45 protein-coding genes, 1 pseudogene and 1 riboswitch (1 of these 47 only partly in view) are annotated in these 57,671 nt (G+C 62.8%); of the genes and pseudogenes, 21 read left to right on the forward strand and 25 right to left on the reverse strand.

Annotated elements, in window-relative coordinates; translation table 11 throughout:
* The first annotated feature begins 240 nt into the window (after window positions 1–240).
* The 3 genes from G3N95_RS17915 to G3N95_RS17925 all read left to right on the forward strand — a co-directional run bounded on the left by G3N95_RS17915 (window position 241) and on the right by G3N95_RS17925 (window position 4,065).
* Window positions 241–945 (forward strand): SDR family oxidoreductase, encoded by a 705-nt coding sequence (locus G3N95_RS17915; RefSeq protein WP_205971418.1) that lies wholly within the window; start codon window positions 241–243, stop codon window positions 943–945.
* A 117-nt stretch (window positions 946–1,062) separates the two neighbouring features.
* Window positions 1,063–1,905, forward strand: coding sequence for an alpha/beta hydrolase (locus tag G3N95_RS17920; protein WP_205971419.1), 843 nt, complete (start codon window positions 1,063–1,065; stop codon window positions 1,903–1,905).
* An 843-nt stretch (window positions 1,906–2,748) separates the two neighbouring features.
* Complete coding sequence (locus G3N95_RS17925) at window positions 2,749–4,065, forward strand: hypothetical protein (protein WP_205971420.1); 1,317 nt, start codon at window positions 2,749–2,751, stop codon at window positions 4,063–4,065.
* Between the two features lie 145 nt (window positions 4,066–4,210).
* Here G3N95_RS17925 and G3N95_RS17930 read toward each other — a convergent pair whose 3' ends face one another.
* Window positions 4,211–4,690 carry a hypothetical protein gene (locus G3N95_RS17930; protein WP_205971421.1) on the reverse strand — a complete coding sequence of 160 codons (480 nt, stop codon included), beginning with the start codon at window positions 4,688–4,690 and terminating at the stop codon, window positions 4,211–4,213.
* Window positions 4,691–5,838: 1,148 nt separating this feature from the next.
* Here G3N95_RS17930 and G3N95_RS17935 point away from each other — a divergent pair.
* From G3N95_RS17935 to G3N95_RS17945, 3 genes are all read left to right on the forward strand, one after another.
* Window positions 5,839–6,471, forward strand: a complete 633-nt coding sequence (locus G3N95_RS17935; protein ID WP_205971422.1) for a TetR/AcrR family transcriptional regulator — start codon at window positions 5,839–5,841, stop codon at window positions 6,469–6,471.
* Window positions 6,472–6,518: 47 nt separating this feature from the next.
* Window positions 6,519–7,997: an MFS transporter gene (locus tag G3N95_RS17940; protein WP_205971423.1), complete on the forward strand. Its 1,479-nt coding sequence runs from the start codon at window positions 6,519–6,521 to the stop codon at window positions 7,995–7,997.
* 534 nt (window positions 7,998–8,531) lie between these two features.
* On the forward strand, window positions 8,532–8,813 hold the full coding sequence (locus tag G3N95_RS17945) for a YodC family protein (RefSeq protein WP_205971424.1): 282 nt from the start codon (window positions 8,532–8,534) through the stop codon (window positions 8,811–8,813).
* A 116-nt stretch (window positions 8,814–8,929) separates the two neighbouring features.
* Here the strand turns inward: G3N95_RS17945 and G3N95_RS17950 are convergent, their stop codons facing one another.
* From G3N95_RS17950 to G3N95_RS17960, 3 genes are all read right to left on the reverse strand, one after another.
* Window positions 8,930–9,562 carry a LysE family translocator gene (locus tag G3N95_RS17950; RefSeq protein WP_205971425.1) on the reverse strand — a complete coding sequence of 211 codons (633 nt, stop codon included), beginning with the start codon at window positions 9,560–9,562 and terminating at the stop codon, window positions 8,930–8,932.
* A gap of 39 nt (window positions 9,563–9,601) precedes the next feature.
* Window positions 9,602–9,723, reverse strand: a riboswitch (ZMP/ZTP riboswitch).
* Window positions 9,724–9,853: 130 nt separating this feature from the next.
* Window positions 9,854–11,005 carry an epoxide hydrolase family protein gene (locus G3N95_RS17955; RefSeq protein ID WP_205971426.1) on the reverse strand — a complete coding sequence of 384 codons (1,152 nt, stop codon included), beginning with the start codon at window positions 11,003–11,005 and terminating at the stop codon, window positions 9,854–9,856.
* Window positions 11,006–11,041: 36 nt separating this feature from the next.
* Entirely contained in the window at window positions 11,042–11,350 is a 309-nt protein-coding gene (locus tag G3N95_RS17960) for a superinfection immunity protein (protein ID WP_205971427.1), read from the reverse strand.
* Window positions 11,351–11,530: 180 nt separating this feature from the next.
* Here G3N95_RS17960 and G3N95_RS17965 point away from each other — a divergent pair, with 180 nt between their 5' ends.
* From G3N95_RS17965 to G3N95_RS17975, 3 genes are all read left to right on the forward strand, one after another.
* Window positions 11,531–13,003 (forward strand): M20 family metallopeptidase, encoded by a 1,473-nt coding sequence (locus G3N95_RS17965; protein WP_205971428.1) that lies wholly within the window; start codon window positions 11,531–11,533, stop codon window positions 13,001–13,003.
* An 88-nt stretch (window positions 13,004–13,091) separates the two neighbouring features.
* Complete coding sequence (locus G3N95_RS17970; RefSeq protein ID WP_205971429.1) at window positions 13,092–14,198, forward strand: malate/lactate/ureidoglycolate dehydrogenase; 1,107 nt, start codon at window positions 13,092–13,094, stop codon at window positions 14,196–14,198.
* Between the two features lie 477 nt (window positions 14,199–14,675).
* Window positions 14,676–15,554: a crotonase/enoyl-CoA hydratase family protein gene (locus tag G3N95_RS17975; protein ID WP_205971430.1), complete on the forward strand. Its 879-nt coding sequence runs from the start codon at window positions 14,676–14,678 to the stop codon at window positions 15,552–15,554.
* A gap of 204 nt (window positions 15,555–15,758) precedes the next feature.
* Here the strand turns inward: G3N95_RS17975 and pdeR are convergent, their stop codons facing one another.
* The gene (gene pdeR, locus G3N95_RS17980) at window positions 15,759–17,759 is read right to left on the reverse strand and encodes a cyclic di-GMP phosphodiesterase (protein ID WP_205971431.1); all 2,001 of its coding nucleotides are present in this window, start codon (window positions 17,757–17,759) and stop codon (window positions 15,759–15,761) included.
* Between the two features lie 315 nt (window positions 17,760–18,074).
* Between pdeR and treA the strand changes: the two genes are divergently transcribed.
* Window positions 18,075–19,811, forward strand: coding sequence for an alpha,alpha-trehalase TreA (treA, locus tag G3N95_RS17985; RefSeq protein WP_205971432.1), 1,737 nt, complete (start codon window positions 18,075–18,077; stop codon window positions 19,809–19,811).
* 76 nt (window positions 19,812–19,887) lie between these two features.
* Here the strand turns inward: treA and G3N95_RS17990 are convergent, their stop codons facing one another.
* The 4 genes from G3N95_RS17990 to G3N95_RS18005 form a co-directional block, all read right to left on the reverse strand.
* A complete protein-coding gene (locus tag G3N95_RS17990; protein ID WP_205971433.1) occupies window positions 19,888–24,387 on the reverse strand; it encodes a DEAD/DEAH box helicase in 4,500 nt (1,499 codons plus the stop codon).
* A 147-nt stretch (window positions 24,388–24,534) separates the two neighbouring features.
* A complete protein-coding gene (locus G3N95_RS17995) occupies window positions 24,535–25,878 on the reverse strand; it encodes an ATP-binding protein (RefSeq protein ID WP_205971434.1) in 1,344 nt (447 codons plus the stop codon).
* 202 nt (window positions 25,879–26,080) lie between these two features.
* On the reverse strand, window positions 26,081–26,449 hold the full coding sequence (locus G3N95_RS18000; RefSeq protein WP_241018670.1) for a hypothetical protein: 369 nt from the start codon (window positions 26,447–26,449) through the stop codon (window positions 26,081–26,083).
* A 119-nt stretch (window positions 26,450–26,568) separates the two neighbouring features.
* Window positions 26,569–27,315 (reverse strand): hypothetical protein, encoded by a 747-nt coding sequence (locus G3N95_RS18005; protein ID WP_205971481.1) that lies wholly within the window; start codon window positions 27,313–27,315, stop codon window positions 26,569–26,571.
* A gap of 386 nt (window positions 27,316–27,701) precedes the next feature.
* Here G3N95_RS18005 and G3N95_RS18010 point away from each other — a divergent pair, with 386 nt between their 5' ends.
* A complete protein-coding gene (locus tag G3N95_RS18010) occupies window positions 27,702–27,998 on the forward strand; it encodes a DUF4148 domain-containing protein (RefSeq protein WP_205971436.1) in 297 nt (98 codons plus the stop codon).
* Window positions 27,999–28,230: 232 nt separating this feature from the next.
* The gene (locus tag G3N95_RS18015) at window positions 28,231–29,733 is read left to right on the forward strand and encodes a diguanylate cyclase (RefSeq protein WP_241018672.1); all 1,503 of its coding nucleotides are present in this window, start codon (window positions 28,231–28,233) and stop codon (window positions 29,731–29,733) included.
* A 48-nt stretch (window positions 29,734–29,781) separates the two neighbouring features.
* Here the strand turns inward: G3N95_RS18015 and G3N95_RS18020 are convergent.
* A pseudogene (locus G3N95_RS18020) lies at window positions 29,782–30,156 on the reverse strand (hypothetical protein).
* Between the two features lie 445 nt (window positions 30,157–30,601).
* Here G3N95_RS18020 and G3N95_RS18025 point away from each other — a divergent pair.
* Window positions 30,602–31,648 (forward strand): aldo/keto reductase, encoded by a 1,047-nt coding sequence (locus G3N95_RS18025; protein ID WP_205971437.1) that lies wholly within the window; start codon window positions 30,602–30,604, stop codon window positions 31,646–31,648.
* 728 nt (window positions 31,649–32,376) lie between these two features.
* Here the strand turns inward: G3N95_RS18025 and pelG are convergent.
* The 12 genes from pelG to G3N95_RS18085 all read right to left on the reverse strand — a co-directional run bounded on the left by pelG (window position 32,377) and on the right by G3N95_RS18085 (window position 49,213).
* The gene (pelG, locus tag G3N95_RS18030) at window positions 32,377–33,747 is read right to left on the reverse strand and encodes an exopolysaccharide Pel transporter PelG (protein WP_205971438.1); all 1,371 of its coding nucleotides are present in this window, start codon (window positions 33,745–33,747) and stop codon (window positions 32,377–32,379) included.
* Window positions 33,748–33,763: 16 nt separating this feature from the next.
* Window positions 33,764–35,347, reverse strand: coding sequence for a GT4 family glycosyltransferase PelF (pelF, locus tag G3N95_RS18035; protein WP_205971439.1), 1,584 nt, complete (start codon window positions 35,345–35,347; stop codon window positions 33,764–33,766).
* Between the two features lie 10 nt (window positions 35,348–35,357).
* Entirely contained in the window at window positions 35,358–36,527 is a 1,170-nt protein-coding gene (locus G3N95_RS18040) for a sugar ABC transporter permease (protein WP_205971440.1), read from the reverse strand.
* A complete protein-coding gene (locus G3N95_RS18045) occupies window positions 36,514–37,992 on the reverse strand; it encodes a PelD GGDEF domain-containing protein (RefSeq protein WP_205971441.1) in 1,479 nt (492 codons plus the stop codon). Before G3N95_RS18045 ends, G3N95_RS18040 begins: the two co-directional genes overlap by 14 nt.
* Before the next feature lie 97 nt (window positions 37,993–38,089).
* The gene (locus G3N95_RS18050; protein ID WP_205971442.1) at window positions 38,090–38,641 is read right to left on the reverse strand and encodes a penicillin-binding protein activator LpoB; all 552 of its coding nucleotides are present in this window, start codon (window positions 38,639–38,641) and stop codon (window positions 38,090–38,092) included.
* 25 nt (window positions 38,642–38,666) lie between these two features.
* Window positions 38,667–42,587: a tetratricopeptide repeat protein gene (locus G3N95_RS18055; protein ID WP_205971443.1), complete on the reverse strand. Its 3,921-nt coding sequence runs from the start codon at window positions 42,585–42,587 to the stop codon at window positions 38,667–38,669.
* Between the two features lie 45 nt (window positions 42,588–42,632).
* Window positions 42,633–45,350, reverse strand: coding sequence for a bifunctional glycoside hydrolase 114/ polysaccharide deacetylase family protein (locus tag G3N95_RS18060; protein ID WP_241018654.1), 2,718 nt, complete (start codon window positions 45,348–45,350; stop codon window positions 42,633–42,635).
* A gap of 404 nt (window positions 45,351–45,754) precedes the next feature.
* Window positions 45,755–47,089, reverse strand: a complete 1,335-nt coding sequence (locus G3N95_RS18065; protein WP_205971444.1) for a cation:proton antiporter — start codon at window positions 47,087–47,089, stop codon at window positions 45,755–45,757.
* A 22-nt stretch (window positions 47,090–47,111) separates the two neighbouring features.
* Window positions 47,112–47,546 carry a DUF3175 domain-containing protein gene (locus tag G3N95_RS18070; protein WP_205971445.1) on the reverse strand — a complete coding sequence of 145 codons (435 nt, stop codon included), beginning with the start codon at window positions 47,544–47,546 and terminating at the stop codon, window positions 47,112–47,114.
* A gap of 123 nt (window positions 47,547–47,669) precedes the next feature.
* Window positions 47,670–48,176, reverse strand: coding sequence for a PRC-barrel domain-containing protein (locus G3N95_RS18075; RefSeq protein ID WP_205971446.1), 507 nt, complete (start codon window positions 48,174–48,176; stop codon window positions 47,670–47,672).
* Between the two features lie 110 nt (window positions 48,177–48,286).
* The gene (locus tag G3N95_RS18080) at window positions 48,287–48,424 is read right to left on the reverse strand and encodes a hypothetical protein (RefSeq protein ID WP_205971486.1); all 138 of its coding nucleotides are present in this window, start codon (window positions 48,422–48,424) and stop codon (window positions 48,287–48,289) included.
* Window positions 48,425–48,538: 114 nt separating this feature from the next.
* Complete coding sequence (locus G3N95_RS18085; protein ID WP_205971447.1) at window positions 48,539–49,213, reverse strand: HAD family hydrolase; 675 nt, start codon at window positions 49,211–49,213, stop codon at window positions 48,539–48,541.
* 326 nt (window positions 49,214–49,539) lie between these two features.
* On the opposite strand from G3N95_RS18085, the gene G3N95_RS18090 reads away from it, so the two are divergent.
* The 3 genes from G3N95_RS18090 to G3N95_RS18100 all read left to right on the forward strand — a co-directional run bounded on the left by G3N95_RS18090 (window position 49,540) and on the right by G3N95_RS18100 (window position 50,613).
* Entirely contained in the window at window positions 49,540–49,815 is a 276-nt protein-coding gene (locus G3N95_RS18090; RefSeq protein WP_205971448.1) for a hypothetical protein, read from the forward strand.
* A 74-nt stretch (window positions 49,816–49,889) separates the two neighbouring features.
* Window positions 49,890–50,075, forward strand: a complete 186-nt coding sequence (locus G3N95_RS18095; RefSeq protein WP_205971449.1) for a hypothetical protein — start codon at window positions 49,890–49,892, stop codon at window positions 50,073–50,075.
* A gap of 244 nt (window positions 50,076–50,319) precedes the next feature.
* Window positions 50,320–50,613: a hypothetical protein gene (locus tag G3N95_RS18100; protein WP_205971450.1), complete on the forward strand. Its 294-nt coding sequence runs from the start codon at window positions 50,320–50,322 to the stop codon at window positions 50,611–50,613.
* 15 nt (window positions 50,614–50,628) lie between these two features.
* Here G3N95_RS18100 and G3N95_RS18105 read toward each other — a convergent pair whose 3' ends face one another.
* Entirely contained in the window at window positions 50,629–51,864 is a 1,236-nt protein-coding gene (locus G3N95_RS18105) for a DNA topoisomerase IB (protein ID WP_205971451.1), read from the reverse strand.
* 187 nt (window positions 51,865–52,051) lie between these two features.
* Here G3N95_RS18105 and G3N95_RS18110 point away from each other — a divergent pair, with 187 nt between their 5' ends.
* The 4 genes from G3N95_RS18110 (at window position 52,052) to G3N95_RS18125 (ending at window position 54,649) form a co-directional block, all read left to right on the forward strand.
* A complete protein-coding gene (locus tag G3N95_RS18110; protein WP_205971452.1) occupies window positions 52,052–52,603 on the forward strand; it encodes a type 1 glutamine amidotransferase domain-containing protein in 552 nt (183 codons plus the stop codon).
* A gap of 42 nt (window positions 52,604–52,645) precedes the next feature.
* Complete coding sequence (locus G3N95_RS18115; protein ID WP_205971453.1) at window positions 52,646–53,185, forward strand: DUF4142 domain-containing protein; 540 nt, start codon at window positions 52,646–52,648, stop codon at window positions 53,183–53,185.
* A gap of 8 nt (window positions 53,186–53,193) precedes the next feature.
* Entirely contained in the window at window positions 53,194–53,514 is a 321-nt protein-coding gene (locus G3N95_RS18120; RefSeq protein WP_205971483.1) for a DUF1488 domain-containing protein, read from the forward strand.
* A 682-nt stretch (window positions 53,515–54,196) separates the two neighbouring features.
* The gene (locus G3N95_RS18125) at window positions 54,197–54,649 is read left to right on the forward strand and encodes a PA2169 family four-helix-bundle protein (RefSeq protein WP_205971454.1); all 453 of its coding nucleotides are present in this window, start codon (window positions 54,197–54,199) and stop codon (window positions 54,647–54,649) included.
* A 94-nt stretch (window positions 54,650–54,743) separates the two neighbouring features.
* On the opposite strand, the gene G3N95_RS18130 is transcribed toward G3N95_RS18125, so the two are convergent.
* Window positions 54,744–55,082: a BON domain-containing protein gene (locus G3N95_RS18130; RefSeq protein WP_205971455.1), complete on the reverse strand. Its 339-nt coding sequence runs from the start codon at window positions 55,080–55,082 to the stop codon at window positions 54,744–54,746.
* 381 nt (window positions 55,083–55,463) lie between these two features.
* Here G3N95_RS18130 and G3N95_RS18135 point away from each other — a divergent pair, with 381 nt between their 5' ends.
* The gene (locus G3N95_RS18135; protein ID WP_205971456.1) at window positions 55,464–56,954 is read left to right on the forward strand and encodes an RNA polymerase factor sigma-54; all 1,491 of its coding nucleotides are present in this window, start codon (window positions 55,464–55,466) and stop codon (window positions 56,952–56,954) included.
* Window positions 56,955–57,031: 77 nt separating this feature from the next.
* Here G3N95_RS18135 and G3N95_RS18140 read toward each other — a convergent pair whose 3' ends face one another.
* Window positions 57,032–57,671 carry the 3' portion of a TIGR03118 family protein gene (locus G3N95_RS18140; RefSeq protein WP_205971457.1) on the reverse strand. It continues 539 nt past the right edge of the window, so 640 of the gene's 1,179 nt are visible here — the last part of the coding sequence; the start codon falls outside the window, past its right edge; it ends in the stop codon at window positions 57,032–57,034.

Consider the following 57,671-nt stretch of genomic DNA (forward strand, 5'->3'; position numbering starts at 1 on the left):
ATGCACCACAAGACGATGGTGATCGACATTGACATGAGTGTAGCCGACTTTCGCGCAGAACGCGAAGCAACGTCGGCTTCGGATGGCGTTCTACTGAGGTCTTTGAGGCCGCCGGGCGGGGCGAATTGGCGCCACCGGGCGGTGCAACGGTTCGGTAAGCAATGGCAGGTTTGTTTTCACCGGATCACACGCGCGCGGCGAGCCGGCGCGCATGCGATTCATCATGCGAAAGGATGAGAGATGAAGATCGAAGGTGCAGTTGTTTTCGTGACGGGCGCGAACCGCGGGCTTGGCCTCGAGTTCGCGAAACAGGCGCTTGAAAGAGGCGCGCGCAAGGTCTATGCGGGCGCGCGTGATCCGGCCAGCGTGACGCTGCCGGGCGTGGTGCCCGTCAAGCTCGACGTGACCGATCCGGCGGCCGTGGCTGCGGCCGCCGACGCGGCGCGCGACGTCACTCTGCTGATCAACAACGCGGGCATTGCGCGGTACGGCAGCCTGATGGACGAGGGCGCGCCCGAGGCGTTGCGCGATCACTTCGAAACCAACGTGTTTGGGATGCTGTCGATGTCGCGGGCGTTCGCGGGCAAGCTCGCAGCAAATGGCGGTGGAGCGATCCTGAACGTGCTGTCCGTCGCGAGTTGGATGAACCGGCCGCTCCTCGCGGGTTACGGCGTGTCGAAGTCAGCCGCGTGGGGGCTGACCAATGGCCTGCGTCATTCGCTGCGCGAGCAGCACACGCAGGTCGTCGGGCTGCATGCCGGATTCATCGATACGGATCTGACGAGCGGCCTGGAAGTAGCGAAGGCGACGCCGGCCGACGTCGTGGGCCAGGCCTATGACGCGATAGAGGCCGGAGCGGAGGAAGTGTCCACCGACGAGTTCACGCGGCAGGCGAAGGCCGGTCTGTCGGCAGGCATCTATCTGGACGAGCCGCCGCCGCGCTGAAGCTGCCGGAGCGCCTGAGCACATTTCGACCGCAATGAATAGCGACACGCCTGACAGAAGGATCGCCGCCCTAGGCAGCGCCACGGTGCGCGTGTCGCGCCAACTGGAGATTGAACGATGACTGGCAATAACCACAACACGGCCCCGACACGTTTCGTGGAGGCAGGGGGCGTCAAGTATGCGTACAGACGATTCGGCGCTGACACCGGGACGCCGTTAATCTTGCTGCAGCACTTTCGCGGAGGACTTGACCATTGGGACCCGCTCGTGACGGACGGCCTCGCCGAAGGGCGTCCCGTTATCCTCTTCAACAATGCGGGGGTGGCGAGTTCGAGCGGGGAGACGCCGGACACGGTCGATGCGCTGGCCGACGACGTCGCAATTTTTGTCAAGGCGCTCGGACTTCCAAAGGTGGACGTCCTCGGCTTCTCCATCGGTGGCTATGTCGCGCAGGCCTTCGTGCTGCGGCATTCCGATCTCGTCAGGCGCTTGGTGCTCGTGGGCACAGGCCCGCGGAACGGGGAATTGCGCAGCGACCCTCGCGTCTCGCAGGTCGCGGGCAATCCGACGCCCACCCTCGAGGACTTCCTGTTCCTTTTCTTCTCGCCGTCCGAGCGAAGCCAGCAGGCCGGACGAGCATTCTGGGAGCGACGGCACCTGCGCAAGGACGCCGATCCGCCTTCCTCACCCCAGACGATGATGGCGCAGGTCGCGGCAATCATGGAGTGGAACAAGCCGCGCGGCGACCGCTATGCCGCGCTGAAGACGATCAAGCAACCGACGTTAGTAGTGAACGGCAGCAACGACGTCATGGTTCCGACGATCAACTCCTACACGCTAGCCCAGCGCATTCCTGACGCACAACTCATCCTCTACCCCGACGCCGGGCACGGGGCGCATTTTCAGTACCCTGAGCTGTTCGTAGCGCACGCCAAGCTCTTTCTGGACTCCACTGATTAGCGATCGGATGGGAACGGGCGTGGTTGATCGCCCGTCTGAGACCCGACATGTCCGACTAGGAGTTACTGGGCTGCCGGCGAAGCCCGAAAGCCATCGATGATTTGGAACAGTGAAGACACGAACGCCGACGCCACATTGGGTGACGAAGAGCGTTCGTCGTTAACATTCGGATGGCGGGTTACGGGGCGGAGCTGACGACTGAACGTCGGACCGACGACGCATGTGAACGACGGCTTATGGCGGGGAACAAACCTAAACGATAGCACCAATTCGAGAACGCTCTGCAGATCGGACATTGAGACCTTCAATGGCTACGCACCGGCAACTGACGCGAACGGGAACTAACGGCCCAGAAGCGGCCGTTCGACGTCTGCAGGAAAATCGTCGACAATGGCGCTACGCGGGCCAAGTACAACAATGAGCGATGTCCAGTCGCTTCGCCAGGAACCTCGGGTGGGAACCCGTTCCCGGCCATCCGCGATGCGGGGTTCGTTGACGGCTTCCAGAGCAGCAGACAATGGCTGGGCGTTGACGACCTGAACGACGGAGTTGAGCGGCATCTCCGCCAGCAGACTGCACGGATGATTGAGCCGCTCGTGCTCGAACTCGACATACGCCTACCGCATTGCCATCAACACCGCCGTGCGAAACCTCGCCCCTGGATCGAGGTCTGGCATAACCCGCGCTGGCCCGCCACGCAGGATGCCCACTATCGACGGGCGAAAGACGTGCTCACGCCAAAGCTGATAACGCACGGCCTCCTCGATCGGAAGCAACAGCCGCCCTAAAGTTTCTCTTCCGAGGGTCGATAAGACGCACTGGACCATAACGGCAAGAAAAATAATGAGCATCGAGACTCCCCTCACCGAGCGCGTCAACAGTGTTTACGACGACGTGCTCGGAATTCTAGATAACCAGACCGTGACGCTGGCGTCATTCAACAATGAGCAGGTGCAGAAGGACGTTTTATTTAGCTGGTTTGACGTAGTCGTCGGCACGCTGGAGCGTGCAGAGACATCTGCCCTCGACCCCGCGATGAAGGCCCTGCACTGGTCAGGAATTTCAAACCACGTTGTTACATTAGAGAACGTCCGGAACAATGCACGTCAAAGCGGGGCGGCGTGGCTGCAGTCGGGTTCGGCGCAAGCGTTTTCCGCGTTGTGGGGCATTCGATCTGCACTGGTGTGGCTTATACCTGTGTCGGCAGATGCTTTACAGGCTCTGAGCCCTGGCGTCGAAGAGATAATCTCTCAGGCGCATTACGTGCAATCGGCTGCGAAACTGGCTTTCGAGTCAAAGCGAGAAGTCGAAAAAACCGAGACGTCCGCGAAAAAACAGTTGGATGATCTGCAAAACATCGTCGAAGAAGTCAGGGGTCACGAGCGCGCTGCAGCAACAGCAACGACCTCGGCCTCGGCCAGCGCAGCAACCGCCGAATCGCAGAAAGATCTGGTTTCTCAATACATGCTTGAATTGGCCGAATCGGTGACGACGAAAAAAGAACTGTTCGACGAATTCGAAAAGTATCGAGAACAGGTTGAGGGAACGCTTCAAGGAGCCAGCAAGGTCGCGTTAGCGAAGTCTTTCGAACGAAGGCGCGCTGCGCTTACGAGAGCCCAGTATGGGTGGGCCAGCGCGTTCACTATGGGCATCCTCGCTCTGATCGGCGCGGGGATCTACATTACCCACGAACTGATCAGTAGCGTCCCATTGATTCCAACAGCAGCAGTGTTCTCGTCCGCCGCGTCGGCAGCGGGTGCGTCGGCCGGCCTCGAAACCGGTGTCGCATTGAAGGGACAGCTTGCCGGATTTGTGGGCGTACTGCTTCGCTTTTTCGTTCTCAGTCCCGTTATCTGGTTCACCTGGTTTTCTGCGCGCCAGTACGGACACTGCCTCAGACTCGTTGAGGACTACGCCTTCAAAGAAGCCGCTGCGCACGCTTTCGTCGGCTACCGTAGCGAGATGGGCGACGATGCGGACATGATAAAAATGTTGCGCGAGAACGCGATCAAGAACTTCGGCTCAAACCCGACGCGAGTACTGTCGAAAGACGAACCGGTTACCCCGCTCAATGACGCCATCGAACGTGCAATTGAGAAGGTTAATCCTGACAAGCTGATCGAATTGCTGAAGGACGCTGTCTCTTCGGTCAAGAAATAACGGATCGCATGTGGCACATGAGATTGCGTTCCGCAATAAATGTTTTGGCAGCACGTTTCGTTGATCCACACATCCAATGCCTATTCAGGTAACCGACCGGGCATTGGATTGTGCTCGCTCACGGCAGCCTACCACTGCATATACTTCACACGCCAAGTGGATTTTGAATTGTGCTTCTGATCGTGTAGCGGTTGTACGCGTCGTTAATCGCTCGTTCCATCCGAGCACCTTGGAGGATGCCATCGGCTTTAGACTGCGCGATCAGGGTATTAAGTTGTCGAGCGGCGCATTTGACGGCGACAGTATGCTCGCGGTCGTCCTGGTCGATACGAAACAGATATAAAGCTAAGGTTTCGGCGGGATATGCACGAAAAGGCATTTCGGCGTCCTCGAACAGCTTGCGCATATTGCCAGCGGTCCGCTTACGAGCGTACGCGTGCCATGCGATCGAGGATGTGATGCTGTCTAGTACAGCGTATAAAACGCGCCCACCGATCAGCACGCCTGCCGCTGTCCAGAAGTCTCTTTGATGGCCGCCGATAAACCATGTCCAAATGCCAGCGAGCACCAAGTATGGTATGAGCGCTACACCACTAAACCACATTTTGGATTGGGTCTCTTCCATCGACTGCCCCGATTTTACAGTGTTGGGGAGGATGATCAACCTCCTCAATCTGAGCTGTCAATAGTCTGCCTGACCCGCCGGGACAGCCTCGACATGCGGCTCAGCTATAGATCATTGCCTCGAACGGTGATTTCAGCGGTTGCAATATGGCATCGGTCGAGACGATTGACTGCAACGATGACTGTGTGCTGACCGTCGCGCTTGGACGCGCGCCGCAGTGTGGTCTGCGCGGACAGTCAATGAGGCTTCAACAAAGGCTGTTGAAACCAAGTTGCTCAAACCGGTTGCTCTATTTTTTCGAAAGAGCCATGTAGTAGTCGGCAATATTATCTCCGGAGCTTTTCGTGATCCGATTGAACGCTCGTGCCCATGGCCAGAAGTTCCTGCCAGCGGTGGGCGTTCGCTAAGGTACGAATGGCGGAAGAGCGACCTGAAGCTGCCTCACGAACGCCTGCGCCTGAACGTCAGCTCAGGCCGATATCGAGTCAATGGGTTGCCCCATTCACCGGCGAGATTGCAAATAGCCATCTACGCTGCGAGCGCACGCCAGCAGACTATCGGTCGTCGCCGACACGTTCCGAGACCCACTGCACGCACTGAAGGCGGCAAACATTCCGAATGTATTTCATGCTACGAAGGGTTCAAGTCTCAAGCTTGCACGGGCTTCTTTTTGTCACGGTGTTTGGCCGGGCGAATGGAGATGACGGGGCAAGAGGGTGCTTCGATTTGTCGATCTGGCTGTGCGAAGTGTCATGGCGATATCGCTGCGCTTCATCTAACGTAGAGTTGTTGGCGCCCGCGCGCTCGTCCGTCGCGAGTTAGTCGTGATGTGCCAGCGCAGCGAGGAAATTGCTGCGCAGAGAAACGCGACGCTCATCGGGCCCTAGGTCTCGGCTCCGCGGGGCGGGCGAAAGAGCTATGAAATACCGCAACGATGAATACCCATGGTCGACCCTGCGCGAAGGCGAATGATACGTGAAACATTAAAAGAAGCTTTCATTTTTCAGGGTCTATTGCACGGTCATTCAGCGGCGTTTCTGAGTCTATTGCTCAATTTCTGGGGTCTATTGTGCAGGGACACCTGGAGAGTCGAGGCTTGCTCTCATTTCACCTTGAATTATTGAACGATCAGTCATAAACTCGGCTCTATGACCGATACCACTGATTCCAGGCGCGCGCCCGCCGCGAAAGCGGAAACCGCAGGCGCGCGTGGCCGTCCGCGCGAATTCGACACGGATGCCGTGCTCGCCGCCGCGAGCAAGGTGTTCTGGCGTCAGGGCTTCCACGCAACCTCCGTCGACGATCTCTGCAACGCCACAGGCGTGCTGCGCGGCAGCCTGTACGGCGTGTTCGGCGACAAGCACGGCATCATGATGGCGGCGCTCGATCACTACGCGGAAAGCGCGGTCAATGGTCTGGTCGAACGCCTGAATGCCAACGTGCCGCCCGAAGTCGCGCTGCGCAATGCGCTGCTGCATCACACGCGCGTCACGTCGTCGCTGACGGGCTGCTTCATCACCAACAGCACGCTCGAATTGCTACCCGAAGACGAACTGCTGCACGCGAAAATCCGCGCCATCCAGCGGCGTGTCGTCACGCTGCTGGCGGCCGCCGTGATTCGCGGGCAGGCGGCGGGCGTATTCAACGGCGACCTCGACGAAAAGGCGGTCGCCGATTTCCTGCTGTGCGTAACGCAAGGCCTGCGCGTGCTCGGCAAATGCAAGCGCAAGGAAGACGAACTGAAAGCCGTCGTCGATGTCGCCATGCGTGCGCTGACCTGAAAATTTTTTGCCGATTTATTGAACGATCAGTCATGAATGAGAGGTGCATGAAAGCGTCGGGCGTGGGTCTGCCGTCCGCATCGGGTAAGCGTGCCGAAGCGCAAGGGCATCAGCGTTTCGAGCGCCAGGGGCTTGCGCTGACGGTGCTGTTCGTCGGCGCGTTTCTGGCGCCGCTCGACTACTTCATCGTCAATCTGGCGCTGCCGGCCATCCACACGGGGCTCGACGCCAGTGACGCGCAATTGCAGCTGATCGTATCCGCTTACGCCTCTGCGTACGCGGTGCTGCTGATCACGGGCGGACGCCTCGGCGATCTGTTCGGCAGGCGGCGCATGTTCATGGCGGGGATGGCGGGCTTCGTCGTCGCGTCGGCGCTGTGCGGCTTCGCGCCGAACGGGCATGTGCTCGTGATCGCGCGCATCGTGCAGGGCATGGCGGCCTCGGTGATGGCGCCGCAGGTGCTCGCCACCGTGCGCGCCGTCGTGCCGCTGCATCAGCAGACGCGCGTGATGGGCTTCTATGGCTTCGTGTTCGGTCTTGCGTCGATCGTCGGGCAGTTGGGCGGCGGTGCGCTCATTACGTATCGGCCGTTCGGCCTCGACTGGCGGGCCATCTTCCTGATCAACATCCCCGTCGGGATACTGGCGTTCGTCGGCGCGTGGAAGTTCGTACCGGAGAATCAGCCCGACACGCGCGAGGGCGTCGATCTGAAAGGCGTCGCGTTGCTGTCGCTGGTGCTGATGCTGCTGATCTATCCGATGACGCATGGCCGCGAAGCCGGCTGGCCATGGTGGACGTTCGCGATGTTCGCGCTCGCCGCCCCGGCGCTGGCCGCGTTCGTCGCCATCGAGCGTCGCGTCGAGCGCAGCGGCGGCAGTCCGCTCGTCGATCTGCAGCTATTCCGCAACCCCGCGTTTTCGACGGGGCTCGTGATCGCGTTTCTGTTCTATTGCAATAGCGCGTTCTTCCTCACCTACGGCATCTATCTGCAAACCGGCCTGCACTGGACGCCGCTGCAATCCGGCCTGGCGATCATGCCGTTCGCGCTGGGCTTCGTCGCCGGACCACTGACGTCGCCCGCCGTCGTGCGGCAGATCGGCGCGCACGTGCTGACGCTCGGCTTCTCGATGATGGCGGCCGGCTTTTCGGTGACGGGCTGGGCCGCGACGCACGAACCGCTCGGCACGCTCTTCTATGCAGGGCTCGTGTTCGCCGGCGTCGGGCAAGGGCTGGTGTTGCCGTCGATCATGCGTATCGTGCTCGGCGAAGTCGAGCCGGCGAAGGCAGGGCTCGCGTCGGGCGTCGTGACCTCGACGCTTCAGATCGGCTCCGCATTCGGCACGGCCGCGATCAGCGGCGCGTTCTTCGGCGCGCTGTCGACACATGCGTCGGCGGCCGGCTATGCCTATGCGTTCCAGCGCAGCCTCGCAATCAACGCCGTGCTGATGGTGGTCTGCATTGCACTCAGCGTGACGCTGGTCCGGCATCAACAGCGCGCTTATCGGCGCACGATCAAAACGGCCTAGGGAAAATCCCGAGTCAGCGCATTTTTGTGATTCGACAGAACAAAAATACACGTGAAAATCGCGGGATAACGTTTTCATCGCCTACAGTCTTACTATTCGAGACGCCTTGCATTGCGCATTGCAACTGATTTTCCCCGTTCAGCAGTGATGCACTTATTCACAGATGGCGTCGATTATCTCGGCTAGACGGCTTTTAAATCGCCCCGACTTGCGAAATGTCAACCATATGACAGCGGGTGATCCGGCGTATTTACGTTTACCCGTAACGGCTGCCCTAAACGGCTGCGTCGTGTATGCTGCGAGACAGCATCGCGCCTTTGCCAGAAGGCGATTCACGGACTAAACAATAACAAACGAACGTTCGCAATAAAGTGATTTCTATTCCCGAATCGCTGAAAACGCTTCCAATAAAAAATACTTGCTGGCGAAATATTCAATTGTTAATCTTCGTCCACTCTTATTAATTCCGTTGGACCGCGGTGCGTTTATGGCAGTGAATTTTCAGCCAGCCTAATGCTTATAACGGGGACATCCATGCTGACTGCTACTTTCGACGCATTTGAAGCGACGCAACAAGCGGTGCAAATCAATGTCGGGGACGTGGTGACGCTCAAAGCGGGCGGCTCACGTATGACGGTGACGTATGCCGGGCCGATTGCCCGTAAAACGGGTGAATGGCTTGTTTGCCAATGGTTCGACGACCACGGCGAACTGCGTCAGGAAACGTTCGCGCCAGAAGAGGTGCGGCTTCAGCCGCGCTCGATTCCGGCGGGCTCGGTGCAATTGCGCAAGTTTGTTCGCATCGTTTCGCCTTGAACGCGACGACGCGCCAGAGGGCGCCCTCGCATTCTTCCTTCTACGCTTTCATCACGGACGCCGGGTGCATCAGCCAGCCCGGCGTCGTGCATTAGCGGTTCTTCATTGGCCGTTCATCAGCGTCGCGCTTCCGTGGCCATTCTCACGGCGAGACCGGCGAGCACGGTGCCCATCAGCCAGCGCTGCACGACGAGCCACGTCGGCTTGCGCGCGAGAAATACGGCAATCGATCCCGCTGTCATCGCCACCGTCGAATTGACGGAAATGCTCAGCACGATCTGAATCGCGCCGAAGATCAGCGACTGTCCAAGCACGCTGCCGTGTTGCGGATCGATGAACTGCGGCAGCAGCGACAGATACAGCACCGCGATTTTCGGATTCAGCAGATTGGTGACGAAGCCCATCGTGAAGAGCTTGCGCGGGCTGTCGACGGGCAGGTCGCGCACCTGGAACGGCGAGCGTCCGCCCGGCTTCACCGCCTGCCATGCGAGATACAGCAGATAGAGCGCGCCGCCGAAGCGCAGCGTGTCATACGCGAACGGCACGGCCAGCAGCAGCGCCGTGATGCCGAATGCCGCGCAGAACATATACACCACGAAGCCGAGCGCGACGCCGCCGAGCGAAGTCAGGCCGGCTGTGCGGCCCTGACAGATCGAGCGCGAGATCAGATAGACCATGTTCGGCCCCGGTGTGAGCGCCATGCCGAGCGCGACGAGGGCGAATGCAAGCAGATGCGAGGTGTGGGGCATTGCGTGAGCTCCGTTGATGGAAGACCGGTCGAAGAATCGCAGCAAGGCCCAGGCGCGCGGCTCGAACGGGGCATCGACAACGACTCCGGCGGCGATGGACTCCCGGTTCGCGTTCCCCGGTGGTGATCCACCTGAATTAAGCGCCAGTCGCGCGAACCGGGTCATTGTTGCGCGTGGCGCGCACACAGGCCAGAGACAGAAGCGGCCTCGGCTGTCGATACACTTCAGAGCCGCCGCAGCCGCAGCCGCAGCCGCAGCCGCAGCCGCAGCGGCGGCGACCGGCACCATGCGTCAGCCGCGTAGCGGCCGGAAGAAACGCCGGATCTCTTCGGCGAGCAGCGCGGGCTGTTCCATGGCGGCGAAGTGTCCGCCGCGCGGCATGTCGGCGAATTGCGTGACGTTGAATACGCGCTCGATCCACGAACGCGGCGGCCGGCTGATTTCCTTCGGAAAGCGTGCGAAGCCGAGCGGCGGGGTGACGCGCTGGCCCGGCTCGAAGCGCAGCGGCCGCGCGCGCGTTTCCGCATAGAGCCGTATCGACGAACCGATGGTTTGCGTATGCCAGTACAGCGACAGGTCGGTGAGCAACTGATCCTTGGTAAACACACGCTCGACGTCGCCCTCGCAATCGCTCCACGCGCGAAACTTTTCGACGATCCACGCGGCGAGTCCGGCCGGCGAATCGTTCAACGCGACGGCTGCCGTGTGCGGCTTCGTCGCGTGCATATGCGCGTACGCGCCTTCGGCATCCGCAAACACGGCTTTCGACGCGAGGAAGTCGCGCTCTTCCTGGGTGATGGACGGGTCGTCGGGCGCGACGGGCGCGTACGAACTCGGCAGAAAGTTGAGGTGGATGCCGTCGACCCGCTGTGCATGGTTCGCGGCCAGCGCAATCGAGACTGCCGCGCCGAGATCGCCGCCTTGCGCGCCGAAGCGCTCGTAGCCGAGGCCGCGCATTAGCTGCGACCAGAGGTCCGCGATGGCGTACACCGTCATGCCGGGCTTCGCGGGCCGCTCGGAAAAGCCGTAGCCGGGCATCGACGGCACGACGACGTCGAACGCATCGGCGGGGTCCGCGCCTACCGAAGCGGGATCGCACAGATGCGGCAGCAGTTCGGTGAACTCGATGAACGAGCCGGGCCAGCCGTGCGTGATGACGAGCGGGTAGGGCTTCGGACCGATGCCGCGCCGGTGCACGAAATGCACGGCGAGATCGTCGATCTGCGCGACGAACTGCGGCTGCCGGTTGAGCTGCGTTTCCGCTGCGCGCCAGTCGTAGGCGCCCGCCCAGTAATCGACGAGATCGCGCAGATAGTTCAGGTCGATGCCGAGCGCCCACGGCGCGCTATCGAACGCATCGGGCCAGCGCGTTTGCTTGAGCCGCGTCTTCAGCGCGTCGAGTTCGAAATCGGCAATCGAAATCTGGAACGGCGTGATTTGCATGGGTTATGTCCCTTGTCGTTGAGCGTGCGGGCGACGCTATTTCGGCGGATGGTCGCGCGACTCGCGCATTTGCACCCGTTCGCCCAGCATCTTCGTGAAGGTTTTCATGCTGATGACACGCCGCGATCGCACCACGTCGCCTTCCAGGTTGACGGGCGGATTCGGCTGGAACGCCCAGTACAGTGCGACCAGCCAGCCGAACACCGTCCAGCCCATGCACGCGTTGAACAGCGCGATGGTCAGCATGTCGTAGCGCTTGCGGCGATCGGCGATGATGGACGGCAGGAAGTACAGCCCCAGCGCGGCCACGGTCGCCACGCCCTGAACGACGATGTTGTTGCTCATCGAAGCCTCCCCAGGCGCGGTGGTTATCCATCCATTGTCGCGCGAACGGGCATTGTCCGCTCGCGGCGCTGAAGGCCGTTTGCAAGGCTTCTGCCGTTGCGCGGCATGGTTCACACGAATTCGGCAACGCGGGCCATAGGGTCTATCATGTGCGTTTCGACTGCACCGCATAGGGCCATCATGATCTCCGACGATACCCAACAGGATCAAAAGCAGGCTCAAAAGCTGAATCACGACACACTGCGCGAATTCGTCGATCGCAAATGGAATGATGAGATCGTGCCGGCGCTCACCGACTACATCGCCGTGCCCGCCAAGAGCCCGGCTTTCGATGCCGACTGGGAAAAGCACGGCTACATCGAACGCGTCATCACGGAAGCCGCGAAGTGGGCCGAACAGCAGCCCGTGCGCGGCCTGAAGCTCGAAATCGTCCGCTTGCCGGGCCGCACGCCCGTGATCTTTTTCGAATCGCCCGCCACGCGTTCGGGCAGCACGGAAACCATCGTGTTGTACGGCCATCTCGACAAGCAGCCGGAATTCGATGGCTGGCGCAACGACCTCGGTCCGTGGACGCCGAAACTCGAGGACGGCAAGCTCTATGGCCGCGGCGGCGCGGACGACGGTTACGCGATCTACGCGAGCGTCACCGCGCTGGCGGCGCTCGACGCGCAAGGCATCGAACGGCCGCGCTGCGTCGGCCTGATCGAAACCTGCGAAGAATCGGGCAGCTACGACCTGCTGCCGTATGTCGACGTATTGCGCGAGCGGCTCGGCAAGGTCGGCCTCGTCGTGTGCCTCGATTCGGGCGCGGGCAACTACGATCAGCTGTGGCTCACCACGTCGCTGCGCGGTCTCGTATCGGGCGATCTCGAAGTGCAGGTGCTCGACGAAGGGATCCACTCGGGCGGCTACGGCGGCATCGCGCCGTCGAGCTTCCGCATCATGCGCCAGATGTTCGAGCGTCTCGAAGACGCCGCCGACGGCACGCTGCTGCCGAAGGGCTTCCATTGCCCGGTTCCTCTCGATCGTCTAAGCGAGGCGGAAGCGACCGCGAAGATTCTCGGCGACGACGTGTGGAAGAAGCTGCCGTGGGCCTGCGGCCAGGACGGCGGCCCCGTGCTGCCGACCACCACCGACCCAAAAGAAGCGCTGCTCAATTCGACGTGGCGTCCGTCGCTGTCGGTGACGGGCGCGGCGGGCCTGCCGTCGCTGGCCGATGCCGGCAACGTGCTGCGTCCGCGCACGGCGTTCAAGCTGTCGCTGCGTTTGCCGCCGCTCGTCGATGCGGAACATGCGGTGCAGCAGTTGAAGTCGCTGCTGGAGTTCGATCCGCCGTACAACGCGAAGGTCACGTTCAAGCCGGACGCGGGCGCCGCGACGGGCTGGAACGCGCCCGAACTCGCACCGTGGCTCGGGACGGCACTGAACGACGCGTCGCGTCAGCACTTCGGCGCGGACGTCGCGTTCATCGGGCAGGGCGGCACGATCCCGCTGATGAACGTGCTGAAGGCGGGCTTCCCGACTTCGCAGTTCATGGTGTGCGGCGTGCTCGGACCGAAGTCCAACGCGCACGGTCCGAATGAGTTCTTGCACGTGCCGTACGGCAAGAAGCTGACGGCGTCCGTCGCCGAAGTGATCGCTGCCGCGCCCTGACCAGCTTGCGCTGACTGTTGCACACACGGAAGGCACCGGCCGGTGCCTTCCGCTTTCCATGCACGACCTTGACCAGGGCTTTCATCGAATGAACGCTGCCACGACGTCTGCTGCCCGCATTTCCGCCGCTGAACTTCACGAATACGTGCGCGCAATCTGGGAGCAGGCGGGCAGTGCGCCGCGCGAAGCCCAGCTCGTCGCCGATCACCTCGTCGCGGCCAATCTGACGGGACACGATTCGCATGGCGTCGGCATGATTCCGCGCTATGTCGATTCGCTGCGCGACGGCGAGCTGAAGCTGAACGGTCACGCGAGTGTCGTGAAGGATGTCGGCGCCGTGCTGACGATCGACGGCGGCAAGGGCTTCGGCCAGGTCGTCGCGCATGAGGCGATGGAGCACGGCATCGAACGCGCGAAGAAGCTCGGCGTGTGCGCCGTCGCGCTGCGCAATGCACACCATATCGGCCGGATCGGGCATTGGGCCGAGCAGTGCGCGAAGGCGGGCTTCGTGTCGTTCCATTTCGTGAACGTTGCAGGCGATCCGCTCGTCGCGCCGTTCGGCGGCGCGGATCGCCGCATCGGCACCAATCCGTTTTGCGCGGCTTTTCCGCGCGCAGGCAAGGCGCCGCTCGTGCTCGACTTCGCGACGAGCGCCGTCGCGTACGGCAAGACGCGCGTCGCGTACAACCAGGGCAAGCAGGTGCCGCCCGGTTCGCTGATCGATCACGCAGGCAAGCCGACCGTCGATCCGAAAGTCATGATGGAAGCGCCGTTCGGCGCGCTCATGCCCGTCGGCGGACAGGCGGGCGGCCACAAGGGCTTCGGCCTCGCGGCGATGTGCGAGATCTTCGGCGGCGCGCTGTCGGGCGGTTACACGACGCACGACGACACGCTGCAACAGACCAACGCGATCATCAACTGCATGATGTCGGTGATCGTCGATCCCGCCGCGTTCGACGCGCCCAACGCCGAAGCCGAGGCGGATGCGTTCGTCGAATGGGTGAAGGCGTCGCCGCTCGCCCTGGGCGCCGAACGCATCTACGCGCCGGGCGAACCCGAACGCGTGACGCGCGCCGAGCGCGAGGCCAACGGCATTCCCGTCGATCCGCAGACCTGGCAGCAGATCCGCGACGCGGCGCTGGCGGCCGGTCTGTCTCAAGAGCAGGCCGATAGCTGGTCCGCGCGTCTGCGCTAACGCCTGAACGCTCGCCCATGCGCGAGCGCTTCACTCCGATCACGGCGCGTATGTCGTTGCACGCGCATCGACATACGCGCGTCACCTGGCGCGTCTGAAAAAACGCCGTTTGAACGCGGCAACAAGTCCCATTTGCCGCTTTTTGCCGCTGCTCGCCCCGATTCCACAAAAAATGCAATTGGAATAACTGTGGATTGCTCTAAAACGTTTGCGATTAATTCGCAAAAGTTAAAACAGATATTCTAATTGCTGCTTTGCTCCCTTATTCCGGTGTCGCAAAGAACGCCTGTTTGAAGTTTTCCCCCGAAACGCAATCGTTTGCGCGAGCCGCGCCTGGCAAGACCCCCGCCAAATGGGCGTCGCCAAACTTATGACGAACTGCGCACATCTGTTCGTTACCCCCTCCTGGCGGATTCTGGTCTGTTTTAGGCTCGCATTGCTTCACCCGGGTGTTTAACTTTAAAAGGACCGTTCAAAATGAATCTGCAAAACCACCACGCCTGCCGTCCGTTTCTCGAAGCCGGGAAGCTGTCGCAAATCGCCGCGTATTACGAAGAAGAGCGCAACATCATGTGGATGATGTTGCGCGCGCAACCGCGCCCGTGCTTCAACCTCGAACTCGTGCACGACATACTCGAACTCGCGCGGGCCGCGCGCGATTCCAATGTGCGCATCGATTTCTGGGTGACGGGCTCGGTGATTCCGTCCATGTTCAACGTCGGCGGCGACCTCAGTTTCTTCGCCGATGCGATCCGTGGCGGGCATCGCCAGGAGCTGATGGCGTATGCGCGCGCGTGCGTCGATTGCGTGCATGCCGCGGCGCGCGGTTTCGACACCGGCGCGATTTCGATCGCAATGGTGGAGGGCACGGCGCTCGGCGGCGGTTTCGAAGCGGCGCTCGCGCATCATTTCGTGCTCGCGCAGAACGACGCGCGGATGGGCTTTCCGGAGATCGCCTTCAACCTGTTTCCGGGCATGGGCGGCTATTCGCTCGTCGCGCGCAAGGCGGGCATGCGTCTCGCGGAGGAATTGATCGGCGGCGGCGAGTCGCATACGGCGGAGTGGTACGAAAGCCGTGGCCTCGTCGACCAGCTGTTCGAACCGGGCGACGCTTACATCGCCACGCGCACCTTCATCGACACGCTGCGTCCCAAGCTCAACGGCATCCGCGCGATGGTGCGGGCGCGTCAGCGCGTGTTGCAGCTGTCGCGCGCCGAGCTGATGGAAATCACGGAAGACTGGGTGCAGGCCGCGTTCACGATCGAGGAAAAAGACCTCGCGTTCATGGAGCGGCTCGTGATGCTGCAAAACCGCCGTGCGAGCAATCTGCGCCCGGCTGCCGTGAATGCTGCCTGAAGGTTGCACGAGCACGTACAGGATCAAGGTCTGATCGCAGAACGCCCCCACGCATTGCAATTCATGCGCTCCGTCTGCACCCGTCGGAAATTGACGCAACCCTCAACGTAGCAAACAGGTAGTACGCAGCATGCAATCTGTAGTCCGCCGTATGAGCAGTGGCCAGGCAGGGGATTCCCAAGGTCGAGCGAACTTTTCGGGGGTTCAGGCGATCAACCGGATCTTCTGCCTGTCATGCAGCCAGCGCTCGAAATCGGCCGCGGGCATCGGCTTGCCGTACAGATAGCCCTGCACGTATTCGACGCCCAGCCCCTTCATGAACAGCTCCTCCTGCTCCGTCTCGATCCCTTCCGCCACCACCTTCAGTTGCAGCGCCTGCGCGACGGCCACCATCGAGCGCACCAGCGCCTGAGATTTCCTGTCCGCGTTGATCGAACTCACGAAGCTGCGGTCCAGCTTGATGACGTCGAGGGGAATGCGCCCCAACTGCGACAGCGACGAATAGCCCGTGCCGAAATCGTCGAGATGAACCTGCGCGCCGAGATCGCGGAATTGCGTGATCAGGTCGATGGCAGCCGCTTCGTCTTCGATCAGGCAGCTTTCCGTCAATTCGATATCGAGCAGGCAAGGATCGAGCTGCGCACGTTCCAGCGCCTCGGTGAAGTGCGAGACGACGGCCGTACCCACCAGCTGCCGCGCCGACACGTTGATCGCGACTCGCAGCGACAAGCCGCGCGCCTTCCATTGCGCCGCCTGTTCGGCGGCCGTCTGCATGACCCAGCGGCCGAGCGGCCCGATCAGCCCTGACTCTTCCGCGTAACGGATGAACGCGGCGGGCATGATCTGCCCGCGCTCCGGCGAATTCCAGCGCACAAGCGCCTCGACGCCGTACACGGTGCCCGTCGCGAGCGACAGCTTCGGCTGATAGTGCAGCGTCAGCTGGCCTTCTTCGAGGCCGCGCCGCAGGTTCGTGTCGAGCCACATGTACTCGGCCACCTTGCGGTTCATCTCCGGCGAGAACACGCGATAGGTGCGCTTGCCGTCGTCCTTGGCGACGTACATGGCCGTGTCGGCGGCGCGGATCAGCGCTTCGAGGCTGTCGCCGTGTTCGGGGAACATCGCGATGCCGATCGAGCAGCCCGTGTACACCTCGACGAGCCCGAGACTGAACGGCGTGCGCAGCCGCTCCAGAATGCGCTGCGCCATCGCCTCCATCGACGCGACCGTCGCGACGGGCGACAGCACGATGAACTCGTCGCCGCCGAGACGCGCGAGCGTGTCGGCATCGTCGAGGCATTCACGCACGGCCGACGACACGTCCTGGATCAGCCGGTCGCCGAATACGTGGCCGTAGTGGTCGTTGACCTTCTTGAAGTTGTCGAGATCGAGAAACAGGATGCCGACGGCGTCGCCCGGCGCGGCGCCGGCGATGGCCGCGCGCGTCTTGTCGTGGATCGCGTTGCGGTTGGGCAGGCCCGTCAGCGAATCGGTGTTCGCGAGTTCGGACAGCCGCTCCTGGGCGTTGCGTTCTTTCGTGATGTCCGTGCCCGAGCAGATCAGGAACTGCTCGTCGACGCCGCTGCCGCTCATCACGAACTTGTTGCGAAACAGAAAGAGCCGCTCGCCGTGCACGGTGCGCACGCGGCGCTCGACTTCATAGGCGACGCCGTGCTGGAAAAAGCCGGAGATATTCTGGCTCGATGCCGCGCCCGCTTCCGACGACATGAACAGCGCCCACACGTTGCGCCCGATCACGTCTTCTTCCTTCATGCCCGTCAGTTCTTCGGCGAGCCGGTTGAAGCGCTGGATGCGGCCGGCCCGGTCGACGATCACGACGACGGAATTGACTTCCGACACGACCTGCTCGGCAAACGACAGGCCATGCACGAGATCGCGTGCGACGGATTCCGTATCTTCGTAGGCTGATGCCGTGCCTGCCCAGGTGCTGCCATTGAGCTTCTTGCCGACGAGATGCAGACGCAGCGCTTCGCCGAACAGGCGAACGTCCATTGTCAGATGCGACGTCACGCCCGTGAGGCGGCGGATCTGTGCGGCCTGCGCACCGGACAGCGCAATCGCGACCGTGGCGGCGTCGTCTTCCGTTTCGGGCGTGAGTTCGAGCGCATTGCTGTCGCTCGAAAGCCGCCAGCAAGGACTGCTCGTTCCGAATCGGGCGAAAAGCACCTGATCGTGGTCGTCGTTCATGAGGGGTCCCCGGGCAAAATTTGCCTCCAGTCGAGCTCCGGATACGAGTACAGCACGCGGCGGCGAAGGATTCTTATTGACTGACTCGCTTCATTGTAACGAAGCAGCCGGACGTCCGGCTCCGAATTGATTAACGACTTTCTAAACGCCTTTCTTTAACCAGAAAGCATATAAAAATTGATGCCCTTGCGACACGGGTTCCGCAAACGTTCACGCGCGATTGCGCACGTGCGTGCTCCTATGCGATCCTCACCTCGCGATACAAAAGCGCGACGGCAGACCAGACCGGTTGTCCACCTTTCCGAGGAGGGAGACATGAGGACGCTGTCGCTGTCGTATATGCGTGGCTGGGCCGTCGAAACGGATCATTCAACCGCGGTTTCTTTTCAATCGATGCAGCGCACTGCGCCGCCAAACGGGCCGCCAAACGGGCCGCCTGTGCGCAGACGACGCGCGGCGCGCGCCGTGGCATTGTCGGGCTTGATGCTGTTCGCAGGCTTCGCCGGTTTTGCGCAGATCGCGAATGCCGATACCCAGGTGGGCGGAACGCTGCCGCCGCCGCCCGACCAGTTGTATGGCGACCTGTTCGTTGCCGTACAAACCCAGCAGATCTATCCCGACCAGAAGACCTTCGTCGACGCGCTGCCCAAGACCGATCCCACAACGATCCTGCAGGCGTATGACGCGCAGAAGAATCAGGCGAACTTTTCGCTGAAGGCCTTCGTCGACCAGTACTTCACGCCGCCTTCCGAGCCCGTCATCACGCCGCCGCCGAACCAGTCGCTGCGCGATCACATCAACTGGCTGTGGCCCGAACTCACGCGCACGACGACGAGCGCGCCCTCGTACAGTTCGCTGATTCCGATGCCCAAGTCCTATGTCGTGCCGGGCGGCCGCTTTCGCGAGGGCTACTACTGGGATACTTATTTCACGATGCTCGGCCTGCAGGAGTCGGGACATGAAGATCTCGTCGACAACATGCTCGACAACTTCGCGTACATGATCGACACGTATGGCCACATCCCGAACGGCAACCGGACTTACTATCTGAGCCGCTCGCAGCCGCCGTTCTTTTCGTACATGGTCGAGCTGGCGGCGAAAGTGGAGGGCGGGCGCGTCTATCAGAAGTATCTGCCGCAGATGCGCAAGGAATACGCGTACTGGATGCAGGGCGCGTCGAGCACGAAGCCCGGCGAAGCGACGCGCAACGTCGTCGTGCTGCCCGACAGGACAGTGCTGAACCGTTACTGGGACGAACTCGACACGCCGCGCGACGAGTCGTATCTGGAAGACGTGCAGACGGCGCAGAAAGCGACGGGCCGCGCGCCGAACGAGGTCTATCGCGATCTGCGCGCGACGGCGGAAAGCGGCTGGGATTTCAGTTCGCGCTGGTTCGGCGACAACATGAATCTCACGACCGTTCGCACTACTTCGATCATTCCCGTCGACCTGAACAGCCTGATGTTCCATCTCGAGACGACGATCGCGCGCGGCTGTTCGGAAGCGCGCGACTTCAGCTGTGTCGTGCAGTTCATCGGCAAGGCGGGCAAGCGTGCGGAGGGCATCAACCGCTATCTGTGGAATAGCAAGGGCTACTACGGCGATTACGACTGGAAGCTCGCGAAGGCGCGCGACAACCAGACGCCCGCGATGCTCTATCCGCTGTTCGCGGGCGCGGCGTGGCCCGATCGCGCGCACAAGACGGCGAACGTCGTTGCGGCCGTGTTGCTGAAGCCGGGCGGTCTGACGACGTCGACCTACGACACGACCCAGCAGTGGGACGCGCCCAACGGCTGGGCGCCGCTGCACTGGATCGCGATCGAAGGGCTCAGGCGCTATGGGCGCAGCGATCTCGCGCAGCAGATCGGCACGCGCTTTCTCGCGGACGTGAAGAACGTCTATGCGAAAGAGCAGAAGCTGGTCGAAAAGTATGTCGTCGAAGGATCGGGCACGGGCGGCGGAGGCGGCGGCGAATATCCGCTGCAGGACGGCTTCGGCTGGACCAACGGCGTGACGCTGAAACTGCTCGATCTGTACGCGCCGGGCGAATGATGCGCTAACGGAGGCGTAACGCGCAGCCGATGCACGGCAGTTGTGCGTGCAACGGCTGCGCTTGTGATTTCAACAGCTAGTAGCGCCGCGCGAGACGCATGCGCATCAGCTGCTTGGTTTCGCCGTCGGCGTCGTCTGGAAGATTGAATTCACCGGCGACGAGCGACGCAACGGGCACGCCGTCGCGATACAGCACGCGATTGCCCGCGACAGCGGGCACCTTGTCGCCCGGCAGCAGCGTACCGACGAGATTCAGCGGATCGGTGCCCGCGACGCATACAAAAGCACCATCGTTCGCATGCCGGCGCACTTCGCGCAGCAGCGGTATCGCTTCGGGCAGCGCGAACTGCTCGCCCGCGAGGCCGTTGACGAAGCGGCCGCCGCGCACCTGGCCGCGCGCTTCGAGCCGCTGGTACACACGCAGCAGATCGCGCCATGGCGGCAGCCATTCGGCTTCGCGTTCGAGCAGCCGCCAGAACACCACGCCATAACGCCGCAATAGCGTCATCGCGACATGCTCGATCACTTCCGGCTCATGCGACGTTGAACGGTGCGAAGACGACTGCGCTTTGTCCTCCAGCGCCGCAGCGGCAACAGGGGACGGGCGCCGCAACAGCGCCCAGCGTCCCGCATCGTCCATTCCGCCGATCAGCGCGCCCGCGCCACGCGGACGCCGGCTCGGAAAGTACGATGCGTTGCGCTTCGCGACGGGTTTCAGCAGCGCGCGCAAGCCCGCGAAGCTGTCCGAATTGACGAGCCCCGCCGCGACCAGTTCGCCGAGCGCGTTTTCCAGTTCGACGCGCAGCAGATGCACGTCGCCCGAAAGCTCATCGAAGAACATCGCGCCGTGCTGCGTCAACGTGTCGAACACCATCTGCGCTTTCGGCGACAACTCCGGCTGCTTCGACGTATCGAGCAGCGCGGTCCACACGGGCAGCGCGCGGCGCGGCAACAGCACGATGGGTGTGCTGCGCACCGGACCGCTCGCGCCGCGCGCACGGTCCGTGAGCCGCATCCACACGATCTTGCCCGAGCGGCACAGATCGTCGAGCGACGTGATCGAATAGTCCTTCAGCCTTGCGGGCAGCAGGTCCTCTTCCCACGCGCTCGCCGCCGTCTGAAAACCTTCCAGCTGATCGAGCACGGCGGCGAGCGCGTCGCGTCCTTCGCCGCGCATGTCGGGCGTGAGACGCTGCCACGCGAACAGGAAGCGCATGAAGTCGTGCCGCTCGACGGGCTCGATCTCGCGTCGCAAACGCCGCACCGTATAGCGATGAATGCGCGCGAGCAGATGCCGCTCGCACCATTCTTCTTCGATCGCGCCGGGTGTGAAGCGGCCGCGCATCACGTAGCCTTCCGCTTCGAGGCGCGTGAGCGCCTGCGCCACGGCCGAAGCGGGCAGCGCAAGCGCACGTGCGATGGACGGCAGCGGCAGCGGGCCGAAGCCCGTGAGCCGCGCGCGAACCACGTCGACGAGTGCGTCGTCTTCCGTCCAGGCTTCGTCGAAACCTTTGGGCGTGCGGATTGCCGGTTCGATGTCGGCATGCGGATAGATCGCGCGCAGACACATGAGGCGCTCGGCGGGCAACCACACGGCGTCGTGCTGCGCGACCTGCATACGCGTCGCGTGACCTGTTTTCGCCAGATCGGCGAGCCATGCGGACCAGCCTTCGTTGCGTTGCGCCTCGCTTTCGGCGATGCACGCGAGTCCCGTCAGCGCTTCGTGCATCTCGTCGGTGTTGCGCACTTGCGGCCATGCTTCTTCGCGAACGCTCGCGATCGCATCGGCATCGAGCGCGCCGAGATCGTCGGCGGAATCGGGGCCCGTCGTATAGCGGCGATTCAGCACGGCTTGCGTGCGGCGCTCTTCGAGGGGGGCATCGTCGAGAAAGGCGTATGGCTTGGCCGTCAGTATTTCGGCGGCGAGCGGCGACGGCGCGGGCAGATCGCGCGACACCAGCTTGATCGCGCCGCTCTCGATTCGCCTCAGCAGCGCGAGCCAGGCTTCCGTGTCCATCGCTTCGTGCAGACAGTCGTCGAGCGTCTGATCGACGAGGGGATGACGCGGCAATTCGCGTTCGCCGACGATGTTTTCGAGGCACGCCGCCTGATCGGGAAACACGGTGGCGAGCAGATCGTCGCTGCGCATGCGCTGCAACGGCGGCGGCGTTTTGCGGCCGCCCGTGTAGCGCGGCAGCGCGAGCGCTGTCGTCGCGTTCCAGCGCCAGCGCACGCCGAACAGCGGCGCGTCGAGCAGCGCCTGGACCAGCACGTGCTCGGCCGTCGCCGACCGCAGATAGCGCCACACTTCATCGAGCGCGAAGCTGTGCGCACCTGTGAGCGACAGCACGATCGCATCTTCCGTCGCGGCCGCCTGCAACTCGAAGTTGAACGTGCGGCAGAAACGCTTGCGCAGCGCAAGTCCCCACGCGCGGTTCACGCGGCTGCCGTATGGCGTGTGGATCACGAGCTGCGTGCCACCCGATTCGTCGAAGAAGCGCTCCATCACGAGCGTGTCTTGCGTCGGGAGCGCACCGAGCGCCTGGCGTGCGCGCGCCAGATACTCGACGATCTGCCGCGCGGCCGGTTCGGGCACCTGCGTGTGCGCGGCGAGCCACGCGATGGCAGGTTCGAGATCGAGCGTGGCCGTTGTTTCGCGGTCAGCGAGCGTCGCGACGCCTTCGTGCCGAGCGGCGAGCACATCGGCATGTGCACTGACGGGCACGGCGACTGCCGCGTTCGGAATGCGCCGCTCGATTTCCGCACGCAGCCGCGCGACGCCCGCCGACAGTTCGTCGCTGCGTCCGGGCGCTTCGCCGAGCCAGAACGGAATATTCGGCGGCTGGCCCTGCGCATCCTCGACGCGCACGCGGCCGCTTTCGACCCGCATGATCCGGTACGACGCGTTGCCGAGCTGGAACACGTCGCCCGCGAGACTTTCGACCGCGAAGTCTTCGTTGACCGTGCCGATGTTGAGCCCTTGCGGTTCGAGAATGACCGCGTAATCGGCGTTCTCGGGGATGGTACCGCCCGACGTGACGGCATAGAGCTGCGCGCCGCGCCGCCCGCGCAGCGTGCCGTTGACGGCGTCGCGATGCACGTACGCGGCGCGCGGACCGTGACGGCTCGTGTAGCCCTCGGCGAGCATGCGCAGCACGGCATCGTACTGCTCGCGTTCAAGCGTGGCGTAAGGCGACGCGCGGCGGAACAGATCGAACAGCGCGTCCTCGCCCCATTCGGCATTGCAGACTTCGGCGACGATCTGTTGCGCGAGCACGTCGAGCGGCGCGCGCGGAATATGCAGCAGATCGAGTTCGCCGCGCCGCACGCAGTCGAGCAGCGCCGCGCATTCGATCAGATCGTCGCGTGAAGCGGGAAAGAGACGCCCCTTCGGCATGCCGCCCACATGGTGACCCGAGCGGCCGACGCGCTGCAGAAACGGCGCGATCGCGCGCGGCGAGCCCATCTGGCAGACGAGGTCGACGTCGCCGATATCGATGCCCAGTTCCAGCGATGCCGTTGCGATCAGCACGCGCAATTCGCCGCGCTTCAGACGCTGCTCGGCGTCGAAGCGATGTTCCTTCGCGAGACTGCCGTGATGCGCGGCAACGGCTTCCTTGCCGAGGCGCTCGGTGAGATGCCGTGCGACGCGTTCGGCCATGCGCCGTGTGTTGACGAACACGAGTGTCGTGCGATGCTGCGCGACGAGTTCGGCGAGCCGGTTGTAGACGAGTTCCCACGCTTCGTTCGACATCACCGCTTCGAGCGGCACGGGTGGCATTTCCAGTGCGAGATCGCGCTCGCGCACATGACCGACGTCGACGATCGCGCAGTCGGCGGGTGCATCGCCGTCCGGACTCGTGCCGCCGACGAGGAAACGCGCGACGGCTTCGATCGGCTTTTGCGTCGCCGACAGGCCGATGCGCGGCAGGCGCCGCCCGCACAGCGCGTCGAGCCGTTCGAGCGACAGCGCGAGATGACTGCCGCGCTTGCCGCCCGCCATCGCGTGGATTTCATCGACGATCACCGTGCGCACCGTCGACAGCATCTTGCGACCCGACGCTGAACCCAGCAGCACGTAGAGCGATTCGGGCGTCGTGACGAGAATGTGCGGCGCGCGCTTTTTCAGCGCGGCGCGCTCCTGCTGCGTCGTGTCGCCCGTACGCACGGCGGTGCGGATCTCGGGCACGGACAGTCCGTGTCCGGCGAGTTCTTTCGCGATGCCTTCTAGCGGTGTTTGCAGATTGATGCGGATATCGTTCGACAGCGCCTTCAATGGCGACACGTAGACCACGAGCGTTTCGTCGGGCAGGGCGCCGCCGTGCGCGAGCCCGTCGCGCACGAGTTCGTCGAGCGCGGCGAGAAAGGCCGTCAACGTCTTGCCCGAGCCCGTCGGCGCGGCGACGAGCGTGTGCCGGCCGCCGCGGATCAGCGGCCACGCGGCGGCTTGCGCGTCCGTCGGCGCAGCAAAGGTCTTCCTGAACCAGCCCGCGACGGCGGGATGGAACGCGTCCAGAGCATCGGCTGAAGAGTGAGGAGAGGTCATCACGCTATACATGAGGGCGCGGCGCCGCATATCCAGTGCGCGGTCCGTTCGTGCCAGTAGAAACGATAGACCCGCTCAGTCTTGTTACTCAACAGGAAAGTCGGAAATCGAAAAGCTGTAGGCAGTATATTGCCCGGAATGAATTGCCGTTGAGTTTCGCCACCTCACGCCACGACACTACACATTTACCGAGGGGCGCAAGCCGGAAAGCGTGACGCGCAAACCGGGGCGATCCGCGTTGTTCCGCATGTCGAGTTCGGCGTGGTGACGCTGTGCGATTTTGAGCACGATCGCCAGCCCGAGTCCGCTGCCCTGTTCCTTGGTGCCCGCGCTGCGATAAAAGCGATCGAACACGCGGCTTCGTTCTTCATCGGGGATGCCCGGTCCGCTGTCCGATACCGCAATGCTGATCGCGTCGCCGTCCCGCCGCAGAATCACATCCACCTTGCCGCCTTGCGGTGTATAGCGGATTGCATTGTCGATCAGATTGTTCAGCAATATTTCGATCCCGGCAGGTTCCACGTCGGCTTTGAATGTCTCGTCGAGCTGCGCGGCGGGACTGCATTCCAGGCCGAGATCGATCTGTTTTGCCTCCGCGAGCAGTGAAATGTCCGCTACGACACGCTCGCACAACCTGCGCAGGCCGACCGGTTGGACTCTCGCACCCATTTGCGCTTCTTCGCGGGCAAGCGTCAGCAACTGATGGACAAGATGGATGAGCCGGTTCAACCGGCCTTCGATACGCTGGAAGGTTTGTTTGTTTCCAACCAGCGACCCGTCGCGCTCACCGGACTGCAACTGGAGCTTCAATGCGGTCAGCGGCGAGCGCAATTCGTGTGCCGCATCGGCAACGAAGGTGCGTTGCGTTTGCGATGCGACGTCGAGTCGATGGAGCAGATCATTCAGCGCGTCGACGAGTGGTTTGATTTCGACCGGCGTACCCGAGGCGAGGCGCAAAGGTTCGAGCGAGTCGAAGGATCGTTGCGTCAATGCACGAGAGATATCGGCGAGCGGTGCAAGTCCTCGCCCGACGACGAACAGCACGATAGCGATAATGATCGGAATGAACAGCGCCAGCGGCGCCAGGGTGCGCAAACCCATCCGTAGCGCCAGATCTTCGCGCACGGAGATCGGTTGCGCGATCTGTATGAAGCGATTGCCGCGTTGAATGCCGTACACGCGCCAGTGATATTCGTCGCGTTCGATGGTGCGCAGGCCGGCAGGGAAGCGAGGCAGATCGATTCCTCCAAGCGATTTGTAGACGCTTCCTCCTGCTTGCCCCCAAACCTCGATGAAAAGTCGGTCTTCGGATAGCCCTTCGAAATCAGGTTTGCTTTGCAGGACCGTTTCCGTCGATCGGATATTGGCGGGCAGCGATTCGGCCACCGTGCGGAGTTCATAGTCGAACAGCTCGCCGGCTTCCTCGCGTGCCGTGTGGAAAATGCCATAGCCCGCGGTCAATGCCGAGACTGCAAGCGCGGCAATCAACCAACCGAGCAGCCAGCGCCGAATCGATGTCATACGCATTGCCCGAGGCGGTATTCGTGGCCGCGTGATGTGGCTGCGACAGGCGCACCGCTCATCGCGTGATCTTCCAGCAACAACAGTCGCATAGTGCTACTTCTCCTGATCACAGGATTGTCGCGATCGGTTGCTTATCGGCGGCTTAAGAACAAAACGCCATGTCGACGATTCGGCCAGGATGAACGGGAAATGCCTTCGCTCAGATCTTTCCGCTCATACGGTCCATCAGTGCAAGCAGGTCGGAGAGCGTTTGCTTGCACTTCGCCTGGTTCGGCGAACTCTCGCGAAGCGCTTCGAGTGCGCCGTCGATCGACTTGTCCAGCTTGTGCCAGTCCGCAGCCGCCCGTGGCTTCAATGCGGGCTCGGCATCGTCCCAGGATGTTTCGAGGTCTTTGATCCGCTTCTTCGCGCCCGCGAGGTCGTTGCTGTCGACCAGCTTCGACGTGTCGGCAACGATGACGCGAAACTTCGACAGATCTCCAAGCTTCGAGGCTTCTGTCGCTGCATTTGCGTATGAGATGGGCGATAGCTGGACAACCCATTGGGGCGCGTGTGCGGATGGATTCATCGCGGCGACGGCTGCGGCCGTTGCGATAAAAAGTCCCGAACTGACGATGGCTCGTTTCATTGTTCAATCTCCACTGGATCGACGAAGGTAAATGGGCAAAGAAGGGCGTTTGCGTGTGGTCACGTGGTGCTGGCTTTGACGTGTCGCGTTCTCGCCGCTGTGTGCACGATGACGAGAATGACGATGACTGAGAGAAACACGACGCTGGTCACGATCGTGCCCATGCCCGCACCGCCATACTCTCTGGATTGAGAGAGCAGATCGCCGAGTGAGGCGCCAAAGGGACGGGTCAGAATGTAGGCAAGCCAGAATGTCAGGACGCGATTCGCACCGAGATAGGCGGCTACGCCCATCGTGACAAGAAGGAATCCGAATACGAGTACACCGAGCCCGAAGCCGAGTCCGAGCGCTTCGGTTGCCAGATCGCCGGCTGCAGTGCCGAGCGCGAAAGTAACCAGAATGGCCACCCAATAAAACAGCTCGCGCCGGCGGGTGACGATCGTGTGAATCGAAAGGGTCTTTTCGTTGCGGTACCACATCGCGAAGATGAAACAGAGCAGCGCCGCGAATACGCCAGTACTGATGTAAAGGCTCACCCCGAGCACATCGCTGAGCACGTCAGTCAGTTGTGTGCCGACGATGCTCACCAGAACGACTGTCAGCCAATATATCCACGGAACGTAGGCCCGCTTGTTCAATTGCGCGATGAGCGCGGCGGCGAGCATCGTAAGTGTGATGGCTATCGTTAATGCGGCACCCAGGCCGGCATGGACGGCGAGGTAGTCGGCTCCCGTCTCGCCGACGGTGGTGGACAGGATCTTGATCGTCCAGAACGCAACCGTGACCTCCGGTACCTTGTTTTGCATCGCTGAGCTGTTTTCGCGCGACATTTTTCTTGCACCCATTTTTTCACGTTAAGCGATTCGACACGCTGCTAAAGCATGTCCGGTTTTCAGGGTGCACTATGAGGGCGCGTAGCTTATCGAATGCTTAGGGAAGAATGGAATCCAGCGATTCACTAAATAACAAAATCGTAATCGGAAAGCCATCGCCGGGTTATCGGGCATGACGACAATCTGGTCATCACGCACGTCGTTAGCAACCGGAGTGCTTTCGACGTGGATGCAATGGCGAGCATATAAGGAATTGCTAAGTTACCCGGAATTATTCTGAATTTGCAGCAGCACTGTTTCGACGTCTAGCAAAGCAGTGCGGTGCTGGTCGGATTATTTGCTCATCAAAGGAGAGCCTGATGAAAACTTCACTCATCATTTCACTGATCGCCGTCGCGCTCGCGACGCCTATGATTTCTTACGCGAAGGTCGATTCGAACGGATTGACGCGCGATGAAGTCAATGCACAGGTCGTGCAAGCGGAGAAGGACGGTACGCTGCATCAGTCGAAGGTGCATTACCCGGAATACGCTTCGCGTGCTTCGGAAGCAGGGCCACGATCGACGGGCGAGTACGGTGCGCCGCCCCTGAATTTTTCGCAATCGGGATCGCGAGACAGGAGTGGCAACGTCAACACGCTGTTCGAGCATCACTGATGAAATAGCTGGTGCGGGTGGGCGTTTTTCCGCGTCCGCAAGCAGTTGCCGTGCTCTGGAGCGAGGCCCCGGAACGCTGCTGGGATCGTGCGCGCGGGTCTGGCCCTCGGGGGAGGGCGAGCGTGTGGTATGTTGCTGGTCGGTAACGTCCTGACAAATCGAGGATGACGACGCGGTGAGCACTGCCGGCAGCAATGATTTTCATGGAAGACGCGCATTCCGGGGCACGCGGCTGGACCTGACTGGCCCGCGCGCGCTTTTCTGCGCGGGGTTGTTGGTCGTGCTCAGCATGCTGGGCATCTGTGGTGTGATCCTGTTCCAGGCCAGAGTCGACGCGTTGAATCGCGCGCGCGAGACGTCGCATAACCTTGCGCTGCTGGCGGAGCGCGACATTGAGCGCAATTTCGAACTCTACGACCTGTCGATGCAGGCCGTGGTCGAGGGCCTGCGTGACCCGGAGGTGCGCGGCTCTTCCGCGCATCTGCAACGCCTCGCGCTGTTCGACCGTGCGGCGACAGCCCGCTACCTGACGGCGATGCTCGTGATCGACGCGAGCGGGCAGATCATTCTCGATGCTGCCAACGATACACCCCGTTCGGGCAACTTCTCGGACCGGCCCTACTTCATCGTGCAGCGGGATAATCCCAATGTGGGGCTCTACGTCAGCGATCCGTACGTCTCCAGACTGCGCAACGGTGCATTGAGCATTGCGTTGAGCCGCCGCATCTCGAACCCGGACGGTTCGTTCGCGGGCATTGTCGTGATTGCTGTCGACCTGGACTATTTCCGCACGCTGCTTGGCGGACTGTCGCTTGGCCCGCACGGCGCGATTTCCCTGATCGGAAGCAACGGCACGATGTTCATGCGTCAACCGTACGATCCAAAGATCGTCGGTCGAGACATCCGCCAGGCGAGCACGTTCAGGCAGTTCCGCACCGCCCCCGAGGGCAGCTTCTCCGAAACCTCGTCAATCGACGGCGTACGACGTCTTTACGTGTTCAAGAATTTCCCGAATCTGCCGCTGATCGTCATGGTGGCCGAGGCCGAACGGGACTTCTATGCGGCATGGCGGGCGCGGGCGATCCGGATCGGATCCGTCATGCTGCTCTTCGGTGCCGCGTTCGTCGTGCTTTCGGTCTGTCTCGGCGTACAGCAGCGAAACCGTATGCGTGTCGAGGCCGAGCTTCAGATGTTGGCCCGTACCGATGGCCTCACCGGGCTGCACAACCGCCGTACGCTCATGGAGACGCTCGAACATGAATGGCGTCGGGCGCGTCGTAACCACGGGCCACTCTCGCTGCTATTCATCGATATCGACAGCTTCAAGGCCTATAACGACACCTATGGTCATCAGGCGGGAGACGACACGCTCGCCGCGGTCGCACGGTGCATCAGCGGCTGCATCCGCCGGCCCGGCGATAGCGCCGCGCGCTATGGCGGCGAGGAATTCGTCGTCGTGTTGCCGGATACGGACAAGTCCGGCGCGGCGATGATGGCGGAGAAGATACGTCGGCAGATCAGCGATCTGTGCATCGATCACTCCGCGAGCCGCCACGATGGGCGTTTGACCGCAAGCGTTGGTACCGCCAGCCTGTGCCCCGGCCAGGAGGACGACGTCGACGCGTTGGTGCGCGCCGCGGATCGTGCTCTGTATAGCGCGAAGCACACGGGCCGAAATCGGGTAGTGGCCGCCGGCGACCTCTTACGGCCTCGAACGGCTGTCCAGGGGACGTGATCCGGAGCGCTTTGTGCGCGTTTTTGTGCGAGTAAGCGCGGCCGCCGTTCAGAACGGCCACCCGCGATTTTCTCTGTTGAAGGTTTCGCTCGTGGCCGGATGTGCCTGGCGCCCTGCGTGCCACATCTGCAGGAAGATGCGTGCGCCCTTCGCGTGCACGGCATCGACCACGCGTTTCCAGCCCTTCACCTGCGTTTGCGTGTAGATGCCGGGCGCGTCCACATACGCGATGCCCAGCGGCGCGACGGCCGTTGCATCGGTAATCGGAAGGCCGCCTTCGGAGGCGCGCTACGAATAGTAGTCGACCATCAGGTCGGCGGGGACATTGCCTTCTGCGGCACGCATCCGCGTAAGCGGCGCAAGCACGACACGGTGACTGAGTTCGAGAGAGCCGACATGAGTACGGCTGAAGAGCTTGTTCATTCGATAGTCCTTAGGTCAGCGTTGACGATGAGCGAATGATCGTCGCCGCAGCGGCGTGGCAGAAGTCGCCCTCCGGCGATAGCTGTCATTCCTTGCAGGCATGCCGTTCGTAGCGATCGGGCCACCGTGCCTGCACGGAACGACGGCTATGCGCGGCGCGCGTCTGCGGTGGGCGCTCTGCAGAAATGGCGATTGCGATAACGCAACTACCGGTCTGCAAATTCTCTGCGCGTCACGGCAGCATGCACGGCGGTACCTGTTATGCCTGCGTTCTGTTCGATGCAATCAGACCGTCGCGCGCAGGCTAATCCGGTTTGGCGGGATCTGCACGCTGCGGCGCACGATATGGCGATCGATGCGATGGCAGCGTATCAGCAGCATGTGCGGTCATTGAGTATGCTGGTGGACCCAGCACCGCTTTATCACCAACGTGGAGTCTCGAACCATGCGATACAACCAGCTTGGCCGCACTGGCGTCTTCGTGTCGGAACTGTGCCTCGGCACGATGACATTCGGCGGCACGGGCGGCATCTGGCAGCAGATCGGCGACTTGCAGCAGAACGACGCCGAACGCCTGATTGGCCGCGCGATCGACGCGGGCATCAATTTCATCGATACGGCCGACGTGTATTCATCGGGCGTCTCCGAGCAGATCACGGGGCAGGCGCTGAAGAATCTGAAGGTGCCGCGCGATTCCGTGGTCGTGGCGACGAAGGTATTCGGTCAGACGGGCGAGCACGCGAATGCGCGTGGCGCGTCGCGTTACCACATCATGGACGGGATCAAGGCGAGCCTGCAGCGTTTGCAGCTGGATCACGTCGATCTTTATCAGATCCACGGCTTCGATCCTGCGACGCCGATCGAGGAGACGCTGCGTGCGCTCGATACGCTCGTACAGCATGGTCACGTTCGCTATATCGGTGTATCGAACTGGGCGGCGTGGCAAATCGTGAAGGCTTTGGGTATCTCGGAGCGGCTCGGGCTTGCGCGCTTCGACACGTTGCAGGCGTATTACACGATCGCTGGGCGCGATCTGGAGCGCGAGCTTGTACCGATGCTGCAAAGTGAAGGGCTTGGATTGATGGTGTGGAGCCCGTTGGCGGGCGGTTTGCTGAGCGGCAAGTATGGGCGTGAGCAGCAGGGCGAGGCGGGTAGTCGCCGCACGACGTTCGATTTTCCGCCCGTGAATCGGGATCGGGCTTTTGATTGCGTCGATGCGATGCGTGGTATTGGCGACGCCAAGGGGGTGTCTGTCGCGCAGATCGCGCTTGCGTGGTTGTTGCATCAGCGGTCCGTGATGAGTGTGATTGTCGGCGCTAAGCGCGTCGAGCAGCTTGATGACAATATTGCTGCCACGGGTGTTTCTTTAAGTGCGGAGGAGCTTGCCAGGCTCGATGAGGTTAGCCGGTTGCCGGCTGAGTATCCTGGTTGGATGTTGGAGCGGCAGGGAGAGCCGCGGAGGGAGCAGGTTGTCGCTGCGCGGCGTGGTTAGAGCTGGGGTTGTGTGCGTGCTTTAACGCTGGCATCCGCGATTTCACGTCTTGGTTCATGCGTTGCCCCTGTGCGGGGCGGCACCTACTTTTCTTTGCAGCGGCAAAGAAAAGTAGGCAAAAGAAAGCCGCTCACACCGCCAGCCCGTGTGATTGCCCAGGAGCCCCAACGTCCCCGTCCTTTGCGCGGTAACGTGCTATTTTCCGCGCATTGCCAGCGCTCTCAGATTCGCATCACCCGCTTCACACTGCCGCGTCACGGATTGCGTTGCCAGGAATCCCACGGCCGCCCAGGTGGCAAACTGTGTGTAGGCCGTCGCGATGGAAGTGCACCACTCCAGACGGAAAAGCGGGATCGGTGTCGTAGGATCGCTAACGCGTATGGTGCGACAAGCTACACACAGTTTGCCACCTGGGCGGCGCAAACGGATTGCTGCCGCTGGCTGCGCTACAGGTGACTGGAGTGGGTGATACGCCGGTTCAGGGCGCTGGCAACGGGCGCAAAACAAAGTGTTGCCGTGTGGAGTGCGGGACCCGTTGGGGGCCCGCAGGCAAAAACAAGGGCTGGCGGTGTGAGCCCGCTTTCTTTGCTTACTTTCTTTGCGGCGGCAAAGAAAGTAAGTGCCGCCCCGCACAGGGGCAACGCGTGAAGTACGAAAGCAAAACGCGGATGCCAGCGAAAAAAAGGCGCTCGCCAGCACAAAAAACCCCGTTCCGACCAAGGCCCACGTCATTGCAACATAAAAGTCTCATACTCCAAAGAATCAAGCTTCCGATCGAGCAGATAAAGGCTGGCGAGCACAACAAGAAGGAGGGAGCCGGCAAACCCATACCCATAAAAAGCAGGATTCAAAGACAAAGTAACGGACGTAAGCACAACGTTGGAAACCACAAACAACCCAACGAGAAACAGCACGATCTTCCGCTTGTCGAGATAGAAAAACACATTGATGGTGCCCATGAACACGACTTGCATGCTGGCGGCGATCACATCGATATAAAGCAAGGGCAGATACAGCGTAGAAATCTGCAGCCATTGCAGCAGGATAGTGCCGGCGGCAAACAGCATCATCGCTGCGATCGCCTGCACCTTCATGATTTCCCAGATGCCATTGCGCAAAGCCTCGACCATCGCATTCCGCATACGCTCGATATGCTGCAACGACGCCCCTTCGCGCACAGCATCATAAAACGCGTCGTAGTACTCGACGAAGTCAGTCTCGATCCGCATCAGAAACACAGCCATGCCCGGAATAATCGCGAGATACGCAAGAAACACCGGAATGTCGTAAATGATCGACGCGCGCAACGGACCGATCACCGGTTGCCCCGTACCGGGTGAATACCAGAACATGAACTTGTCGGCCCAGATGCCGAGGTTGTACAGAAACCCCACCAGCATCAAGGAAGGATAGCGATACTCCTTGCGGAACATCTCGAACGAAATGAAATGATCGCTCTGATAATCGCGGTAGATCAGCGCGAGCAGACCCATCAGCAGCACCGTCTGTCCGATCACGAAGCCCGACAGCAAGCCCGTCAGTCCGAATGTGTTCAAGGCGAGCGCCGCACCCGTCGTCATCGCATAACCGATGAAGAACACGACGATGATCGACATGTACTGCTTCATCCCCGACAGAAAGATCGTCGCGATCCAGATGTTGCCCATCACGACAAAGCCCGCGAGCATCAGCAACCGGTACGCAGTCGTTTGCTGCGGAAACAGGAACACCACGGCACAACCGCCGAGCAGTGTCGATACAACCGTGACGATGAACATCACCGCATGAAAATTGGGCAGCACCAGGTCGCGCCGCTTCTCGAACAGACGGTCGGACGTGAAGCGCGTGTACGCAAGTTGCAGCGGTCCCGTCAGCACCAGCGACAGCGAAATCAGATACGTGACCGAAACCTGAAACTGCGTAATGAGCCCCGTCGGCAGCACGAACGGAATGCTGAGCACCCCGATCAGCAGAATGCCGACGATCGACAACACCCACGGTCCCGCGCCGATCAGACCCGCGTACGTGTAAGCCTGCATCAGCCCCAGCAGCGTATTGCGCCGGAGCATCTTGCGCAGTTCGAATCCAATGCCCGCCATAGTCGTGCGCTCCCGTTCAGTGAGGGATCTGCATCAGATCGGCTGCCGATGCAGGCGGATCCGCGAGATCCGCTTGTGCCGTGAGCCGTGCATACAGATCGCGATACGAGCCGACCATCTGTTCCTGCGTATAGAAGCGCTCGACGCGCGCAATGCCCGCCTGCTGCGCGGCGCGCCAGTTGTCCTCGTCGAGCAGGTCGAGCACCGCTTCGGCAAGCGCGCGCGGATCGGCGATCTGCACCACGCGGCCTGCCGCCCCGAGCGCCGCGTCGTCGCCATCGAGCCCGTAGATCAGCTGCCGGCATGAGCCCACGTCCGTCGTGACGGACGGCACGCCCGCGGCAAAACCTTCGAGCACGACGAGCGGCAGGGCCTCCGAGATCGAACTGAGCACGAGCACGCCGCATTTCGGCAGCAACTCGTCGATCTTCTGGAAACCGAGAAACTTCACCTTGTCCTGCAAGCCAAGGCTCTCGACGAGTGCATGGCATTCGGCCGCATACGAAGGGTCCTCGTTCTCCGGGCCCGCGATCCATGCTTCCGCTTCGGGCATACGCCGCACCACGGTCAGCATCGCGCGAATGAAGGTCTTGATGTCCTTGATCGGCACCACGCGGCCGATCAGGCACAGCGTCTTCGGCACGTCACGCGCGCGCTGCGCACGCAGCGGCGCAAGCTTCGGCAGATTCACGCCGTTCGGAATGTTGGCTGTTTTATCCTCGGGCGCGCCGTCGAGAATCTGCCGCAGGCGATTGCCCTCATAGAGCGCAATGATGTCTTCCGCCGCGTCGTAGCACACATGACCGAGCGTCTCGAAGAAGCGCACCCACAGGTCGCGGAAATAACCGATCTGCGACACGTCGCGCTCGAAGATGCTGCGGTTGTCGCGAATCCATTCGCTCTGGAACAGATCGATCTTGCGTTCCTTCGTGTAGATGCCGTGCTCCGACACCAGCAGCGGACGCGCATGGCGATAGCGCGCGAGCGCGCCGAGAAAGCCCGCATAACCCGTCGACACCGTATGAAACATCTTTACGCGCGGCAGGCTCTCGGCGATCTTCGCGAGCTGCCACAGCGGCTTGTGCATGATGCGCACGGTCCAGAAATAATCGACGAACGAAGGGTCCGTGCAGAACTGCCGGTACTGGTCGGTCAGATAATGCCAGGCTTCCTTCGAATAGAGAAACGCGTCTTCGCCCAATGCGCCGCCGGGGCGCAAGTCCTTCAGCATGTCCTTCAACATGCGGCCCGCCGCGTGACGCATCGCGGGATTGCGCAGCGCGTCGTGCAGATGCGCGGAGCGCATGAACGCGGACGCATCGCCGCGCTGCTTCTGCACCAGCGGCGGCGGTGCGAAATCGTACAGATAGTGATTCTCCAGATGCACCACGTTGTCGGGCAACGCGTACTGCATCTTCGGATAGTCCTGCGGGCGACTGCCCAAAAAGCACAGCGCGAACGAGTACTCGGGAAACGCGCGGATGATCTGGTTGACCCAGCTCGACACGCCGCCGCTCACATAGGGGAACGTGCCTTCCAGCAGCAGGGCGATATCGGCGGAATCCGCGTGCGGCAGCGAGGGCGTATTCGATAAAGACATGAGGGCGGTCTCAGATAGTGCGGGGCCGCGCGGCGCCCGGGCCGCGCGGCTTCCAGAATTCGAGCACGGCGGACAAGGTCGGTGTCGTCGCGCGGCTGTCAATTTCGCCGAGCAGCGCGCGCACGCGCGCAAAATCGCGGCGCAGGTAAGCCGTTTCGGCGAGCCACGGCAGCATGCGGTCGCGTGGAAAGCCGCAATCGATCGCACGCTGCAGCATCGCTTCCGCGCCGTCGAGATCGAGCCTCGCGATGGCAAGACGTCCGCGCAGACGCCACAGCGCCGCGTCGTTCGGATCGTGTTCGAGCGCGGCGGCCGCGAAGCCGTCGGCCTGATCGGCGGCATTGCGATACACGTCGCCCGTCACGAGATTTTCGTAGATCAGCTCGCTATATAGCTGCGCAAGCGTCCTGTTCGCATGCGCGCGCTCGGCGTCGCTCAGGTCCGGATGCAGCTTGCGATCGAGCTTCGGACGCTCCACGAGTATCTGCTGCGTGAGCACTTTCTCGCGATTGTCGAGAATGCCGTACGCGAGCAGCCGGATATCGTCGAGGGGATCGGCGAGCATGCCTTGCAGCAGCGGCGACACGGTGCGCGCGGGCATCGACTGCATCGCGAGCAGCGCGGTCATGCGAAACGACGTGCCCGCTTCGGCGTTCTGCAACTCCGCTTTCAGGCGTGCCCCGCGTCCATACGACACGGTGCCGATCAGATTCGCCGCGAACTCGGGTTCCTCGACGGGCACGATGGGCAGTTGCGCGCGCGGACGCGGCAACGCAGCGGCAATCGCGAGCGCACCGATCGAGCAGAGTATTCCGCCGATGGGCACCGCGAAGTTCAGGAACCACAGCGACACCAGCAGCCCCGCGCGCGGCAGCCGGTAACGCGCGGGCATCATCGTCGCGAGGCCGAGCGCCGTGGCGAACGCGGCGGCGGCTTGCAGCAGCAGGCACAGCAACACGGTCTGAGTGTTCAGATTCGCGGCGTTGCGCAGTGTCGCAAGGTCCGCATTCACGAGGCCGCCGAGCCATTCCGCGGATGTGTCGGGTGCGCTGCGTATCGCAAGCATGAAGACCGCGAATTGCAGCGCCAGCCCGAGCAAAACGAGCAGCACGCCGGCGAACGTGAGACGCGCGCCTTGCGGCCTCGTGCGATCGACCGTGACGCCGTCAGAAGCGGACATCGCAGCGCTCCAGCAAGCGCCGCAACTCGGCGATGGGTTCATCGGCGGGCACGGCCATCGAATGCACGGCGACGCGCGCGGCTTCGAAATCGACGCCATGCTGCGCGCGCAGATTCTCTTCGATACGCAGCAGATAGCCGTCGACGGCGCTCTCGCCCGACAGCGGCATCAGCGTAAGCACCACGCGGCTCCGTTCGTCGCGCAGCGGCCATTGCACGTCGAGCGCGCGCCGCGTGCGCAGCACGTGTTCGAACAGTGTGTTGCCGCGCTCGTCGTTATGGAACACCAGCGCGACGATCGACGACTGCACCTGCGTATCGCGTTTCAGATGCACGAGCCGCGCATAGTCGAGCGCGAACGTATGCGGGCAAGTCGGAAACGCGGCGAGCGTGTCGCGCGTGACGACGGCATGCTGTACGCCGTCCGCATAGAAGTTGCACAGCACCAGCAGGAACTGCAGGTTGTCGCGCGTGAGCGCGAGGAACGGCATGCGTTCGACGGCGAGCACGCCGACGGGATGCTTCTGCGCGTCGATCAGCGGCACGACGGCGACATAGCGGCTGATCGACGCGTCCAGATTCGTCTTCGATTCGACATGCACCAGCGTGCGCGTATCGAGTGCTTCGCGCACGAGGGGATCGTCGGCTTCGAACGCGGACGGACCGCCGATCGATGCCGCCGCCGCCGTCGACGGTTTGCCGCCGCGCCACGCATGCACGCTCGCGCTTTCGAGCTGACATGCCTGTGCGGCCGCTTCGAGAAACGGTTGCGCGCCGCGCAGATCGACGATGCCGTGCTGCGCATCGGTCGGCTCCTGATTCAGGATCACCGTGCGCAACCGTGCGAGCGAATCGCGCAACGTCGCGGGACGCCCGAGCAGATCCTGTTCGAGCCGTTCGTGCGAGATGCGCAGCATGAACTGGTTGCGTGTGAGGATGGACAGCCGTTCGGCGAGATAGTCGTTTGCGATGCGGCCCTGGCGAAGCCGCGTGATCCAGATGTCGCCGAATTGTCCGCACAGCATCGTGATGACGAAGCCGCCCAGGAAGAAGCTGACGGGGAAGAGCCGTGTCGTGGGCGGCGCGATCAACGCATGTGCGAGCGAAACGGGCGCGGACGCGCCGCCGTATTCCGGATACAGCGCATACCACGACGCGAGCAGGATCAGCCCAGAGAACACGCCCGCGATCGTTCCGTAACGCAGCGCGATCACGAGCGGCATGATCCAGATCCAGCCGAAGCCAGTTTTGATCAGCAGCGGGTCGTCGTGATCGAATGCCCAGCACAGGACGACGGCGAGGAGCGTCGCGACGATCGTTTCCAGCGCGGCGATGGCGCGGCGATGCGCGGAGCCGCGCGGCGGCGCGATCACGCGCGCCCACCAGGAGCCCGCGCCGACGCTTTGCGCCTGGCGGCGTCGATGCCGCGCGCGCGGTGCGGAGTGTTCGTTGGCCTGCGTGTTCATGGCGTTCGTCCTGGGACTCGGACCGTGGTGTCGATGATAGTCGCCCGCAGCAACGGGTGCTTCAACGCGTAAATCGGCGCGTAAACCAATGCGTGCCTCAGCGCGCGAGCGGCGACAGCAGGTCGCGCTCCAGCTTCTGCGCGACGCCAGACACGGCATCGCGACTCCAGCCCGTGCGGCTGCCCGTGCCCGTCCACACGATCTTGCCCGTCTGCACGTCGATCATGTCGAACGTGAGGCCGACGGCCGGCTCGCCGTCCACGCCGACCTTGTAGCGCCATTCGTTGACAGCGCCCGTCAGCGCATAGCGTGCATTCTGCTGGCGCGCCCAGTTCAGCGCGTTCTGTTGCGCATCGGGCTTCGCGGCGTCGAACAGCGTTTCGTCGTCGGCACTCGCGGGGTAGCGCGACAGATTCGTGTAGCCGTATGACGCGAGCAAGCTCTGCGCGATCGATGCCGCGCGCTGGCCCGCCTGCGGCGTTTCCGTGTTGTTCGCGATGGGCAGAATCGCGACGCTGTCGTTCTTCGCCATCGCGGGCGGCGCGCTGCGGTCGACGACGGCGCAGCCCGAGAGCGTGAGCGCCGCCAGCGCAATAGCGGACATCACTGCCGCCGTCGCGCGCGCGCGAATATTCCTGCTGTGATCCATGTCGTTCTCCTTCAGGACACTTCGATTAATACAGATAGCGATACCGCACGCCGACTTCCTTCACCGACGTCGAATGATTCGACGAGACGCCCTGATACGCGCCGTAAATCAGCATCTGGTCGTGGCCGAACACACTGCCCGCGACGCCGAGTTCGGCCTGTCCCGACCAGCCCGCGCGCGAATCGCGTATCGGACCGCCTGCGAACATCGGCCGCCATCCCTTCGAATACTGTTCGGGCAGATCGTCGCCGAACGAGAACAGCAGGCCGCCTTGCGTGAAAGTCTGCGGCATGAACGAGGCCGCCGTGAACGGCGTGTTGTCCGGCAGCAGCACGCGCAGGCGCTCGCCCGGCGTGCCCGTCGCGTTGTACTGGCCGTGCGCGAACACGGCGCGGATCGTGTAGTCGGGGTAATCGGCCTTGATCTTGTAGCCGAGGTTCGCTTCGACGAGACCGCCGTTGCCGAGGTACGAGCGGTCCTGGTCATGAAAGCGCGCATATTCGTAGCGCGCCCCGCCGAACCAGTGCGGATCGAGCCGGTAGTTGAAGCCGAGTGTCGCGAGGTCCTTGGTGCCGCCGACCGTCAGTTGCGTCGATTCCGTCGCGGCCTGGTTGTAGCCGAACGCGTAGGTCAGCGTGAGGCGCTGCGTGACGTTGTACGTGCCTTCGATGCGCGCCGTCGTGAAGTCGTCGAGCGCATTGCGGCGGCCGAGCGTCACGTGCTCTTCGTCGTATTGCCCCTTGTGGCCGTAGATGGCCTCGGCGAGCCGGTCGTGTTTTGGTGCGTACGCGAGCTGAGAACCGTCCACGTTCTGATCGCGCTGCTGATAGCGGAACTGCAGGTTTTGCGAAGGCGTGAGGCGCACGCTGCCCGTCGCCGATTCTTCCGTGAAGCGCAGCGACCCCTGATCGACGTAACGGAACGCGCCCGCCAGCGCCTGCGCATTGCTGAGCAGTTGCTCGCGCGCCATCGCCTGCATCACTTCGTCGTCAGGCTCGCGGGTGAGCGATTCGAACGCGCTGGTTTGCGCAGCCGATGTGCGGCCCGTGAGCGCCTGCGCATCGACGCGGTTCTGCCTCGGCACCAGATCGGGCAGCGTGTCGAGCAGGCGCGCCAGTTCGTTGACGTCGCCGTCGTTGATCGCGAGTTGCGCCTCGGCGTAGATGGGGCGCTGGCTATCGTCGATGTACTGCTTGTCGAGCCATGCGCGCTCCATGTCGGACGCGTCTTCGTTTTGCGCCCATGAAATAGCCGCTTCGCGCGCGATCGACGAGTAGAGCCGCTGGCGCTTGCGAATCTCGTCCTGCTTCGCGGGCGGCAACTGGCCGATGTCGCCGAGTTCCGACGTGGCCGGCTCGTCGCTGCCCGTGCCGCTGCGGTCCGCGCGCAGCATGTCGACCAGCACCGCGCGCGAGCGGTCGCCGTTGGTATAGAGCTGCGTGAGCGCGACGTAACGGCCGCGCAGATCGTCCTGTTCGGCGGGAGACAGCGGCGTTGCGTGAGACGGATCGCGCCGGCGCCGCGCCAGTTCGAGCCACACTTGCTTGCGCACGCGCCAGGCTTCGTCGACGCGGCCGCTCAGTTCCAGGGCGTCCGCGAACGTGAGGCGCCACAGCGGGCTTTGCTGCGCTTGCGCGGCCTGCTTGTGCAGATAGTGCAGCGCCTTGCGTCCATCGCCGATACGCAGCCACGCTGCGCCATACGCGGCCCAGAGTTGCGGATCGGTTTCGGCATCGCCGGCATGGCGGCGCAGCGCGGCGAGCAGGGCGGCCTCGGTGCCGCGCTCGTTCAATACCCAGATATAGGCCGCGCGTGCTTCCGGGTTGTTCGGATCGAGCGTGGCCGCGCGTTCGATGTCGCGCAGCGCGGCATCGTTCGCACCCGTCTGCCGTTCGTATTCCGCGCGCGCGAGCAGGAACGCCGGCGATCGTTCGGCGGCCTGCAACTGCTCCGGCGTGAGCGATGCGAGCAGCGTGCCGATGCGCCCCCATGCATGCGCGCGCTGATAGCCGTACAGCGCTTCCGACAGCATGCGCGGCGGGCCGCCGTGACGATACGCGTATTCCGCGAGACGGCCCGCATCGAGCGGCGAATCGTTGAAGAAGTTCGTCATCGTCTCGTAGTCTTGCGGGTCGGCCTTGCCGCCCGCGATCAGCTGCCGATAGCCGAGCCGTGCATCGCGCGCATTCTGGTTCGAATCGGCGAGCAGCGCATAGAAGCGCCAGAAGTCGTCGTTCGACGCGGGCGCGGCGCGCTTCGCTTCGTTCATCGCGGCGAGTGCCGCGTCGAACTGCGTGCGCGTATAGAGCATCGTGCCGATCTTCAATCCGTACGCGGCGTTCGGGCCGTAGTTGCGTTCGAGTTCGCGCCACGTGCGCAGCGCGAGATCGTCATCGCCCTTGCGCTCGGCCACTTGCGCATAACGTTCCATCGCCTCGCGGCGCAACGGACCTTGAAAGCGCGACTGCAAGAAGCGCAGCGCCGAGTCGGGATCGGCGATGCGCTCGTACGAGAACACGACGGCATCGAGCAGCTTCAGATTGCCCGGCTGTTGATCGGCCTGGTGCAGCGTGACGGCGAGCATCGCTGCGTTGTCGTTGAGGCCGGGTGCAAGACGCGCGACTTTTTTCCAGTCGTCGTCGGTGCCGCGCATCCTGGCAATGGCCACATAATTGGCCAGCGCGATGTCCTGACGGCGATTCCATTCGGCGACCTGCGCGAGACGTCCGCGCCATTCGATCGATTGCGGGTCGCGGTCGACCGCCGCTTGTGCGATGCGCTGCGCGTTCGCCACATCGCCGTTCGCGAGGAACACGCGATACGCGAGTTCGTAGTCGGCGGCGGTCGCGTCGCTGGTGGGCGCGGACGGTTCCGCTGCGGCGATGCGTACGAGGTGCACACCCTGCGTGTCCTCGTCCGAAGCGTTGCTCAGCGCACGGCGCAATGCCGCGCCGCGTGAACCGTGCGGCCGATACCACGCAGCACGCAGCCAAACGCCATGCGTGGCGCGACGTTCGATGACATCCGTGTCGCGCGTGCGCTTCGGTTCGTAAGCCGCACGTTGCGCCAAGACCAGTTCACGGTCCAGCGCCGACATCTTCATCAGCCGCTTCACGTACTTTGCCGCGAGATCGGGACGGCCCGCCGCCAGCGCGAGATTGGCGAGGAAGCGCAAGGTGTCGGGATCGTCCGCGAGATCGCCGATATGCTGGTCGGCTGCCTGCATCGTCGCCGCCATGTCGTTGCCCGATTGCAGCGCGCGCAGACCGGCGATGAAGGCGGCGCGCTTCTCGTCGCGCGTGGTCGCTTGCGCCTGCGCGGCGAACCATGCATCGGCGGCCGCGCGATGCTGCTGATTGCCGAGCTGCGTTTGCGCGAGCGCAGCGAGCCACTCGCGTGCGTGCGCCGGGTCGGACTTCGCGAGCACGGTGTAATAGCGCGCGGCAAGATCGTTGTCGCTCAGGCCGCGTGCCTGTTGCGCGAGCATTTTCAGTTGCTCGTTGTCCCATTGGTAGTCGAGCGCCTCGTGCAGCAGCGCATCGAGTTCGCGAAGGCGGGCAGGGCGCGTCGGATCATTGGGCTTGAGGGCATAGAGCCGCTGCTGCGCAATCGACACGCGAATCGCCATCGCACGCTGCCGCGCGTTCGCATCGTTGGAGTGCGAAAGGCGTTCGAGAACGTGAGTCGCATCCGAAATGCGCTGGCCCTTCAGGTATTCGCGCGTCAATTCGGAGAGCACGTCGGCGTTGTTGGGATCGACGCGCAGCCACGCTTCGAGATAGGCGATCGTGAGACTGTCCACCTTCGCGCCCGCGAGCAGCCGCGATTCGATCTTCTCGCGCGGAAAGGCGAGCGCGAGCATCACGCCGACCAGCAGGCCGAGCACGAGAATCACAGCGGGCGAGAAGAGCCGCTGGCGGTCAGGTGTCGCAGGCGACGTCGACATGCAGTTGACGGTAGTCGTTGGCGGTGCGGATCACGGGACGCTTCGTCACGCGGCATGCACCCGCGTTGGCGAGGCGGAACATCGGCGCGATATGCGAGCGCAGATCGAACGAAAAGCCATTGCGCGTGCGCACGAAATGGTCGAGCATGCCGTTGGCCTCGCGAGATAGGGCACACGGCGCGCGGCCGACTGGTCGATCACGGCAAAACGCGCGATGCCTTCGCCCGTCAGATGCACGTAGGTGCCGCCCGGTCCCGCCAGGTAGCCCGCGACGCCGCTCTCATCCGCCATGTCGGGCACCTTGCCGACAGGCAGCCGCACCGTGCGCAGATTCGCTTCGTTGCGCACGACCCATACCTTGCTGCCCGGCTCCTTGCCAGGTTCCTGATAGATACTCGTGTCGAGCCAGTCGAGCACCTTGCGCGCGTATTCGGACGTGAAGACGGGCGTGACGGGTTGCTTGAGCACGGCATCGAAGATCTCCTGCAGCGCTTTCATCGACGCGTACTTCGTGCCCGTGAACATGTGATAGTAGATGTCCATCGGCTTGAAGCGGATCGGCTTGTCGGTCATCGCGAACGTTTCGAGCACGCGCGAAAAACCATAGAACGGTCCGTGCCACAAGTCCGTGTAAAGCTCTTCGTTCTGGTTCGGCGCGAAGATCTGGAAGTAGCCGTTCTTCATCACGCCAAGCGGCGCAATGGCCGTCCAGCTCGGGAAGCTTTTCGTGATCAGTGTGTCGCCGCCGTTCAGGTTGAGCACGCCCGCTTCATAGGCCGCCTTGAGCACGGGCGAGGGCACCTGGCAGTCGCCGCTCCACAACACCATGCGCACCGGCTTCGAAGCGGGCGCGATGTTGCGGTCGAGATAGTCGATCGAGCCTCTGATTTCGCGGTCGATGTTGAAGCGGTAGCCCGGTATGTCGATGGACAGGCCGCTGCTGTTGGTCTGGCTGCTGCCTTCCGTCGGCGTGTCGCGCGTGGCCGTCACGCCGAGCCCCGTGACGCGCATCCATTGCAGCGGATGCGTATAGGTGTGCGTCGCCACTTCGACGTTCGGCAATTCGAAAATCTTCCTGCCGATGCTGCGCAGATGCGGCGCGAAGCGCTTGAACGGGCCTTCGTCGCTGACTTCGCCTTCGATCAGCGAAACGGTGGTGGGCATGCCCGACTCGCGCAGCAGTTCATACAGCATGTCGCCTGAGTATTGCGGCGTGATATCGCTGTTGGGCGGCGTGTAGTTGGTGTACTCGGCGCGCGACGCAAAACCGTCGCCGTCGATATGCGACATCAGCAGGCGCAGGCCGTTTTCCGTGGTCGTGTCCGGCACCGGCATGTCGCTGTCCAGATGCAAGGCGGCGCGCAAGAATTCCAGGGGTTGCGCGACCCAGCGTGCCTGATTGACGGCATCGAGTTCATACACGCCGAACGGGCGCATCGCATAACCGCCCCACGGCGTGATACCCGCGCCGTCGATCACGAAGTTTCCCGAACGCAGGCGCAGCAGCGAGCGGCTATGCGGTCCTACGCGGACGGCTGTGAAATCGCGCGCAAGCGGATGCGGCTTCATTTCGAAGCCCATCAGTTTCGGGTCGTACGACTCGACTTCGAGCTTGCCATTCGAAGGCGCGCCCGCGACGGTTTCGAGATCGAGTTTCTTCGCGAGTTCGGGATCCATCTGCGTGCCGAACGTGGTGAAGACAGCGATGGGCATCTTCGCGTCGATCTGCGCGGTGAGCCATTCGCGATATGCGTTGCTGTCCGGCACCTGGCCTTCGAGCCACAGCACGATGCCCGCGTAACGGTCGCGCAGATCGCCTTCCGGCATCGGTTCGCGTGCATCGCGATAGTCGATGCGGTAGCCGAGATAATTGAGCGGCATCGCCAGGAAGCGCACGCCGGGCGACACGTTCAGGTCGGTATGCGGCGGCGGGTCCTGGATGACCAGAATGCGCCGCCTGACGGGCTCGACGGCGCCGACGCCCATCGTCGCGAGCGCGCCGTCCGTCACGTAGGGCACGATACCCTGCGCCCTGATCTTCGCGACGGTGTCTTGCCGGCAGGCGCGGTCGGCGGGCGCGCAGTAGTCGATCGATATGACGGGCAGGCGGTATTGCTCGCGTATCGTCTTCGCCTGGCCGAGCAGCCATGCCCGGTCCGGTTCGGGCACTTCCGTGTAGCGCTGCTTTGCCTGGTCCCAACCGCGATACAGCGATTCGAAGGCGACGGCATACACGAGATCGTGTACTTGCGGAAGAATCTCGAAGCCGCGATTGAAGATCAGCTTCGCATCCGGATAACGCGCCTTGATTGCGCGAATCACATTCGCGAGCCCTTCCGCCTGGCGGGCACGCGCGTCGTCCGTTCTGGCGACGAGTTGCCAGGAATCCATCGTGTCGAGAAAGAAGCCGCGATAGCCTTTGTCCCACAGCGGCTTGATCACATGCTCGACAAAGAACGCGGGCCATTCGGGCTGACTCTGATCGACGACGCGCGATGCCCACGATTCATTGCGTCCCGCGAGCCAGCTCTTCGGCAGATCGGCGTAATAGCTGCGCGAAGGGAGGACTTCGCCGACACTCGCATAAGCAAACCACGTGGTATGCGGCAAGCGGTGTGCAAGCGGATCGAAGCCGCTATCGGGTTCGACCACGGCGGCGTCGAAGGCGGAGAGCATTTCGACGGGCGGTGTCTTGCCGTAAAAGAGCGCAAAAGACGGTTGCGTGACGGCTTGTGGGAGATCATCGGCCCACGCGGCTTGCATGGTCAATGCCAGCGCAATGGCCGGCAAGATCTTTGCAAAGCGGCTTTGCGGGCAAATGGAACGCAAGCGCATAGTGCAAACCGCCCGGGGAAGCATTCGCATGAATGCGCAAATGAATACCCTTAGATAACGATGCAAGTCGCTTAACGTCATTGACGGAAAGTATTCTGCTATGAAAATGGCAGATTGATGTTGTGACGTCTTGTTCTGCTCAATTGCGTCAGCGGCTATCATAGACAACATTCAAGTGTGCGCCTAGCCTCATTCTTGCTTTGGAAAAGCGCGTTGTCGTAAATGAACACGTGTTTTAAAAGTGACGCGCTTTTGTATTCGCTTTGCATGACGGCTTGTGCTAAAGCGAATAAAGCGCTTAAAGGCGCTTTAGCAAAGAATCGGGCTGAAAATCAGTCTTTGGGATTGCGTATGCGGTGATACCAGTTCATCAAAGGCGTCGCGGTGACGCCATGCACGATCACCGATGATGTGATGACCGCGAGCGTCAGCGGTACGAGGGGCAGCAGGGTTTGCATGTGTCCCGCCGGCGTCGATTCCAGTGCGAGCGCAAGGTAATAGAAAGACCCGATGCCGCGAATGCCGAACCAGCTCATCAACCGGCGCTGCGCGTGCGAAGCGCTCGATCCGAGCAACGAGGTTTCCACTGCCAAAGGCCGGACCACGACGAACAGCACCGCGATCAACACGCCGCTTTGCCACGTGAAGAGGGAAGCGCCCGACGTCGCCAGCACATTGCCGACGATCATCATCACGGCAACTTCGGCAATCCGTTCGAGTTCAATGGTGAAGCCGAGCACCGACTCGGCCATATAGGCGTGAGCCTTTTGCGGATCGGCGGCCGTCGCGACGACGTCTTCCGAATCGACCGTGCCGATCGCTTCGCGCGGCGAGCGGCCGCCGCTCGCGCGATGCTCGACGCGGCGCATCGCGACGCCTGCGGCGAATACGGCGACAAAGCCGTTGCAATGCGCGAGCTGCGCCGCGCCATACGCGAGGCCGATCAGACCGAGCGCGAAAAAGCCTTCGAGACCGAGCGCCTGCGCATGCCGCGTGCGCAGCCATGCGACCGAGCCCGTCGTGATCCAGCCGAGCCCGCCGCCGATCGCGAGACCGCCCGCGATCCCCACCGTCGCTTCTAACGCAAAGCGCCAGCCCGGCGCATCGTGGCCGTTCGCGGCGCTGGACGCACACAGCGCGAGGCCCAGCAGCGCGAATGGCAACGCGATGCCGTCGTTCAATCCGCCTTCGCCCGACAACGAAAAGCGCAACAGGTCGACGTCGTCGGAATCCTGCACCTGCACGTCATGCGCGAGCACGGGGTCGGTCGGTGCGAGCATCGCCGCGAGCAGCAGCGACGGACGCCAGTCGAGATCGAGCAGCAGCACGCCGGCGAGCGTCAGCAGAGGGATGGTGAGGAGCATCGCGACGAAGCCTAGCCGCAGCGGCAGCGCCCACATCGGCGCGGCAAGGGGCAGGCGCAAGCGCAGACCGATGGCGAACAGCGAAACGAGCAGCGCGACTTCCGTGACGGGCCGCAGAATATGCGCGTCGCGCGCGATATCGAGTTGCAGCAGACCGAATCCCGACGGACCGAGTGCGAAACCGATCGCGAGATAGAGCATCGCCGCCGACAGCGGCAGGCGCTTGAACGTCGTCGCGGCGACCCCCATGAAGATCAATACGCCCCCGACGATCAGATACCACCAGAGAGTCGCTTCGTGCATCAGCAGGTGACACGCCGTTCGATCATGGCGCGCGGCCGAAAGCTTCGCGCAGCTTGCGCTTGGCTTGCTGCAGCGTGTCCTTGCGCGTCTTCGGCAGGTTGCGGCCCGCGCGGTTGATATAGAAGTTGAGCATCGACATCGCCGACTGGAACGGCGTGCCCTTGCGCCGCTTGCTGTGCGTCGACGAGCGCTTCAGCGATTGCGCGATCTCATCGGCGGAGCCCGTCTTGAAGATGTCCTTCTCGATGTCCATCGCGTCGCTGGTCTCCATCACGTGATGCGACCAGTACTTCGACTTGCTCTTCGAACGGCTCGATGCCGCCGACCGTTCGCGATGCGCCGCCTGCGCCTGCGAGTGACGTTGACGCGCGGGGTGGCCGCCTTTGCTGCGCGTCGAGGCATGCGCGACCGTTTTCTTCGAGCGCGAGGTGCCGCTGCGTTTTGTGCTGGTAGCCATGATGTTCCCCCTGTAAAAGCGCATCCGCCCGCTATGCGAACTTCGCGCAGCGAGCGGACCGACTTGCAATCGCGGTGGTGCCGGGCGACCCCGGACGCGTGCCGAAATCGTTGCATCGACTCGCTACAGCTTGACGCCCCCGGCCTCGGGCGCGTCCGATGAACCTGGTTCGAGATCGCCGGCGCCGAATTCGTCGCTGCGCCAGTCGTGCTTGCCCCAGTACGGCTCGCGTCCATAAAATTGATGGATCGACGTGGCCCATGTGGGATCGGCCATTGACGGCCAATGATCCTTGTCGAAGCCTGGCGCGTTTTTCACGCTCTGCGTCGGCATGTCGAGCAGGAAGCATTTGCGATCGATGTCGAGCGTAAGTGCGCTCCACGGAATCGCGAGCAGCTTGTCGCCGATGCCGAGGAAGCCGCCGCTCGACAGCACGGCATACGCCACGCGGCCCGAGCGCACGTCGAGCATGATGTCCTTGATCTTGCCGAGGTCGTCGCCGTCTGCGCTCAGTACCTTATCGCCGTCGAGTGTGTCGACGGCCATCACATCCGGGCCCGGGCCGCGATGTTTGCCGGGGCTGGAGCCGACGATGTCGGCGCCAGTACTCGTCTGGTTCTGCAAGGTCATGATGTTCTCCCTGGTTTCGTCGAAACTTCGTTCAAACGGATGGTGTATCCGGCCAGGCCGGAGCCACACATGGAGGAGCAACAGCTATTCCCCGGATCGATGCCGGGCGCCTAGCCGTCTTCGCCGACTTCTGAGGGATCGGGCAGTTCGGGCAGGTCCTTCGACGTGTCGGGCGGCAGCGGCTCGCCGCGCGGAGCGTGCTCCGGGCGCGTCTGTGCAGTGTCGTCGGCGTTCTGGTCGCGAGTCATGATGTCGCTCCTGTCTGTGCGTGAATGTCCATGACAGGAGCGCTGCACGTGGCGTGCCACGTGGCACGCCGTGCAGTTCGAAGAAGGATGGAAGGGCGTGTGAAGGGCGGAGACTCAGGGGCGTGCGGCGATTTCGTCGAGATGTTCGAGCAGATCCGCCGGGTCTTCATAGACGCGCAGCGCGCCGGCACGCTCGAGCTCTTCCTGACCATAGCCGCCCGACAGCAGACCCACGCCGAGCGCGCGGCAGCGGCGGGCAGCGAGCATGTCCCAGATGCTGTCGCCGACGACCACGGCGTGCTCGATCTGCACCTTCAGGCGATGCGCCGCCGCGACGAACAGATCGGGATCGGGCTTCGCATATTTGACGTCGTCGCGCGTTACGACGACGGTCTTCGAGGGATCGACGCCGAGGGCTTCGAGATTGACAGCGGCCGTTTCCATTCGCCCGCTGGTCGCAATCGCCCACGGCGTGCCGCTCTCCGTCAACGCGGCCAGCAGCGCCTGCGCGCCGGGCAGCGGGCGCACCTGTGCGTGCAACCGTTTATAGGCACGCGCATGCGAACGCCGCAGACGCTCGACGCGTTCGTTGCTCATGTCGCCGCCCGTTTCGCGCAACAGCTGGTTCGTGAAGAGGCCGCCGCTCATGCCGATCTTGCGATGGATGCGCCACACCGACAACTCGATGCCTTCTTCGTCGAGCGCCTCCTTCCATGCGAGCACGTGCTGATACACGCTGTCGACGAGCGTGCCGTCGAGGTCGAACAGAAACGATGTCGAGATGCGCATGAAGTGTTCTCCTGGGTTGATTCGTGAAGGGTGAATGGCTGCGATCGTCGCGAATTGCAAGCGGCCTCAGGCATTGCAGGCCCGGCGTTGCCGCCATATTGCGCCATTTATCGCACGAAAGATTTACGTCCTCTTTGTAATTATCAAACGCCGCGAGCGTATGCATGCTGCAAGCGTGCGCAAAAGCGCCGCTGCAAGACCGCTGTCCAGGCCGCAAAGCGAGAGCCGGCGCGGCTTTGCAGGGGCACAGCGCTTGCTCGAATCATCGTTGACAGCAACAGGTTTCGCGGTCGTCAACCGCTCAATCACTCACAAGGGGAACGCACATGAAGAACAGCAAGGCATGGATCGTTGCGGCATTGCTCGCGCTGTCAGGCGGGGCATTTGCTCAAGGCAACGGCAGCAACGGCGGTGGTTCGGCGGGCGGCGGCGGTAACGGCGCCGGCATGAGTTCATCGGATCAGACGGGCGCGGGCATGGCTGCTTCGGGCACCCATGCGACGAAGAAGTCTCATCACAAGAAGTCATCGCACGCGAAGCCGGCCACGGATACGACCAACATGCCGGGCGCGGACGCCAGCAGCGATACGAAGGGGCAGTGACGCGGCTGTGGTGATGTAACGGTTTTGTCCGGCGCGCGGACTGCGCCGGACCTGCGACGAAGACGGGAGAATCCATGACGAAGCCAACCTGGAAATATGCATTGCTTGCGTTCGCTGTCGTGACGCTGTCGTTGGGTGCGGGCTGCAAGAAGGCCGACAACAGCGGCGCGGACACGGCGGCGAGCGCCAGCGCGCCGGCTGCGGCCACGGGCGGAATGGGCGCGAGCGGCACCGCCGCTGCGTCGGGCGCGAGCCAGTAAGACGGGGTTCGCCTTCGCACCGGCGGCACACGCCGATGCGAACGCGAATGGACGAATCGATTGACGCCGTGCTGCTTCATTGAGGACTTGAAGGGCACGGCATGACTGCGGCAGGTGGCGATCCGCTCGGCGGACGGCGAAGGGGCGAACCATTCCGACGTCGTGTTCGACCGACGATCCAGCGTTGCGCGGCACGACGATCGGCCGCGGCAACGGACACCGCTCCGCATGTGGAGGCAATACGATGCGATCGAAGATTCATTATCAGAGCAACATCTGCGGCGGCGATTTTCAGCACGTGAAGGACTGCTTCCACGTATGGAAGGAACAGCCTCTGGTGTACCGGATGAACCAGCACATGTTCGAAGGCAAGCGCGAAGTTCGGCCGCTTGCCGGCGACCGCGTCTTTGAAGATGCCGAAGTCGCGCAGCGTACGCTGCTGAACACGTGCGGTCCGAACGACACCTACGCGCTGGCCGCGCAGATTCACAACGACGAACGCGATGTGTGGCTCGTGATGGCCGCGTACGAAGAGTAGAGCGGACACACGTTATCAGGCGGCGTCGGCGGCGCGTTTTCGCGTGCTCGTCTGCTTGTGCAGCGCGCGCGATTTTCTGAGCAGCGTCGAGAGCCGCCTGTTTTCGATGTCCGTTGCCACGGCCGCAGCCGCAGACGTTTCGCCGCTTTTTCGCGAGCGGCGGCTTGCCAGCCGCGCGCGTTTTTCCACCTGTGCCAGCAGCGCGGCGAACGCGGCCTCGTCGACCTTCATGTGCCGTTTCGCGCGCGGCGGCGCGAGCGCCTGCAATGCCTGCAATTCGCCCGCTTCGAATGCTGCGATCACCTCGGGATGGATATAGCACCGCCGGCAAACGGCGGGCGTGTTGCGCAATAGCGTGGCGACTTCCTTCACGGTCGCGACGACATGGCGGCGCGCGTCGGCCGCGCTCTCGCACACCAGTTCGCGCAACGCGGCCATCGCGTACACGCTGCCTGCCCACGTCCGGTAGTCCTTTGCGGTGAAGTCCGCGTGGCTGACTTCGCGCAGATAGTCGTTGATATCGGCCGAGCCGATCGTATGACGCGTGCCGTCTTCGTCGACGTACTGGAACAGATCGTGGCCCGGCAAGTCCGCGCATTGACGCACGATACGTTTGACGCGCGGATTGTCGACCGTCACGTCGTGTTCGATGCCGCTCTTTCCCGCGAACCGGAAGCGCACTTCGCCGGCACGTATCGTCACGTGCTTCTTGCGTAGCGTCGTGAGTCCATACGACTGGTTGTCGCGCGCGTATTCGACACTGCCGATCCGGATCAGCGTCGTATCGAGCAGATGCACGACGGCCGCAATCACTTTTTCACGCGGCATGCCTTTACGCGCGAGATCGCGTGCGACGCGCGCGCGTATCCTCGGCAGCGCCTGGCCGAACGCAGCCATGCGGCCGAACTTGTCGGCGTCGCGCGTTTCGCGCCATTGCGGATGGTAGCGATACTGCTTGCGGCCGCGTGCGTCGCGTCCCGTTGCCTGAATATGGCCGCGCGGGTCCGGGCAGATCCACACGTCGGTGTACGCGGGCGGAATCGCCAGGGCGTCGATGCGCGCGATCTGCGCTTCATCGTCGATGCGTTTGCCGTCGAGATCGAAATAGACGAACGCGTTTCTCTGTTTCCTGCGGCTGAAGCCGGGACGTGTATCGTCCGCGTGCCGCAGCCCTGCGGGCAACGTGCCGGAGAGTCCGCTCGCGAGTCCTTGAGCGATCGCATCGATCGTGCTGCGTGCCATCGTTTTCATTCGAGTTCTTGAATCCGTGCGACAGGGTGCCTGCCTTGTACGAAAGCGCCGTGCAATAGCAATGCCTGAGGGTCGCGCGCGTCGCATGAGGCGCGCGATGGGGTGTGCGACGGTGACGCGGGCACCGAACTTGCTCGACTCCAGCATGAAGGTTTTTGCCAAAGCCGGACAGCAAGGGAGGACGCACATGGCCAACGCACTCACAGGATGCAAGGTGGCCGTACTGGCCGTCGACGGATTCGAACAGGCGGAGTTGATCGAGCCGCGCCGCGCGCTCACGGAAGCAGGCGCGACCGTGCACGTAATTTCTGCCAAAGCCGGAAAGATCCAGGGCTTCAAGCATGTCGACAAGGGCGATAGCGTGGACGTCGATGCGACCTTCGACAAGGCCGCGCCGAACGACTACGACGCCGTGGTGTTGCCTGGCGGTGTGGTGAACGGCGATGCGATTCGTCTGTTGCCGCAGGCGCAGGCCTTCGTGAAGGCCGTCGATCAGGCGAACAAGCCGATCGCCGTGATCTGTCACGGCACGTGGCTGCCCGTGTCGGCGGGGCTCGTGAAGGGCCGCACGGTGACGAGCTGGCCGAGCTTGCAGGACGACATTCGCAATGCGGGCGGCACGTGGGTCGACAAGGAAGTGGTCGAGGACGGCAACTTCATCACGAGCCGCAAACCCGACGATCTGCCCGCGTTCAACAGAACGCTGATCGCGCAACTGTCGAAGAAGAAAGCAGCCTGACGGCGACGCGCGCTGCGCGATCGGCGCAACCCGGAGAGACGCATGACCATTCGCCCATTCCGCCCTTTGATTCGAGCCTGTGCGCTGCCTGTCGCGATCGCGCTCGGCGCGATGACCTGTCTGCCCGCGAGCGCGCAGACGAAGCTCTCGCCGGGCGACACGCAGTTCGCGCAGGACGCGTCGCAAGGAGACGCGACGGAGATCGCGGCGAGCAAGCTCGCACTGTCCAACTCGTCGAACGCGCAGGTGAAAAAGTTCGCGCAGCAGATGATCGCGGATCACACGAAGCTCGCACGCGCCCTCGATGTCGTGGCGACGCAAAAGGGCCTCGGCAAATCGCCGGGTGCGGACTCCGCGTTGGTCGGCAAGCTACAGGGCCTGAAGGGCGACGAGTTCGACAAGGTCTATATCGACGAGGTCGCCGTGGGCGGCCATCAGAAAGCCGTCGAACTGTTCCAGAAGGAAAGCGAAAGCGGTACCGATACGCAACTGAAGGCAGCGGCGACGCGCGCGTTGCCGACTATCCGTCACCATCTCGCGATGGCCCAGCAACTCGCCAATGCACGCAAGGCTTCGTCATGAACGGGATCATGAAGGTGTTCATGCCGCGTGCGGCGTACGAGGACTCTCTCATGCACATCACATTCACCGATGATGCTCCCGTATTCGATGGGTCGAGCCTGACCGTGCGCTTCACGGCGTGCGTCGACGGCGAGACGGTCGTGTGTGCGATTTCGGCGGAGGCGCTGGAAGATCACTTCGGCGCCGATTCTCCGCTCGAAGACGCGTTGATCGGCGCGTTCGAGCGCGGCCGCGCGCGCATCCGTTCGGTTTGCGCGGAAGCGCTCGACGAGAACCGCGGCGAAAGTGTGATCCTGCACAGCGGTTTGTTCCGCGTCGAGGGCATTTAGCTGGATCGCAGACTCAAGTCATGACACGCGAATGCAGATGCGGCCGGCGCCACGCATGCCGGCATCCGCATCTGAAGCAATGTCGGATCAAACCCAGAGCTTGCTTGCACGCGGCTTGTCGATTCGGTTGATCGGGCGATCGCCGCTGTCGTTGGAACGACGCTCGCTTCGCATCGTTGCGCACGCTGCGTGTAGCAGCGTGCCGTGCTCGTCCTCGCATGTTTGCATGCGACCGGCTTGCGGGTCAGTGCTTGCATGCACAGGTGCGTTGGTCTGAGCGGACGGCAACGTGCGCTCGCGTATCGGGGCTACGACGGCTGACGTGACGATGGCCACGAACAGCAGGCATTCCGCGCTCCTGATCTTCATGGTGATGTTCTCCCTTGTCGAATGCCGGCCCGCGTTATGTATCGGCCGCACTTTGTATCAATGCTTTGCGCGGCGCAATCGGGTCCAGCATGTAAAGACAGCAATAACCATGCCTTTCGTGCAAAGCGCGCTGCGCCTTTGCCGGTGTGGGCCCGCAGCACGGCGGCGGCTCGAACGCCGGAAGCAATTACGCCACGATGGCAAAGACGACATGCCGCGCCGCACACATTGCGCCGCTGTCGAGGCGGGGCTGATCGGGCACGACGAGTGCAGGTGGGCTGGCATCTTCATGCATGAACCAAAGGAGCGACGTATGGCGACGAATGTCATTGCCGTGCTGAACGATCTGATCGAGACATCGAAAGATGGCGAGCGCGGCTTCATGAAAGCGGCCGAGGAAGTGCATCACGCGAGCGTCAAGGCGGCGCTGCTCGAAAGCGCGGATCGCTGCACGCAGGGCGCGCGCGAATTGCAGGATGTCGTGCTGAAGCTGGGCGGCAAACCGGAGAGCGGCGGCAGCGTCGCAGGTGCGTTGCATCGCGGATGGCTCGACGTGAAGTCGGCGGTCGGCAGCCGAGCGGATCATGCGATTCTCGCGGATTGCGAGAAGGGCGAAGACACCGCGAAGAAGCACTTTCACGACGCGCTCGACAAGGACCTGCCTGCCGATGTGCGGGCCGTGGTCGAGCGGCTCTATCACGGTGTCGTGCAGAATCACGATCGCATACGTGCGATGCGCGATCAGTATGCGGCGATGAAAGCGTGACCCTGCGCGATCCACAGAAGGAAAGGCCGCCCCCGAACGAGGGCGGCCTTTTCGCTTTCAGGTGAGAACTCGCGAGAGGGCGAGAATGCGCAGCTTAATCGGCTGCGATTTTCAGATGGTTCTTGACGCCCTTCACGCCGGACACGTTTTGCACGACGTCCTGCGCAGACGTCTTGTCTTCAGCGGAAGGCACCGAGCCCGACAGCCAGACGATGCCCTTGCGGGTTTTCACGTGAATGTGCGTGGACTTCACGTTCTTCGCGCCGAGCAGTTCGGCCTTGACCTTGGTGGTCACCGTGCCGTCGTCGATGTGCTGACCGACGGATTCCGACGTGGCGGGTGGTGCGGATGCCGTCGTTTGCGCCGTCGCGTTCAGTGCGAATGCCACACATGCGATGCTGCCTGCGGCCTTGAGGAACTGGATGGTTTTCATGGTTTTCTCCTTCTCGATGGATGACAAGGTTGCGGTCACTGCCGCCGCGGTTCATCTGGTCCGTCGCCGACACAGGACGCGCCGCGCTTCGATCGACTTCTGCTCCCTCGCGGAAGTCGCGTCCCTGTCGACCAGACAGCAAGCGTTATGCCTGGCGGAGGCTCCGATCACGCCGCGCTTCCCGGCATATGGGAGCGTGGTCCCGTGCGCAATGATTCGGTCCGAAGTTCAGAACGTTTGTAAAATGCGCGCACCGGGTGGGCATACGGCATGCATCAGAAATGGACAAAGGCGAATCAAAACAGACAGTTGTGAAACCTGGTACGACAGTTGCGTGAGTGCTGCGCGAAGCTCTGTTGAATAAACACAGGAAGAGTCTGTATGCCGCCTACAATCGAACTACGCGCGAAGCAAACTTTTGCGCTCACACCGCGTCTGCAGCAGTCCGTGCGTCTGCTTCAACTGTCATCGCTGGAGTTTCAGCAGGAACTGCGCAACGCACTCGACACCAATCCCTTCCTTGAATACGATCCGTCCGTCACGGAAGAGCTGTCAGCCGGCAAGACGGCCGACGGTACAAGCGCGGACGGTGAAGCGCTGCCCGCCGCCGAGCGTGACAGCGCGCTCGAAAGCTCGCAGGCCGAACCCGCAGCGGAGAGCGTCGCTGCGTCGGACGACGGCGGCGACTATGCAGGCAGCGGCGACTATGCAGGCGATGCGTATGGCCGCGGGCCGTCGCGCTACAACGGCGATTCTGAAGCCGCCGACCCCACCGAGTGGGCTCGCGTGCAGCCGACGCTGCATGAACAGTTGCATGACGCACTGCGTCTCTACCGGCTCGACGACCGCGACCGCGAAGTCGCTCGTCTCGTGATCGAAGCGCTCGATGACGACGGCTATCTGCGCCAGGAGCTTGCCGATCTCACGGACATCGTCGACATCGAACCCGAGCTGACGGAAGATGAACTGCTGGTCGCGCTGCGTCTCGTGCAGACGCTGGACCGGCCTGGACTCGCGGCGCGTTCGCTGTCCGAGTGCCTGTCGCTGCAACTCGATGCCTTGCCCGCCGATACACCGGGGCGCGATGTCGCGAAACAGGTGGTCGAGCATCATCTCGACCGGCTCGCGCGTCGCGAACACGCGGAGTTGCAGAAGCAGATCGGCTGCGACGCGGAAGCGTTGCGCGTGGCCTGCGCGCTCGTGCGCAAGCTCGATCCGAAGCCGGGCAATTCATATGGCCGCGCCGATGACAACTACATCGTCCCCGATGTGATCGTGCGCAGCGTGCGCAACAAGTGGGTCGTGACCGTGAATCCTGCCGTGCTGCCGCGTGCGCGCATCCATCGCATGTATGCGGAGCTGTTCGCGCAATCGGCGGGTGCGAGCCGTTCGCCGCTCGCGCAGCAGTTGCAGGAAGCGCGCTGGCTGATCCGTAATGCGCAGCAGCGCTTCGAGACGATCCAGCGCGTGGCCGAGTGCATCGTCGCGCATCAGAAGCCGTTCTTCCAGTACGGTGAGATTGCGCTGAAGCCGCTCGTATTGCGCGACGTGGCCGAAGAACTCGGCCTGCATGAATCGACGATCTCGCGTGCGACGGGCAACAAGTACATGGCCACGCCGCGCGGCATCTTCGAGTTCAAGCATTTCTTCCCGCGCGAACTCGGCACGGAAAGCGGCGGAACCTGTTCGGCCGCCGCGGTGCGTGCGCTGCTCAAGGAAATGATCGCGGCGGAAAACACACGCGATCCGCTGTCCGATGTCGCGCTCGCGAAGATGCTCGCGGATCAGGGCGTGCTCGTCGCGCGACGCACGGTCGCGAAGTATCGCCACCTGATGAAAGTGCCGCCCGCGGAGTTGCGCCGTCAGGTGTGACGGCGTGGCTTGCAGAATGACAGGAACGGCCGCCCGTGGCGGCCGTTCTGGTTGTGCAGGCTGGCTGTGTAGCGCCGCTACATGCCGATGCTCGTCCCGCCGCCCGAACTCGTTCCCGTACCCGAACCCGAACTTGCGCTCGGGCTGGAAGCCGGATTCAGATCGATTCTTCCATACACGCCGTCCGCTTCGTCGTTCGGTCCCGCCGCGAAAAACAGCGTATTCGAAGGCTGATTGCTGAGGTTGTTGCCGAACGCGATGCCCCATAGGCCCTTCTCGACGATCGCGCTGCCGTTCGATCCGTTGAGCGGTCCCATCGACTTGCCGCTCGACGAATCGAACGCGTTGATCGTGCCGTCGCCGAAATTGCCGATCAGGATCGCGCCGCTCAGCGTGCCGAAATTGGCGGGCGCCTGCGCGATGCCCCACGGCGCGTTCAGCGGCCCGCCCGTCGCGAAGTGCTGCTGCAGATTGCCCGCCGTGTCGAACACGTCGACCATGCCGACGCCTGCGCCCGCTACATCGTCATGCTTTGCCGCGTCCTGCATCGCGTAGGTGACGAACAGCTTCGAGCCGATCAGCGCGATGCCGAACGGCGCGAAGCCGGCGGGAATCGCGGAATCCTTGAAGCCGCCCGGCATCGTGACCTTCGTGAAGTTGCTGTCGAACACGTCGATCTTGTTGTTATGGAAGTCCGTGGCATAGAGGAAGTTGCTG

The sequence above is a fragment of the Paraburkholderia sp. Tr-20389 genome (assembly GCF_017104565.1).
Classification (GTDB): domain Bacteria; phylum Pseudomonadota; class Gammaproteobacteria; order Burkholderiales; family Burkholderiaceae; genus Paraburkholderia.

Coding starts and splice junctions, on each gene's coding strand:
- G3N95_RS17915 (WP_205971418.1), top strand. CDS start 241: ATGAAGATCGAAGGTGCAGTTGTTTTCGTGACGGGCGCGAACCGCGGG.
- G3N95_RS17920 (WP_205971419.1), top strand. CDS start 1,063: ATGACTGGCAATAACCACAACACGGCCCCGACACGTTTCGTGGAGGCA.
- G3N95_RS17925 (WP_205971420.1), top strand. CDS start 2,749: ATGAGCATCGAGACTCCCCTCACCGAGCGCGTCAACAGTGTTTACGAC.
- G3N95_RS17930 (WP_205971421.1), bottom strand. CDS start 4,690: ATGGAAGAGACCCAATCCAAAATGTGGTTTAGTGGTGTAGCGCTCATA.
- G3N95_RS17935 (WP_205971422.1), top strand. CDS start 5,839: ATGACCGATACCACTGATTCCAGGCGCGCGCCCGCCGCGAAAGCGGAA.
- G3N95_RS17940 (WP_205971423.1), top strand. CDS start 6,519: ATGAAAGCGTCGGGCGTGGGTCTGCCGTCCGCATCGGGTAAGCGTGCC.
- G3N95_RS17945 (WP_205971424.1), top strand. CDS start 8,532: ATGCTGACTGCTACTTTCGACGCATTTGAAGCGACGCAACAAGCGGTG.
- G3N95_RS17950 (WP_205971425.1), bottom strand. CDS start 9,562: ATGCCCCACACCTCGCATCTGCTTGCATTCGCCCTCGTCGCGCTCGGC.
- G3N95_RS17955 (WP_205971426.1), bottom strand. CDS start 11,005: ATGCAAATCACGCCGTTCCAGATTTCGATTGCCGATTTCGAACTCGAC.
- G3N95_RS17960 (WP_205971427.1), bottom strand. CDS start 11,350: ATGAGCAACAACATCGTCGTTCAGGGCGTGGCGACCGTGGCCGCGCTG.
- G3N95_RS17965 (WP_205971428.1), top strand. CDS start 11,531: ATGATCTCCGACGATACCCAACAGGATCAAAAGCAGGCTCAAAAGCTG.
- G3N95_RS17970 (WP_205971429.1), top strand. CDS start 13,092: ATGAACGCTGCCACGACGTCTGCTGCCCGCATTTCCGCCGCTGAACTT.
- G3N95_RS17975 (WP_205971430.1), top strand. CDS start 14,676: ATGAATCTGCAAAACCACCACGCCTGCCGTCCGTTTCTCGAAGCCGGG.
- pdeR (WP_205971431.1), bottom strand. CDS start 17,759: ATGAACGACGACCACGATCAGGTGCTTTTCGCCCGATTCGGAACGAGC.
- treA (WP_205971432.1), top strand. CDS start 18,075: ATGAGGACGCTGTCGCTGTCGTATATGCGTGGCTGGGCCGTCGAAACG.
- G3N95_RS17990 (WP_205971433.1), bottom strand. CDS start 24,387: ATGCGGCGCCGCGCCCTCATGTATAGCGTGATGACCTCTCCTCACTCT.
- G3N95_RS17995 (WP_205971434.1), bottom strand. CDS start 25,878: ATGACATCGATTCGGCGCTGGCTGCTCGGTTGGTTGATTGCCGCGCTT.
- G3N95_RS18000 (WP_241018670.1), bottom strand. CDS start 26,449: ATGAATCCATCCGCACACGCGCCCCAATGGGTTGTCCAGCTATCGCCC.
- G3N95_RS18005 (WP_205971481.1), bottom strand. CDS start 27,315: ATGCAAAACAAGGTACCGGAGGTCACGGTTGCGTTCTGGACGATCAAG.
- G3N95_RS18010 (WP_205971436.1), top strand. CDS start 27,702: ATGAAAACTTCACTCATCATTTCACTGATCGCCGTCGCGCTCGCGACG.
- G3N95_RS18025 (WP_205971437.1), top strand. CDS start 30,602: ATGCGATACAACCAGCTTGGCCGCACTGGCGTCTTCGTGTCGGAACTG.
- pelG (WP_205971438.1), bottom strand. CDS start 33,747: ATGGCGGGCATTGGATTCGAACTGCGCAAGATGCTCCGGCGCAATACG.
- pelF (WP_205971439.1), bottom strand. CDS start 35,347: ATGTCTTTATCGAATACGCCCTCGCTGCCGCACGCGGATTCCGCCGAT.
- G3N95_RS18040 (WP_205971440.1), bottom strand. CDS start 36,527: ATGTCCGCTTCTGACGGCGTCACGGTCGATCGCACGAGGCCGCAAGGC.
- G3N95_RS18045 (WP_205971441.1), bottom strand. CDS start 37,992: ATGAACACGCAGGCCAACGAACACTCCGCACCGCGCGCGCGGCATCGA.
- G3N95_RS18050 (WP_205971442.1), bottom strand. CDS start 38,641: ATGGATCACAGCAGGAATATTCGCGCGCGCGCGACGGCGGCAGTGATG.
- G3N95_RS18055 (WP_205971443.1), bottom strand. CDS start 42,587: ATGTCGACGTCGCCTGCGACACCTGACCGCCAGCGGCTCTTCTCGCCC.
- G3N95_RS18060 (WP_241018654.1), bottom strand. CDS start 45,350: ATGCAAGCCGCGTGGGCCGATGATCTCCCACAAGCCGTCACGCAACCG.
- G3N95_RS18065 (WP_205971444.1), bottom strand. CDS start 47,089: ATGCACGAAGCGACTCTCTGGTGGTATCTGATCGTCGGGGGCGTATTG.
- G3N95_RS18070 (WP_205971445.1), bottom strand. CDS start 47,546: ATGGCTACCAGCACAAAACGCAGCGGCACCTCGCGCTCGAAGAAAACG.
- G3N95_RS18075 (WP_205971446.1), bottom strand. CDS start 48,176: ATGACCTTGCAGAACCAGACGAGTACTGGCGCCGACATCGTCGGCTCC.
- G3N95_RS18080 (WP_205971486.1), bottom strand. CDS start 48,424: ATGACTCGCGACCAGAACGCCGACGACACTGCACAGACGCGCCCGGAG.
- G3N95_RS18085 (WP_205971447.1), bottom strand. CDS start 49,213: ATGCGCATCTCGACATCGTTTCTGTTCGACCTCGACGGCACGCTCGTC.
- G3N95_RS18090 (WP_205971448.1), top strand. CDS start 49,540: ATGAAGAACAGCAAGGCATGGATCGTTGCGGCATTGCTCGCGCTGTCA.
- G3N95_RS18095 (WP_205971449.1), top strand. CDS start 49,890: ATGACGAAGCCAACCTGGAAATATGCATTGCTTGCGTTCGCTGTCGTG.
- G3N95_RS18100 (WP_205971450.1), top strand. CDS start 50,320: ATGCGATCGAAGATTCATTATCAGAGCAACATCTGCGGCGGCGATTTT.
- G3N95_RS18105 (WP_205971451.1), bottom strand. CDS start 51,864: ATGAAAACGATGGCACGCAGCACGATCGATGCGATCGCTCAAGGACTC.
- G3N95_RS18110 (WP_205971452.1), top strand. CDS start 52,052: ATGGCCAACGCACTCACAGGATGCAAGGTGGCCGTACTGGCCGTCGAC.
- G3N95_RS18115 (WP_205971453.1), top strand. CDS start 52,646: ATGACCATTCGCCCATTCCGCCCTTTGATTCGAGCCTGTGCGCTGCCT.
- G3N95_RS18120 (WP_205971483.1), top strand. CDS start 53,194: ATGAAGGTGTTCATGCCGCGTGCGGCGTACGAGGACTCTCTCATGCAC.
- G3N95_RS18125 (WP_205971454.1), top strand. CDS start 54,197: ATGGCGACGAATGTCATTGCCGTGCTGAACGATCTGATCGAGACATCG.
- G3N95_RS18130 (WP_205971455.1), bottom strand. CDS start 55,082: ATGAAAACCATCCAGTTCCTCAAGGCCGCAGGCAGCATCGCATGTGTG.
- G3N95_RS18135 (WP_205971456.1), top strand. CDS start 55,464: ATGCCGCCTACAATCGAACTACGCGCGAAGCAAACTTTTGCGCTCACA.